Origin of the sequence: Streptomyces albiflavescens, assembly GCF_014645835.1 — a bacterium.
Lineage (GTDB): Bacteria > Actinomycetota > Actinomycetes > Streptomycetales > Streptomycetaceae > Streptomyces > Streptomyces albiflavescens.
The window spans coordinates 1-57,164 of record NZ_BMMM01000022.1; the positions used below are offsets into that span (position 1 = coordinate 1).

General features: G+C 70.2%; 49 protein-coding genes (1 of these 49 running past the window's edge). 18 read left to right on the plus strand and 31 right to left on the minus strand.

From position 1 onward, the window contains the following. Positions 1–159: 159 nt before the first annotated feature. Positions 160–657, minus strand: coding sequence for a hypothetical protein (locus IEY95_RS40775; RefSeq protein WP_189191301.1), 498 nt, complete (start codon positions 655–657; stop codon positions 160–162). A 171-nt stretch (positions 658–828) separates the two neighbouring features. On the opposite strand from IEY95_RS40775, the gene IEY95_RS40780 reads away from it, so the two are divergent. Together IEY95_RS40780 and IEY95_RS40785 are read left to right on the plus strand one after the other, a co-directional pair. Beyond that, a complete protein-coding gene (locus tag IEY95_RS40780) occupies positions 829–1,455 on the plus strand; it encodes an IS607 family transposase (protein ID WP_189191302.1) in 627 nt (208 codons plus the stop codon). Then, on the plus strand, positions 1,452–3,407 hold the full coding sequence (locus tag IEY95_RS40785) for a zinc ribbon domain-containing protein (RefSeq protein WP_189191303.1): 1,956 nt from the start codon (positions 1,452–1,454) through the stop codon (positions 3,405–3,407). The genes IEY95_RS40780 and IEY95_RS40785 overlap by 4 nt, the downstream gene beginning before the upstream one ends. 75 nt (positions 3,408–3,482) lie before the next feature. Here the strand turns inward: IEY95_RS40785 and IEY95_RS40790 are convergent, their stop codons facing one another. Next, complete coding sequence (locus tag IEY95_RS40790) at positions 3,483–4,898, minus strand: M1 family metallopeptidase (protein ID WP_189191432.1); 1,416 nt, start codon at positions 4,896–4,898, stop codon at positions 3,483–3,485. A gap of 381 nt (positions 4,899–5,279) precedes the next feature. Between IEY95_RS40790 and IEY95_RS40795 the strand changes: the two genes are divergently transcribed. After that, on the plus strand, positions 5,280–6,173 hold the full coding sequence (locus IEY95_RS40795) for a Gfo/Idh/MocA family protein (RefSeq protein ID WP_189191304.1): 894 nt from the start codon (positions 5,280–5,282) through the stop codon (positions 6,171–6,173). Between the two features lie 85 nt (positions 6,174–6,258). Next, positions 6,259–7,224 (plus strand): non-homologous end-joining DNA ligase, encoded by a 966-nt coding sequence (gene ligD, locus IEY95_RS40800; RefSeq protein ID WP_189191305.1) that lies wholly within the window; start codon positions 6,259–6,261, stop codon positions 7,222–7,224. A gap of 51 nt (positions 7,225–7,275) precedes the next feature. On the opposite strand, the gene IEY95_RS40805 is transcribed toward ligD, so the two are convergent. The 4 genes from IEY95_RS40805 to IEY95_RS40820 all read right to left on the minus strand — a co-directional run bounded on the left by IEY95_RS40805 (position 7,276) and on the right by IEY95_RS40820 (position 10,656). After that, positions 7,276–7,644 carry a DUF6479 family protein gene (locus IEY95_RS40805; RefSeq protein WP_189191306.1) on the minus strand — a complete coding sequence of 123 codons (369 nt, stop codon included), beginning with the start codon at positions 7,642–7,644 and terminating at the stop codon, positions 7,276–7,278. Positions 7,645–7,722: 78 nt separating this feature from the next. Then, positions 7,723–8,541 carry a methyltransferase domain-containing protein gene (locus tag IEY95_RS40810; RefSeq protein WP_189191307.1) on the minus strand — a complete coding sequence of 273 codons (819 nt, stop codon included), beginning with the start codon at positions 8,539–8,541 and terminating at the stop codon, positions 7,723–7,725. 37 nt (positions 8,542–8,578) lie between these two features. Then, a complete protein-coding gene (locus tag IEY95_RS40815; protein WP_373294647.1) occupies positions 8,579–9,889 on the minus strand; it encodes an MFS transporter in 1,311 nt (436 codons plus the stop codon). 155 nt (positions 9,890–10,044) lie between these two features. Beyond that, positions 10,045–10,656 carry a LysE/ArgO family amino acid transporter gene (locus IEY95_RS40820; RefSeq protein ID WP_189191308.1) on the minus strand — a complete coding sequence of 204 codons (612 nt, stop codon included), beginning with the start codon at positions 10,654–10,656 and terminating at the stop codon, positions 10,045–10,047. A 66-nt stretch (positions 10,657–10,722) separates the two neighbouring features. Here IEY95_RS40820 and IEY95_RS40825 point away from each other — a divergent pair, with 66 nt between their 5' ends. Together IEY95_RS40825 and IEY95_RS40830 are read left to right on the plus strand one after the other, a co-directional pair. Continuing rightward, on the plus strand, positions 10,723–11,643 hold the full coding sequence (locus IEY95_RS40825; protein WP_189191309.1) for a LysR family transcriptional regulator ArgP: 921 nt from the start codon (positions 10,723–10,725) through the stop codon (positions 11,641–11,643). Between the two features lie 192 nt (positions 11,644–11,835). Further along, positions 11,836–14,364, plus strand: coding sequence for a SpoIIE family protein phosphatase (locus IEY95_RS40830; RefSeq protein ID WP_189191310.1), 2,529 nt, complete (start codon positions 11,836–11,838; stop codon positions 14,362–14,364). A 30-nt stretch (positions 14,365–14,394) separates the two neighbouring features. Here the strand turns inward: IEY95_RS40830 and IEY95_RS40835 are convergent, their stop codons facing one another. Together IEY95_RS40835 and IEY95_RS40840 are read right to left on the minus strand one after the other, a co-directional pair. Next, complete coding sequence (locus tag IEY95_RS40835) at positions 14,395–15,381, minus strand: aldo/keto reductase (RefSeq protein ID WP_189191311.1); 987 nt, start codon at positions 15,379–15,381, stop codon at positions 14,395–14,397. Between the two features lie 71 nt (positions 15,382–15,452). Beyond that, the gene (locus tag IEY95_RS40840) at positions 15,453–16,118 is read right to left on the minus strand and encodes an NUDIX domain-containing protein (RefSeq protein WP_189191434.1); all 666 of its coding nucleotides are present in this window, start codon (positions 16,116–16,118) and stop codon (positions 15,453–15,455) included. 107 nt (positions 16,119–16,225) lie between these two features. Between IEY95_RS40840 and IEY95_RS40845 the strand changes: the two genes are divergently transcribed. Beyond that, positions 16,226–16,579 (plus strand): hypothetical protein, encoded by a 354-nt coding sequence (locus IEY95_RS40845; protein ID WP_189191312.1) that lies wholly within the window; start codon positions 16,226–16,228, stop codon positions 16,577–16,579. 115 nt (positions 16,580–16,694) lie between these two features. Here IEY95_RS40845 and IEY95_RS40850 read toward each other — a convergent pair whose 3' ends face one another. Together IEY95_RS40850 and IEY95_RS40855 are read right to left on the minus strand one after the other, a co-directional pair. Continuing rightward, the gene (locus tag IEY95_RS40850) at positions 16,695–17,567 is read right to left on the minus strand and encodes a universal stress protein (protein WP_189191313.1); all 873 of its coding nucleotides are present in this window, start codon (positions 17,565–17,567) and stop codon (positions 16,695–16,697) included. A gap of 108 nt (positions 17,568–17,675) precedes the next feature. Then, positions 17,676–18,716, minus strand: coding sequence for a LacI family DNA-binding transcriptional regulator (locus IEY95_RS40855; RefSeq protein ID WP_189191314.1), 1,041 nt, complete (start codon positions 18,714–18,716; stop codon positions 17,676–17,678). Between the two features lie 373 nt (positions 18,717–19,089). Here IEY95_RS40855 and IEY95_RS40860 point away from each other — a divergent pair, with 373 nt between their 5' ends. After that, positions 19,090–20,889: a pectate lyase-like domain-containing protein gene (locus IEY95_RS40860; RefSeq protein WP_189191315.1), complete on the plus strand. Its 1,800-nt coding sequence runs from the start codon at positions 19,090–19,092 to the stop codon at positions 20,887–20,889. 22 nt (positions 20,890–20,911) lie between these two features. Here IEY95_RS40860 and IEY95_RS40865 read toward each other — a convergent pair whose 3' ends face one another. From IEY95_RS40865 to IEY95_RS40895, 7 genes are all read right to left on the minus strand, one after another. Beyond that, complete coding sequence (locus tag IEY95_RS40865; RefSeq protein ID WP_189191316.1) at positions 20,912–22,171, minus strand: SGNH/GDSL hydrolase family protein; 1,260 nt, start codon at positions 22,169–22,171, stop codon at positions 20,912–20,914. Next, a complete protein-coding gene (locus IEY95_RS40870) occupies positions 22,168–24,585 on the minus strand; it encodes a glycosyl hydrolase family 95 catalytic domain-containing protein (RefSeq protein ID WP_229703701.1) in 2,418 nt (805 codons plus the stop codon). Before IEY95_RS40870 ends, IEY95_RS40865 begins: the two co-directional genes overlap by 4 nt. A 167-nt stretch (positions 24,586–24,752) precedes the next feature. Further along, positions 24,753–26,591, minus strand: coding sequence for an alpha-galactosidase D (locus IEY95_RS40875; RefSeq protein WP_189191318.1), 1,839 nt, complete (start codon positions 26,589–26,591; stop codon positions 24,753–24,755). Positions 26,592–26,668: 77 nt separating this feature from the next. Then, the gene (locus IEY95_RS40880) at positions 26,669–27,586 is read right to left on the minus strand and encodes a carbohydrate ABC transporter permease (RefSeq protein WP_373294648.1); all 918 of its coding nucleotides are present in this window, start codon (positions 27,584–27,586) and stop codon (positions 26,669–26,671) included. Further along, positions 27,583–28,503: a carbohydrate ABC transporter permease gene (locus IEY95_RS40885; RefSeq protein WP_229703702.1), complete on the minus strand. Its 921-nt coding sequence runs from the start codon at positions 28,501–28,503 to the stop codon at positions 27,583–27,585. The genes IEY95_RS40880 and IEY95_RS40885 overlap by 4 nt, the downstream gene beginning before the upstream one ends. A 26-nt stretch (positions 28,504–28,529) precedes the next feature. Continuing rightward, entirely contained in the window at positions 28,530–29,843 is a 1,314-nt protein-coding gene (locus IEY95_RS40890) for an ABC transporter substrate-binding protein (RefSeq protein WP_189191319.1), read from the minus strand. An 18-nt stretch (positions 29,844–29,861) separates the two neighbouring features. Continuing rightward, entirely contained in the window at positions 29,862–31,040 is a 1,179-nt protein-coding gene (locus tag IEY95_RS40895) for an ROK family transcriptional regulator (protein ID WP_189191320.1), read from the minus strand. A gap of 184 nt (positions 31,041–31,224) precedes the next feature. Here IEY95_RS40895 and IEY95_RS40900 point away from each other — a divergent pair, with 184 nt between their 5' ends. After that, positions 31,225–33,330 carry an alpha-galactosidase gene (locus tag IEY95_RS40900; protein ID WP_373294649.1) on the plus strand — a complete coding sequence of 702 codons (2,106 nt, stop codon included), beginning with the start codon at positions 31,225–31,227 and terminating at the stop codon, positions 33,328–33,330. Between the two features lie 267 nt (positions 33,331–33,597). Here IEY95_RS40900 and IEY95_RS40905 read toward each other — a convergent pair whose 3' ends face one another. From IEY95_RS40905 to IEY95_RS40920, 4 genes are all read right to left on the minus strand, one after another. Beyond that, positions 33,598–34,230: a hypothetical protein gene (locus IEY95_RS40905; protein ID WP_189191321.1), complete on the minus strand. Its 633-nt coding sequence runs from the start codon at positions 34,228–34,230 to the stop codon at positions 33,598–33,600. A 90-nt stretch (positions 34,231–34,320) separates the two neighbouring features. Beyond that, positions 34,321–36,171 (minus strand): GMC family oxidoreductase, encoded by a 1,851-nt coding sequence (locus IEY95_RS40910; protein WP_189191322.1) that lies wholly within the window; start codon positions 36,169–36,171, stop codon positions 34,321–34,323. Next, complete coding sequence (locus IEY95_RS40915; RefSeq protein ID WP_189191323.1) at positions 36,168–37,550, minus strand: tocopherol cyclase family protein; 1,383 nt, start codon at positions 37,548–37,550, stop codon at positions 36,168–36,170. Before IEY95_RS40915 ends, IEY95_RS40910 begins: the two co-directional genes overlap by 4 nt. Further along, the gene (locus tag IEY95_RS40920) at positions 37,547–38,233 is read right to left on the minus strand and encodes a FadR/GntR family transcriptional regulator (protein WP_189191324.1); all 687 of its coding nucleotides are present in this window, start codon (positions 38,231–38,233) and stop codon (positions 37,547–37,549) included. Before IEY95_RS40920 ends, IEY95_RS40915 begins: the two co-directional genes overlap by 4 nt. 257 nt (positions 38,234–38,490) lie before the next feature. Between IEY95_RS40920 and IEY95_RS40925 the strand changes: the two genes are divergently transcribed. Then, positions 38,491–39,687 (plus strand): glycoside hydrolase family 64 protein, encoded by a 1,197-nt coding sequence (locus IEY95_RS40925; protein WP_189191325.1) that lies wholly within the window; start codon positions 38,491–38,493, stop codon positions 39,685–39,687. Positions 39,688–39,723: 36 nt separating this feature from the next. Here IEY95_RS40925 and IEY95_RS40930 read toward each other — a convergent pair whose 3' ends face one another. Both IEY95_RS40930 and IEY95_RS40935 read right to left on the minus strand, forming a co-directional pair. Further along, positions 39,724–40,851, minus strand: a complete 1,128-nt coding sequence (locus IEY95_RS40930; protein ID WP_189191326.1) for a sulfite oxidase — start codon at positions 40,849–40,851, stop codon at positions 39,724–39,726. Between the two features lie 41 nt (positions 40,852–40,892). Then, entirely contained in the window at positions 40,893–41,540 is a 648-nt protein-coding gene (locus IEY95_RS40935) for a TetR/AcrR family transcriptional regulator (protein WP_189191327.1), read from the minus strand. Between the two features lie 116 nt (positions 41,541–41,656). On the opposite strand from IEY95_RS40935, the gene IEY95_RS40940 reads away from it, so the two are divergent. Together IEY95_RS40940 and IEY95_RS40945 are read left to right on the plus strand one after the other, a co-directional pair. After that, positions 41,657–42,220, plus strand: a complete 564-nt coding sequence (locus tag IEY95_RS40940; RefSeq protein WP_189191328.1) for an NADPH-dependent FMN reductase — start codon at positions 41,657–41,659, stop codon at positions 42,218–42,220. Between the two features lie 137 nt (positions 42,221–42,357). Then, positions 42,358–43,035, plus strand: coding sequence for an AIM24 family protein (locus IEY95_RS40945; protein WP_189191329.1), 678 nt, complete (start codon positions 42,358–42,360; stop codon positions 43,033–43,035). A gap of 123 nt (positions 43,036–43,158) precedes the next feature. Here IEY95_RS40945 and IEY95_RS40950 read toward each other — a convergent pair whose 3' ends face one another. The 3 genes from IEY95_RS40950 to IEY95_RS40960 all read right to left on the minus strand — a co-directional run bounded on the left by IEY95_RS40950 (position 43,159) and on the right by IEY95_RS40960 (position 47,372). Continuing rightward, positions 43,159–44,937, minus strand: coding sequence for a M4 family metallopeptidase (locus IEY95_RS40950; RefSeq protein ID WP_189191330.1), 1,779 nt, complete (start codon positions 44,935–44,937; stop codon positions 43,159–43,161). 327 nt (positions 44,938–45,264) lie between these two features. After that, positions 45,265–46,314, minus strand: coding sequence for a polyprenyl synthetase family protein (locus tag IEY95_RS40955; RefSeq protein ID WP_189191331.1), 1,050 nt, complete (start codon positions 46,312–46,314; stop codon positions 45,265–45,267). Next, positions 46,311–47,372: a tetratricopeptide repeat protein gene (locus IEY95_RS40960; RefSeq protein ID WP_189191332.1), complete on the minus strand. Its 1,062-nt coding sequence runs from the start codon at positions 47,370–47,372 to the stop codon at positions 46,311–46,313. The genes IEY95_RS40955 and IEY95_RS40960 overlap by 4 nt, the downstream gene beginning before the upstream one ends. Before the next feature lie 335 nt (positions 47,373–47,707). Here IEY95_RS40960 and IEY95_RS40965 point away from each other — a divergent pair, with 335 nt between their 5' ends. After that, positions 47,708–48,598, plus strand: coding sequence for an aminoglycoside phosphotransferase family protein (locus tag IEY95_RS40965; protein WP_189191333.1), 891 nt, complete (start codon positions 47,708–47,710; stop codon positions 48,596–48,598). Positions 48,599–49,086: 488 nt separating this feature from the next. On the opposite strand, the gene IEY95_RS40970 is transcribed toward IEY95_RS40965, so the two are convergent. Continuing rightward, on the minus strand, positions 49,087–49,929 hold the full coding sequence (locus IEY95_RS40970; protein ID WP_189191334.1) for a helix-turn-helix transcriptional regulator: 843 nt from the start codon (positions 49,927–49,929) through the stop codon (positions 49,087–49,089). A 101-nt stretch (positions 49,930–50,030) separates the two neighbouring features. On the opposite strand from IEY95_RS40970, the gene IEY95_RS40975 reads away from it, so the two are divergent. Further along, positions 50,031–50,738, plus strand: a complete 708-nt coding sequence (locus tag IEY95_RS40975; RefSeq protein ID WP_189191335.1) for an SDR family NAD(P)-dependent oxidoreductase — start codon at positions 50,031–50,033, stop codon at positions 50,736–50,738. Between the two features lie 58 nt (positions 50,739–50,796). Then, entirely contained in the window at positions 50,797–51,423 is a 627-nt protein-coding gene (locus tag IEY95_RS40980) for an alpha-ketoglutarate-dependent dioxygenase AlkB family protein (RefSeq protein ID WP_189191336.1), read from the plus strand. A gap of 42 nt (positions 51,424–51,465) precedes the next feature. Here the strand turns inward: IEY95_RS40980 and IEY95_RS40985 are convergent, their stop codons facing one another. The 3 genes from IEY95_RS40985 to IEY95_RS40995 form a co-directional block, all read right to left on the minus strand. Next, complete coding sequence (locus IEY95_RS40985; protein WP_189191337.1) at positions 51,466–52,065, minus strand: TetR/AcrR family transcriptional regulator; 600 nt, start codon at positions 52,063–52,065, stop codon at positions 51,466–51,468. Beyond that, entirely contained in the window at positions 52,062–53,528 is a 1,467-nt protein-coding gene (locus tag IEY95_RS40990; protein WP_189191338.1) for an MFS transporter, read from the minus strand. The genes IEY95_RS40985 and IEY95_RS40990 overlap by 4 nt, the downstream gene beginning before the upstream one ends. 79 nt (positions 53,529–53,607) lie before the next feature. Next, on the minus strand, positions 53,608–54,810 hold the full coding sequence (locus tag IEY95_RS40995; RefSeq protein WP_189191339.1) for an FAD-dependent monooxygenase: 1,203 nt from the start codon (positions 54,808–54,810) through the stop codon (positions 53,608–53,610). Positions 54,811–55,148: 338 nt separating this feature from the next. Here IEY95_RS40995 and melC1 point away from each other — a divergent pair, with 338 nt between their 5' ends. From melC1 to IEY95_RS41010, 3 genes are all read left to right on the plus strand, one after another. After that, the gene (gene melC1, locus IEY95_RS41000) at positions 55,149–55,535 is read left to right on the plus strand and encodes an apotyrosinase chaperone MelC1 (RefSeq protein ID WP_189191340.1); all 387 of its coding nucleotides are present in this window, start codon (positions 55,149–55,151) and stop codon (positions 55,533–55,535) included. A 33-nt stretch (positions 55,536–55,568) separates the two neighbouring features. Next, complete coding sequence (melC2, locus tag IEY95_RS41005; RefSeq protein ID WP_189191341.1) at positions 55,569–56,393, plus strand: tyrosinase MelC2; 825 nt, start codon at positions 55,569–55,571, stop codon at positions 56,391–56,393. 92 nt (positions 56,394–56,485) lie between these two features. Next, positions 56,486–57,124, plus strand: a complete 639-nt coding sequence (locus IEY95_RS41010; RefSeq protein WP_189191342.1) for a hypothetical protein — start codon at positions 56,486–56,488, stop codon at positions 57,122–57,124. Positions 57,125–57,133: 9 nt separating this feature from the next. Here IEY95_RS41010 and IEY95_RS41015 read toward each other — a convergent pair whose 3' ends face one another. Next, positions 57,134–57,164, minus strand: the end of a protein-coding gene (locus IEY95_RS41015) for a ribonuclease H family protein (RefSeq protein ID WP_189191343.1). It continues 671 nt past the right edge of the window; only the last 31 of its 702 coding nucleotides appear in the window; its start codon lies off the right edge, out of view; the stop codon is at positions 57,134–57,136.

Consider the following 57,164-nt stretch of genomic DNA (forward strand, 5'->3'; position numbering starts at 1 on the left):
CGGCAGCGACATCCTCAACCCCGACCCCATCAAACCCGAACCCACCGCCGCCCACGGCCGCCCCGCCAGCATCCAACTCACCCTGCCGCCACTCGCCACCGTCTGGCTCCGCCCCGCCTAGGCATCTTTCGCCCCCTCCGCCCCTGCCTCCTGCTACGGTCACGCGTCGCGGCGCTGCTCCTGAACGGCCTTCATGAGGTCCTCGATGGCTGACTGGGTGTCGCGTTCACTCCCGTCATCGATCGCTTCCAGAGCGGCGGCCGCCGCCTCACGAACGGGGTGGGGAAGCCCGTCGGCGGCTGTGAGGCGGTAGGCGGCCGTACGGCGCGCCCTGCGCTCGGCGGCGTCTACTGCGTCGGGGCCGGACAGCGGAAAGACAGAGGCCCTGTATGCGGATATCCCCAGCACCATCATGTCCGCGATTCCGTCGGCGTACCCAAGCGCGGCTGCCTTCCCCTGACCTTCTCGAATGGTTGCGATCATTCGACGGCGGGACAGGATCGTGCCCACGGCGGCGCCGCCTCCCAGGGAAAGGGCGCAGGTGACGGCGAGGAACGGCCCGTCCCAGGCGAAGCCGGTGAATCCTCCGAGGACCGCGAGCGCGACGGTCCATGCGGCCGCTGTCCGGGAGCTGATGTGCTCGGGTGTGGTGTCCATGGTGGCAGTGTCCCAGCCGGTATCGACCACACCGGCACGGGGTGGACCGCCGGCCCAGGACCTGGATGCGGCACGGCGCCTCCTCCCCGCAGAACAGGCCTACCCAGTGCCCCACGGAGGCTCACCAACTTCATTAGTCATCCCTAGTGTTGTGCACGTATGGTTGCGGGCATGGAGTTGCTGCGTATGTCCAAGGCTGCGAAGCGTCTCGGGATACACCCGATGACGCTTCGTCAGTGGGCGTTGGACGGCAAGATCCCCTTCACGTGGGTCGGTCGTGAGCGCCGGTTCTCCTCGGTTGATGTGGAGAACATGAAGCGTGGCAGTGACTCTTCAACTTCGCGCCCGCGTCTGGAGTTGCTGTATGTGCGCGTGTCCGGCTCGTCGGGGCAGGAGTCCTCGTTGGAGGCGCAGGAGGCCGAGCTGCGGGCCGTCTCGACGGGCGAGATCGTCAAGGTCGTCCGGGATCGTGGCTCGGGCCTGAAGGAGAACCGGCCCGGTTTGAACCGGGTGTTGGCGATGGTGGCTGACGGCTCAGTCACTGTCGTGCGCGTCACGCATGAGGACCGGCTGGCCCGGTTCGGTGTGAGCTGGCTCAAGCGGTTGTGCGCCGTGTACGGGGTCACCGTGGAGGTGTTGCACCCCAAGAAGCTCGGCGGCCGGGATGAGCTGCTGGAGGATTTTGTCTCTCTGGTGACGACGTTCGCCGGGCGCTTGTATGGGATGCGTAGTACGGAGAACCGCAAGCGGCTGCTGGCCGAGTCCGGTCAGTGCGGCGACGAAGGCGGGGCTTGGTGAGCCGGAAGCTGCCCCTGGCTGACGGCGAGACCTGCCGCACCGCCTGCGCCCGCGCCCTGATCCGGTCGGGCGTGGATGAGAAGACCGGCGAAGTCCTCACCTGCGCCGCTCTGGCGGAACGGGTGGGCTGGTGTGCTGACCTCGTGGCCGGGATGAGCGGCGCGCTGCTGGCCGGACACTGGAATACCACCGACGTGGATGCGCTGGCCGGCGGACAGGACCCGGGCGGCCGGAAGCTGCCGTCGAACGCGTGGATGGCACTGCGCCGTCTGGGCTGGACGGTCTCCCGCGAGGTGAAGGTCAATGATCGGATCGTGCGCATGGCCCAGGAGCAGGCGGGTCGTGCACTGCGGTCGGTGAAGTGGCGCGCCGATCTGGTGGCCGGTGTGCTGGCCGTCTGGCCCGAAGACCCGAAGAAGCGTATCGGCGAGGAGTGGGACGCGGTGCGTGCCGCGATACCGGGCGGCGAGCACCTGCCGTCCAGCATCATCCGTTCCCGCACCCGGCAGATCACCTCCTTCGAGCGCAACCACGGCCGTCGCCCCATCGACGTGTTCGAGCTGGAGCCCACACCGCGTGTGGCCCGCATGTTGCTCCTCGCCGCCTGCGACGGGCAGCAGGCCACCATCGAACGGTCCGCGACCGAGCCGACGAAGGCCCTGCTGCGGCTGCAACTCCCCACTCGGCCAAGCCCGCAGACATACCGTGACTGGACCTGGGTCGAGTGCTCGATCACGCTGCCGCCCACGGTTGCGGCGAACGGGGTGATCCACCTGCCCACCCTGCGCATCGCGGGCGGGAAGGTACGCGCCGATCTCGCCTACACCCACCCCGTGCCCAAGATCCAGCGCACCGGCCACACGGTCGCGCTCGGCGTGGACTGGGGCCTGAACACCCTTCTCAGCGCGGGTGCGGCCCGGCTGCACGACGAGGGACAGATCACCGATCTCGGGGCGGGCGCGCAGTTCCGGGCCGCTGGTGTGCTGGCCAAGCAGTACCGGCTGCGTCGAATCTCGGAGCGTCTGCACGCCAAGACCGACCACTACGACCGGCTCGCCGACCCCTCCTTGGACAGCAGGGCGGCGACCCTGGCGCAGGAGATCCGGCGCGTCTCGGCGCTCCGCTCGAACCTCAATGACGCGTTGGCATGCTCTGCCGCCCGCTGGGCCGTGGACCAAGCTGTCGCGGCCAGGGCCACGGTCATCTACCTGGAAGACCTGCGGTCGATGGAAGCCGGTGGCATGGGCCGCACCCAGAACACCCGCCTCTCGCAGACGGTGCGCGGGCAGATCGCCGACCACATACGCCACCTTGCCGCCGAAGTCGGTATAGCCGTGGTTACTGTGCCGCCGCGCAACACCTCCAAGCACTGCCCCGCGTGTCTGACCTCGCTCCGCCACCGCAAGGCACCGGACCGGCCCACCGTGCCGGGCTGGAAGTGGGCCATCTGCCCCGGATGCGGCTGGCAGGGCGACCGGGACCAGGGCGCCTGGCGACGTATTGCCGCACGCGGCCTCGCTCACCAGACCAAGACCGTTGTGGACCGCACGAGCGGCGCCATGGTGATCCGCGCCGTGGTGGACGCGATGGAAGCCAAGTCCGTCATCACGGCCACCCCGAAGACCCACCGGACGGACCGGTCGAAGACCGGCCCCACCCGGCCAAGAACCAACCGCCTCACGCCCGGGCGACGTGAGGTTCCCTCCCCGACGCGGCCCCTCGGCCGTGCCGGTCAGCGTCCGGAGGGACACGCACCAACGGACCGGACCCGGCTGCCCCGCGCAGCCCACCGGCACCAGAGCGTGACCACGATCAGCACACCCACCACCAGCCGACACCGGCCACGCGGAGCAGCACTGGGCGCGGGATTCCATCTCCACGCTCACGCTTCCCCGCCCAGGTGGGCACAACCCGCACCGAATCTTACGGTCCGCATGGGATCGCTTAGCTGATCAGAGACGCTTGGACCACTTGCACCCGTGAGCTGCCACCCCTTGAGATGAGCTCTCAAGGGGCGCGAAAGACCCTCAGGGCGACGTCGGCTTGCCTGCCGTGGCGATCCATGTGTGGAACAGAGCGCCGAGTTCCTTCCCGGACTCGCGTTCGGAGAGGCGGATGAACTGGGCCGTGGTCCCGTGACCGTCACGGTGCTCTGCGGCCCAGGCACGCAGGATGCGGAAGAACACGGGATCGCCAACGGCCGTACGCAGCTTGTGCAGGGCCATGGCCCCCCGTGAGTAGACAGGCGTGTCGAAGATGTGCGCCCCGCTGCCGGGATCGGCGGGAGGGAACGCCCACAGATCGCTGCTCGCCGGACTGGCGTACAGGGCGTCGAAGGTCTTCTGCGCGCTCCTGCCGCCGTGTTGCTCGGCATAGAGCCACTCGGCATACGTCGCGAAGCCTTCGTTGAGCCAGATGTCCTTCCAAGCGGTGAGGGTGACGGAGTCCCCGAACCACTGGTGGGCATTTTCATGGACGAGGGTGCTCAGGTCCGGGGCCGAGTCGTAGACCGGCCGAGTCTGGGTCTCCAGGGCGTAGCCGACCTGGGGTGCCCGGTCGACGATGGACCCGGCGGCTCGGAACGGGTAGGGGCCGAAGACCTTGCTCTCCCAGGCGAGTACGGAAGGCAGCTTCTTCAGGACCGGCGCGGCGGCGGCCGCCTCTCGCGGGTCGACGGCGTTGTAGACCTTGAGGCCGTCCGGGGTGGTGTACTGCTCGACCTTGAACTTTCCTACGGTCGCCGTGGCCAGGTAGGCCGCCATGGGTTCGGACTGCCGCCAGCGGAAGGTGGTACGGCCGTGGGCGGTCCGCTGCCCGAGAAGGAGGCCGTTGGCGACGGCGGTGCGCCCCTCGGGGACGGTGAGCGTGAAGTCGTACGACGCCTTGTCCTTGGGGTGGCTGTTGGCGGGGAACCAGGTCATGGCGCCCTGCGGTTCGCCCGCCACGAACGCGCCGTCGTCGGTGGGAATCCACCCGTCGAGGGAGCCGTCGGGATCGGTGACCGGTTTGGGCGTGCCGGAGTAGGTGACGGTGACGCGGAACTTCTGCCCCTCGCACAGGGCGTGCCGTGGGGTGACCACGAGTTCCTGTCCGTCGCGGCGGAACGCCGCCTTCGCGTGGTCGACGGTGACGCCCCTGACCTTCAGCCCCTTGAAGTCGAGGTCGAAGCGGGTCAGTCGCTGCGTGGCCCGGGCGGTGATGACGGCCTTGCCGTCCAAGTGGCGGCTCTGCGGGTCGTATCCGAGCGTCAGGTCGTAATGGTGCACGTCGTAGCCGCCGTTGCCCGCGAGGGGGAAGTACGGGTCTCCCGCGCCGGAGGAGCCAACCGTCCGGGCCGTGGCCGGTCCGGCCGCGGCGAGCAGGGCCGCGAGTGCGACGGGGACTGCGGCGACAACGGCTTCTCGGCGAAGGACAGTTGTGCGTCTGGCGGCGACCTGCTTCATGCGTGGCGTCACGTTCGCTCCTCCGATCGATGGAGTTCACTCACGGATCATGGGCAAGCACTCGTAGGCCAGTGAAGGTCATTCACGGGTCGACGGTGATCACGCGCGCTCAGCCTATGAGCCCCCTCGCCCCACGACGCCCTCAATCAGGTCAAGTTACGCCGAGCCTGGATCACGGCCGCCCCTCAGACGGCTCTGCCGTCATGCCCGGGCGGCGGCCAGGCGTGCTCCCCCTGCCCTCCGCCGGACCCGTGCCCACACCCCCGGCCAGGTGCGTCAGGAGCTCCCGGTCTCGAAACCCACACCCCCTGGCCGTAGACCCCGACATCGTGGTGAAGTGCGTCCACGCCCCGGCCCCGTACACCGCAGAGGAGCACTCTCGTGACCAACACCTTGCAGGCCTGGCCCCATCCACCGGTCAGGGTCGGGCTCGTCGGTGCGGGTCCATGGGCGCGCGCCGTGCACGCGCGCGTGCTCGCCGCGGGGCCCGAGACGCTGCTGACCTCGGTGTGGGCCCGCCGCCCCGAGGCGGCCCGCGAAACGGCGGTGCCCTACGCTGCCGCCGTCGCCGCGACTTTCGAGGAACTGCTCGACGACTGCGAGGCGGTCGCCTTCGCGGTTCCGCCGGCCGTGCAGGCGGAGTTGGCGGCGCGTGCCGCGAAGGCGGGCAAGGCATTGCTCCTGGAGAAGCCGATCGCGCTGGACCTGCTGTCGGCACAACGCCTCGTGGACGCCGTCGATGCCGCAGGCGTCGTCTCGCAGCTGGTCCTGACGAACCGCTACCACCCGGTCACCCGGGAGTTCCTGAAGGCCGCGCAGCGCGTCGACCACGTGGGGGCGCGGTCCTGCTGTCTGAGCGGCGCTTTTCTGGGCGGCGACTTCGCGACCCCGTGGCGCCTCGAACACGGCGCTCTGCTGGACCTGGGGCCGCACATTCTGGATCTGCTGGACGCGGCCCTTGGGCCCATCGTCCGTGTGCGCGGCGCCGGAGACGTACGTCGCTGGATCGAGCTCACCTGCGAACACGAGAGCGGCGCCGTGAGCCAGGCGTCCCTGTCGGGATCGGTCGAGCTCGAGCGCGGCATCACGCGGGTCGAGTTGTTCGGCCGGCACCCCGAGCTCGTGTTCGACAGCGGTGCACTCGACCACGAGGAGTCCTGGCCGGTGCTGCGCCGGGAGTTCGCCACCGCCGTACGGACGGGACAGTCGGGCACGCTCGATGCCCGGCGGGGACTGTATCTGCAGACCCTCATGGCCGAAGCTTTGGAGAGTTAGGGCACTCTGCCGGAACACGAGGCCGTTCAGGCGAAACGGCGTGCCGGGGAGCGTGGGCATCCCTGGGAGTGTCGACAACACAGCTGTGAGACTGCCGCTGATCGCTCCCATGCTCGCCACACCCGGCACCCTGCCGCCTGCCGGGCAGGACATGCGCTGGTCGTACGAGACGAAGCACGACGGGCAGCGTGCCGTGGTCTACCTGCCCGGCGACGGAAGTGTGTTGCTGCGTGCCCGGTCGGGGGAGGACATCACCGCCGCGTATCCCGAACTCCGTTCCCTGGGCGGTGTTCTCGGCACGACCCCGGCGATCCTCGACGGCGAGATCCTGGTCCTCGACGAGCAGGGGCGGGGCGACTTCCAGCTCCTGCAGTCCCGTATGGGGCTGGCCCGGTCTCCGGGCAAGGCCGCTCGTCGTGCGGCGGAGGCGCCCGCGCATCTCGTGGTGTTCGACGTCATGTACCTGCGGGGCGATCTGACGAGTCTGCGCTACACGCGCCGGCGGCAGGAGTTGGAGGGGCTCGCGCTCAGCGGTCCCTCCTGGTCAACGCCGTCCGCGCTCGTCGGTCATGGGGAGCTGGCCCTGCGGGCGTCTCGCGAAAGCGGCCTTGAGGGGCTGGTCTGCAAGCGTCTGGACTCGGTGTACGAGCCCGGGGTGCGCTCGCGCGCCTGGATCAAGATCCGCAACGTACGCACGGTGGACGTCATCGTCGGCGGCTGGGTTCCTGGCAAGGGGCGCCTGTCCGGGCTGCCCGGCGCCGTACTCGTGGGACAGCGTGAGGCGGGGCGGTTGCGCTACGTCGGGAGCGTGGGGACCGGCTGGAGCGAGGTCGAGCGAGCGGAACTCGCCCAACTCCTGCGGGCCGCCGAGACCGACCGCTGCCCCTTCGACAAGGTCCCGCGCGTGGCCGGAGCGCAGTGGGTCCTGCCCCGACTGGTCGGCGAGGTCCGGTACAGCACGCGCACCCGGGCCGGGCTGCTGCGCCAGCCGTCGTGGCTGCGCCTGCGCCCCGACCTGGCCCCCGAGGACTCCGCGGCGGACCTGCCCTAGCGCATACGACATGACCGCCCCGGAGGGCGGTCATGTCCTGCCGCGGCCCCGTTACGTCCTTCCGGGACCGCCGCTGCCGAAGGACCCGCTGGATCCGGGGACCCAGCGCTTGCGATGCTGGTCGTCGGCGTGCCTGCTCCCCGCGGCATGGAGGTTGTACGGCATCAGCCGCTCGCTCTCGTCCGCGGCGAGCGGTACTTCGTCGGGTTCCCGCACCTCCCGTTCCTCATGGACTGCTCCGGTATCGGGCAGCCTGGGCTGCTCCTCCGGAAGGGGCGGGGGCAACTCCTTGCTCCGCACCCTGATGCCCAGCAAGACGGCCCAGACCAGCGCACCCGCGATGAAGAGGCCACCGACAAAAGCGGCGACCGCGTTGACCGTCGAGTTCGCTGCGATCAGTTCATAGGTCGCGGTGTTCATGGTGCTCGTGTACCCCCAATACCTGGGGAAACCTGAGTGGTGTCTCCGTCAGCGACGGCCCATCCATTGTATTCCGGTTCATTCCGGACGGTGTGCCACAGCTCCGAACATAGTTACGGACATGTGCAGGGCGCCTTGGGCGGAGGCCTCGGTGAGGTCCGCGTACAGGCGGTCGCGCTGGGCCTCGGTGATGAGGTCACGGCGTACCGCCGACTCGCCCAGCATGCGGATCAGCGGCCAGGCGACCGATGTGTGGTCCTGCAGCAGCGCCTGCGATCCCCGGTCGTCGATCACCAGACCGGCCGCCGTCAGCCGACCGACGAGCTTGCGTCCGGAGTACGGGTCCGCGGCCGCGGACAGCGCGCCGGAGGTGAGGCCCGCGACGGTCTCGGGGTCGCCGGGGTGCAGGATCGTGGTCGCCCAGTCGGTGTCCAGCAGGGCGACCCGCCCGCCGGGGCGCAGCACGCGCGCGATCTCGGCGACGGCCTTCTCCGGTTCGAGGAGATGCTGGAGCACCCGTTCGCACCACACCACGTCGACGGAGGAGTCGGGCACGGGCAGGGTGAGCGCGTCGCCGTCCACGAAGCCGGCCGCGCTGCCGGCCTCGGCCGCCCGCTGTCCGGCCACGGCACGCAGCCCGGGGTTCGGCTCGATCCCGAGTGCCTCGCCCCGGGGAGCCACGGCGGCCGCCAGCTGCCGGGTCTGCGATCCGGTGCCGGAGCCGATGTCGATCGCCCGTTCCCCCGGCCGTGCGGCCAGCGCCGCATGCGCCCACGCCCGCAATCGTCGTACGCCGTCATTGACGTCCTGCGCGTCGAGCGCTGCCGCCAGCCGTGCGACGCCCTCGGCGGAGATGTTCCGCGCATGGAAGGGCGAGGTAGGTCGTGTGTCCCCCATGCCGGTCACTCTAGAGCCGGCACGGCCGCCTTCGGAGTCAGATCGTGTAACGCCTCAGGGCCGGTGTCGCGACGGCCAGACCCAGTACGGCAGCGATCACCAGCAGCCCGCCGCCCGCTACCGCGGCGCGTGCCCCGAGAGCCGAGCCGACCGTGCCGTGCAGGACGTCGGCGAGGCGCGGGCCACCCACGACGACCACCGTGAAGACGCCCTGCATCCGGCCGCGCATCTCGTCGGTGGCGGCGGACAGCAGGATGGCGCCGCGGAAGACCATGGAGACCATGTCGGCGACTCCGGCCACGGCGAGAAACGCCACCGCCACCCACAGGCTGGTGCTGAGCCCGAACCCCGTGATGGCGGCGCCCCAGGCCGCGACCGCGACGATGACCATGAGGCCGTGTCTGCGGGCGCGGGAGAAGGTCCCCGACATCAGCCCTCCGACGACCGCGCCGATGGGGATCGCCGCGAACAGGAGGCCGAGCGCGAGCCCCTCGCCGTAGGGCGCATAGGTCTGTGCGGCGAGTTGCGGGAACAGGGCGCGGGGCATCCCGAAGACCATGGCGATGATGTCGGCGAGGAAGGACAGCAAGAGCACCTTGTGCACCGAGATGTAGCGGAAGCCGGCGACGACCTCGCGCCGGCCCGCGCGCTTGACCGCCGATTCCGTCAGGGGCGGCAGGGCGGGCAGCCGCACCACCGCCCACACGGTGACGCACAGGGCGAGCGCGTCGATCAGATAGAGCTCGGGCAGGCCGATGACAGGGATGAGCGCGCCGGCGAGCAGCGGTCCGGCCACCAGACCCGTCTGCATGACGGTCGAGCCGAGGGCGTTGGCCGCGGGCAGTTCGTCCGCGGGGACCAGCCGGGCGATGGAGGCGTTGCGGGCCGGAGAGTTGAGGCCGAAGAACGCCTGCTGAAGGGCGAGCAGCGCCATCAGGACGAGCACCGAGTCGAGTCCGGTGGCGGCTTGTATCCAGAAGAGGAGCGAGGTGACGGCTATGCCGCTGTTGGTGATGAGGAGCAGCTTGCGGCGGTCCATGCTGTCGGCGATGGCACCGCCCCACAGCGCGAACACCACAAGGGGCACCAGACCGGCGAGGCTCGCGTAGCCGACCCAGGCCGAGGAGCCGGTGATGTCGTAGATCTGCTTGGGCACGGCGACGGCGGTGAGCTGGCTGCCCACCGCCGTGACGATGGTGGAGGACCACAGTCGGCGGTAGGCGGGGCGGCGCAGCGGCCGGGTGTCCATCGTCCAGCGGCGCCAACCGCGCCGGTTCGCCCGCTCCGGCCCGGGTGTCCCGTCGTGCTCGGCGGGGGTGCTGTCCGTACTGCTCTCGCTGGTGTCCACACTCGTCCTGGCTGCTCGATACATCTTTCGGTCAGGGATCACTATGGCCGAGCGGAAGCGGAACGTGTCCCAGGGGGATCGGACTTGTGCGCCACGCGTACGAGGTCACCGACGTTCGCGCTGCGTGACGACGACTCGGGCACGAGCAACCAGTCTCAGGCTCCGGCGATCAGCATGGCACCCATGGCGATCATCGTCGTGGCGACCAGGCCGTCCAGCACGCGCCAAGACGACGGCCGGGCCAGGAAACGACTGAGCAGCCGGGCGCCGAAGCCGAGCGCGACGAACCAGCACAGGCTGGCCAGAGCCGCGCCGAGTCCGAAGGTCCAGCGCAGCGGGCCGCGGTCGGCCGCGATCGAGCCGAGCAGGAACACGGTGTCGAGGTAGACGTGCGGGTTGAGCCAGGTCAGCGCCAGGCAGGTGAGCACGGTGCGGCGCCGTGAGCCCGTCGACACGGTCGCCGCTCGCAGGGCCGAGGGCTTCAGCACCCTGCGTGCGGCGAGGAATCCGTAGACGAGGAGGAATGCGCCGCCGACCAGCCCTACCGCCGTGAGTGCGGCGGGCCAAGCCACCACCACCGCGCCGACACCGCCGACGCCCAGCGCGATGAGCAGCGCGTCGGACAGGGCGCAGATGCCCACGACGGCGAGTACCGCGTCCCGGCGGATGCCCTGGCGCAGCACGAACGCGTTCTGGGCTCCGATGGCGACGATGAGGGAGAGGCCGGCACCGAATCCGGCGGCCGCGGTGGTCAGGGCGTCTGTCATGACACCGACGCTAGAAAGACGAAGGGCTGGAGTACAGCTAAAGATTCTTACGTATCATTAGCACTCGTGATGGCGGAACTCCCCCTCGACCAGGTGCGCACCCTGCTGGCGGTGGTCGACGAGGGCACCTTCGACGCTGCGGCCTCCGCGCTCCACGTGACACCGTCGGCGGTCAGCCAGCGCGTGAAGGCGCTCGAGCAGCGCACGGGCCGGGTTCTGCTGGTGCGGACGAAGCCGGTGCAGCCGACCGAGTCCGGTGAGGTCGTGGTGCGTTTCGCCCGCCAACTGGCCAGGCTGGAGCACGACGCGCATGCCGAGCTCGGCATGACCGGTTCCGGGGAGCCGACCCGGCTGTCGATCGCGGTGAACGCCGACTCGCTGGCGACCTGGTTCCTGCCCGCGCTGGCCCGCGTGCCGCAGGAGCTGCGGCTCTGTTTCGAACTGTGCCGCGAGGACGAGGACCACACGGCTGCCCTGCTGCGCGAGGGAGCGGTGATGGCGGCGGTGACGTCGTCGCCGGACCCGGTGGCCGGCTGTTCCGTCCGCGCCCTCGGCCGGATGCGGTACCTGCCGGCGGCGAGCCCGGAGTTCGCGGAGCGGTGGCTCGGCCACGGGGCGGACACGCCCCTGCGCGACCTGATCGCCGGCGCCCCGGTGGTGGCCTTCGACCGGAACGACGATATCCAGGACGACTTCGTCCGCACCCTGCGGGCCGGTCCCGGTGCGAGCGCGCTGCGGCACCTCATGCCCACGTCGGAGGGGTTCGTGAACGCCGTGGTGGCCGGAATGGGCTGGGGCATGGTGCCCGAGGCGCAGGCCGAACCGCTGCTGCGCGCCGGGCGCTTGGTCCATCTCGCGCCGGACCGGGGCGTCGACGTTCCGCTGTTCTGGCAGCAGTGGAAACTCGACTTCCCGGCGCTCGCGGCGGTGGCCGACGCCGTGGCAGCCGTCGCCGCCGAGACGCTCGCCGTTTCACCAGGTTCCTGAATCACCTCGCTCCCGGGCGGCTCCCGAATGGCGTACGAGCCGGTATCTTCGCGCTGGGCACAGCCGAGCGCGGCGGCGATGAGCTGCGCGCGCACCAGTGTGCTCCGCAGGGCGTCGAGGTGCGGTCAGGGACCAGAGAGGCGCATTCTTGCTGTGTTACCCCCCTGGCGGTGGGCGGACGAGGGCAGACCGATGACTGAAAGCGCCGAGCTTGCGGACCGGGCGCTGGATAGCCTGGCCGCCCTGCTCAGCGCCGCTGTGGCGGACGCGATACGGGCTGCCCGCGGCTTCGCCGGCGGCGCGTATCTGCGCTCGAGCACACCTGGACTGCTCAGGCTCGCCGTGCTCGCGGGGCTGCCGGGCAAGCTGTTCCGCCCCTGGTGGCGCATGCACGTGGACCGTCCCTTCCCCGTCGCCGACGCCCATCGGCTCGGCGTGGAGGTGCTGCTCACCGATCCCACGGAGACGATGCGCCGCTACCCACAACTCGCCGCGGGGCTGCCCTTCCAGTTCGGCTCGTTGTACGTCCCGGTCGTGGGGGACTCGACGCCGTTCGGCGTCCTGACGGTGCTGCGGCCGCCGGCCTCGGACGCCACCGAGGTACTGCCGGATCGTGACCGGATGACCGCGGTGGCACAGGAACTGGGTGCCGCTCTGGCGGCGCTGGACAAGGACGGGTCCGGCGTCCTGTGGGACGGGGAGCCGATGTGCACGCGGCCACCGGCCGAGGGCCCTTCGTCGCGGTGTGCGGGCGGGTTCACCTGGGATCCCGCCGATGGCACGATCATGGCGGACGACGCCCTGTGGGCTCTGCTCGGCACCAGTCGCGAGGGCTTCGCCGGAACGCCGGAGGCCTTGGCCCGTGCGGTCACCCGCGAGGATCCCCGCCCGCTGATGGCCGCGCTGCGCGAGACGGCCGCCGGACGGCCGCCACCGCACCCACTACCGATGCACACCGCGGACGGCGGACTGCGGCTGCTGGAGCTGTGGACCTCGGGTGCGGGGCCCGCACCGCCGTACCGGGTCAGCGGCGTGGTCGTCGATCCGGGCCCGGCAGCGGCGGCGGAGTGTGCGGCCGACCTGCTGCCGGAGGGAGTGTTCGCGGTGGACCGGCTCGGAATGATCACATACGCCAATCCGCGCGCCGCCGAGCTGCTCGGCCGACCGCGCACGGAGCTGCTGGGCCGGCCGCTGTGGGAGGCGGTGCCCTGGCTGGACCGGCCGACGTACGAGGATCATCTGCGTGGGGCGCTGATCTCGGCGGATCCGGTGCAGTTCCAGGTCAGACGTCCGCGGGGGAACGGAGGTGAGTTGCCTTTGAGGCGCGCGGGAGGCGCCTGGCTGACGCTGTCCCTCTACCCCGGGCCCGGGGGCCTGACCTGCAAGATCGTGTCGCTGGGGCGGGTCGCGGACACCCCCGAGGCCGTCCCGTTCGACGCCGGGGAGGCGGTCGGAGAGGCCGAAGTCGACGAGCCCCTGACCGGTTTCTCGACGACGCCGCCGCAGTACCGGCCCATCGTGCTCGCCATCGCGCTGACCGAGGCGGTGACGGCCCGCCAGGTGTCCGAGGTGGTGATGCGGGAGCTGCTGCCCGCGTTCGGGGGACGCCGCCTCGCCATCTATCTGCTCCAGGACCGACGCCTGTACCTGGCCTGGGAGACCGGCTTCCCGCAGGGGTTCCTCGCCCCGTTCGACGGGGTGGGTCTGGACGCCAAGCTGCCCGGGGTCGAGGCGCTCACCGGGGGCCGCCCCCTCTTCTTCGAGTCGATGCAGCAGCTGGCGGCGGACTATCCGGGCATCCCACTGGACGCCCTCGTAGGGGCTCGGGCGTTCCTGCCGCTGATCGCCTCCGGGCGGCCGGTCGGGTCCTGCATCCTCGGCTTCGACCGCTCCCGCGGCTTCAGCACGGAGGAGCGTACGGTGCTGACCGCGCTGGCCGGACTGATCGCGCAGGCCCTTGAGCGAGCCCGGCGCTACGACAACGAGGCCGCCCTCGCCCGCGGGCTCCAGGAGGCCCTGCTGCCACACCGCCTCTCGGCGCACCCCTTGGTGAAGACGGCAGGGCGCTACCTGCCCGGCACCCTCGGCATGGACGTGGGCGGCGACTGGTACGACGTGGTCGAGGCCGGCGACGGACTCGCCCTGGTCATCGGCGACGTGCAGGGGCACGGCGTCCAGGCGGCCGCCACCATGGGCCAACTGCGCAGCGCGGTCCGGGCGTTCGCGCTCGGGGACCACTCCCCGGACGAGGTGATGAGCGGTACCAACCGGCTGCTCATCGACCTCGATCCGGGACAGTTCGCCAGTTGCTGCTACATCAGGGTCGACCCGGTCACAGGCGTCGCCCGAGCCGCCAGGGCCGGACATCCGCAGCCCCTGCTGCGCCATCCCGACGGCCGCACCGAGGTCCTCGACCTGCCCGGCGGGGTGGTGCTCGGGGTGGACCCGCAGGCCCGCTACCCGGTGACGGACCTGCACCTGGAACCCGACGCCGTCCTGGCCCTCTACACGGACGGCCTGGTCGAGTGCCCCGGCACCGATATCGACGAGGGAGTCGAAGCCCTCCGCGCGACCCTGTCCCGCGCGGGGGCCCCGGGCAGCCCCTCCCTGTCCCGTGCGGCCGACCTCCTCACCGCGGAGGCCCGGCAGGCCACCGAGCGCCCCGACGACATCGCGCTTCTCCTCACGAAGCGTCAGTCTCCGCACGGCGGCCACCGATAGGCGCCCGGGAGGGGCTCCCCCCGGGTCCCCTCAGTGAGCGGCGTCGAGCCGGGCCCGCTGGTCCGGCGTCAGTTCGAGTTCCACTGCGGCCAGGTTCTCCTCCAACTGCGCCACGGAGGACGCCCCGGCCAGCGGGATCACCGGCAGCTCCGCCCCAATCTGCCAGGCCAGCACCACCTGGTTGGGGCTCGCCCCCGTCTCCTTCGCCACGTCCCGCAGCACGGCGAGCCGGGACGGGGTCCCCGGGTGGTCGTAGTCGGACAGCAGCGGCTTGTCCTGCCGTACGTACGCGCCGGTCAGCAGCGGCGAGTAGGCGACCAGGGTCAGTGCGGGCTCGGCCTTCAGATAGCTGAACAGCTCCCCCGTCGCCGCGCCCAGGTTGCCCTCCGGGAAGAGTCCGCTGGGCACGTCGGTGCGGGCCCGCAGGAGGCTGTGGTGGTACTGGAGCACCTCGTAGCCGGGCAGACCCGCGGCCGCGGCGAGTGCGCGGGCCCGCTCCACGCGCCACATGGCGTGGTTGCTCACGCCGAGCAGCCCGACGCTGCCCTGCGCGACGAGCTCGCCGAACCCCTCCACGGTCTCCCGCGGTGCGACGGTCCGGTCCTCGATGTGCGCGTAGAGCAGATCGATCTTCTCCACACCGAGCCGTTCCCGGCTGCGCTCGGACGCCTCGCGGATCACCTTGGCGGACAGGCCCTCGGGGTTGTCGATGTAGCCGGTGCCGGGGGCCAGCGGCCGCGCGCCCAGCTTGGTCGCGATGACGATCTCGTCGCCGATGCCGCGGCTGCGCCGCCAGCGTCCGAGCAGCGCCTCGCTCTGCCCGCCCTGGCTGTCGTCGGTCCAGAAGGCGTAGTTGTCCGACGTGTCGATGAAGTTCCCACCGGCCTCGACATAGCGGTCGAGGACGGCGAAGGAGGTCTTCTCGTCCGTCCGTGAGCCGAAGAGCATCGCGCCGAGCGCGAGCACGCTCACCTCACGGCGGGTCTTCGGGTCCGCGCCGATCGTGCGGTACTTCATGGTGTCCCTCCCGTTCGGGCCCGAAATCCGCGGGCCTGAACGGGAGTCTGGAACTTGAAGTGCTCTTCAAGTCAAGCCTTGCTGAACGGTCCTTCCAGTGCGGCCCACTGCAACAGCATGATCGTCTTCGCGTCGGCGATCTCCCCGGTGCGGATCATGTCGAGGGCACTGCGGAAGGGCAGCTCGACGATCTCGATGTCCTCACCCTCCTCATCCAGCCCGCCGCCCTCGTGGGTACGCGTGGAGGGACCGTACGAGGCGGCGTAGAAACTCACCCGCTCGGTGACCGAGCCGGGGCTCATATAGACGTCGAAGACGTGTTGGACCTCACCGACGGTGTGCCCGGTCTCCTCGATGACCTCACGCCGCACGGCGACCTCGGGATGCTCGTCCTCCTCGTCGAGCAGGCCGCCCGGTGTCTCGATCAGCATGCCGTCGGGGTGCCCGTTGACGTATACGGGGTAGCGGAACTGCCTGGTCAGCAGCACGGTTTCGCGCTCGGCGTCGTACAGGAGGAGGGTGGCTCCGTTGCCGCGGTCGTGCGTCTCGCGCTCCTGGGTGCTCCAGGTGCCGTCCGCGTGCCGGAAGTCGAAGGTGGTGGTGCGTTCCACGTACCAGTGGCAGGACAGGAGTTTCACCTCGCGGACCTTGATCCGCGGATTGCCGGTCAGATCGTGGCCGACGCGGTCGAGTCCGGTCCGGCCCCGGCGGTCCGGGGTGTCGATGCCCGCGGTCATCGCGCGCCGACCGAGCGGGCGCGGCAGAAGTCGTTCATGGCCACTGTCTACCATCTCGAACGGAATACCGAGGCCACAGCGGGGCTTCGCCCGTCTAGGCTCACGGCATGGAACAGACGGAGATCATCCTGCGCGCCATCGGCGTGCTCACCGAGACCAACGCGATGGTGCGCAGGATCGCCCAGGACGAGGACGCCGAGGCCGAATCGACGCAGACCCAACTGGGAGCGCTCGTCACCGAGGTGTTCCCCAGGGTCGAGGTGCCCGGCGACGCCGGACCCGCGGAGGCGGGCCAGGCCGTCGCGGACGCCTATCTGCCCGCCACCATCTCGCTCGTGGGCGCGTTCGCGTTCCTGTTCTCCGAACTCGCCGACGTCCACGACTCCGGACGGACCGACATCAAGACGGCCGACCTGCTGCAAGATCTCGCCCTGCGGATGTCGAGGGCGGAGAACTCCTAGGAATCAGTCGAGTGCGAGGCTGCCCCGCGGCCAGGTCACCCCTTCAGAAAGCAACCGAAGCCCGGCCCCTCTGCCCTGTCATACGGAGCCCGGGGGGCCGTTCGTGCCCCGCTCCTCAGGAATGCGGAACCACCGCGACCGGGCAGGGCGCGTGGTGCATCACCGCGTGGGCCACCGAACCGATCCTTGCCCCCACCGCCGAGCGCTGGGCCCGACGGCCGACGACCATCAGCTGCGCCCGGTCGGCCAGCGACAGCAGTACTTGCCCGGCGCTACCCATCTCGACGTGCTGCGTGACCGGCACGCCGGGGAAACGCTCCTGCCACGGCTTGAGCGCATCGGCCAGTGCCTTCTTCTCATACGGTTCCAGACCCCCGGCCTCGTCCAGCAGCTTCAGCGAGCCCGGGCTGTAGGCGAACACCGGCGGCAGGTTCCACGCTCGTACGGCGCGCACCCCGGCGCCGCGCGCCGCCGCGGTCTCGAACGCGAACCGCAGGACGGCCGCGCTGTCGTCCGGGCCGCCCTGCTGACCCACGACGATCTCCCGGCCTCCCGCCTCGGACGCGGCGCGGTCATCGGCCCGCACCAGCACGACCGGACACGGCGCCTCGGCGATCACCTGCTGTGCGACGGAACCGAGCAGGAAGCCGACGAGCGTGCCGTGTCCACGGGATCCGAGAACGAGGGTCCCCGTCGTCGCGGCCTCGGTCAGCAGCGATTCCACGGCGGCGCCGTCCAGGACCTCGGCCGTCACCGACAGGTCCCCGTGCCGGTCGGCGACGGCGCGGGCCGTGTCCTGCACCATGTCCCGCGCCCAGCGCGCCTGATCGTCCCGGTCTCCTCCACGGAGCATCTCGTGGTGCGGCCACTGCCAGGCGTACACCACGCGAAGGGGCAGCCTCCGGCGGACGGCTTCCCTGCCCGCCCAGGCCAGTGCGGCCCGGCTTTCGGGGGATCCGTCCACGCCCACGGTGATCCGGTCGGTCATGCGCCTGCCTTTCCGTCGCCGGCTCGTCCACCGTGCCGGCCCTCGCCCATGCTGACCGGTCCAGTGTCGGTCACTGTCGCCCTCGACTCGTGCAGGCCCGGTCGCGGCCTACGCCGACTCGCGCACCACGAGTTCCGGATCGAAGATCACCGAGGTGGGCTCGGTACGCGCGCCGCGGAGGTGCTCATCGAGGAGTCGGGCCATCACCGAGGCCATCTCCTCGACCGGCTGTCGCACGGTGGTCAGCGGCGGCCGGCAGGCCCTCGCGGCGCTGGAGTCGTCGAAGCCGATCACCGCGACGTCGTCCGGCACCCGTCTGCCGCGCTCCCGCAGCACCTGGCACGCCCCCTGGGCCATCAGGTCGTTGGCCGCGAACACCCCGTCCACCTCAGGGTGTTCGGCCAACAACCCGGACATCGCGGCCATGCCGCTGTCGAACGTGAAGCCGCCCTCGGCGACCGGTACGTAGGGATGTCCCCTGCGCGCCATCGTGTCGCGAAACCCGGCGAGCCGGTCCTGGCTGGCCGAGACGCCCAGTGGCCCCGTGACGGTGGCGATGCGCCTGCACCCCCGGTCCAGCAGATGCTCGGCGGCCATGCGGGCGCCGTCCCGGTGAGCCAGGTCGACATAGCTGAGCGGCACCGGCCGCGACGGCCGGGCGAAGAGCACCGCGGGCAGACCGGCGTCGGCGAGCAGCGCCGGCAGCGGATCATCGGCGTGGGTGGAGACGACGAGCGCGCCGTCCGCGCTGCCCTGCCGCAGATCGTTCAGCGCCTGCTGCCGCGTCTGCGCGGAATCGGCGAACATCAGCAGCGGATGCATCGACCGGGGACGCAAGTAGTCCACCACCCCGGTGACGACCCGGCCGAAGAACGGGTCCGCGAACACCTTCGTCGTGAAGGCGTTCCGCTCCTCGCCGGACACGTCGCCCGCGCCGGAGACGATCAGCGCGACCGTCTCGGTCCGCCGTGTCACCAGGGACCTGGCGGCACGGTTGGGAGCGTATCCGGTGCGTTCGACGGCTTGGCGCACCGCTTCTCGAATGGCGGGATCGACGGTGGGAATGCCGTTGATGACCCGGGACACGGTGGCACGCGACACGCCGGCCTCCCGTGCGACGTCCTCCAGCGTAGGGGCCCGTCCGTTCATGCCCGCAGCCTATCCGCGCGGCACTCCGACGTCATAGAGCGCTCTCCCATAGTGCGGCACCACACCGCACGAGGTCGCATGGAAGACCACCGCGCCACCGCTCGGGGCGAGTTGAGGGACCCCGCCCACGAGTCGCTCGCCGTGTTGTGAGCATCTCTTGAACACAATCACCCATGGCCCGGCGGGCCCTGGCATGCCCATTTATCCTTGAACTACCGCAAAATGTATGCCAGTTGATCCTCAACCGGCACCAATATGCGGCACTCCTGCGACAACTCTTGACGCTGTGTTCACGCGGATGAAGCATGCATCGGCAAGAGAGCGCTCCCCACACCTCCCACCGTTCACTTCCTGAACCAGGAGAGTCGCCCCCATGCCTCACATCCCCACGGATTCATCGGACTCCGGCCGGTCCCCGCTGGCCAGACGGTCCGTTCTCGGAGCGATGGCCGCCACCGCGGCCGCACCCGCGCTGCTCGGCCTGTCCGCACCGGCGTCCGCCGCGCCAGGGGTGCGCCCCCGAGCGCTGCCCGGCGGCGGCGATCTCGGCCCGAACGTCATCGTCTTCGACCCCTCGACGTCCGGCATCCAGGCCAAGCTGGACGAGGTGTTCAGACTCCAGGAGTCGGCCCAGTTCGGCACCGGCCGCTACGCCCTGCTGTTCAAGCCCGGCACCTACAGCGGGCTCAATGCTCAACTCGGCTTCTACACCTCGATCGCCGGCCTCGGCCTGTCCCCGGACGACACCACGATCAACGGCGATGTGACCGTCGACGCCGGCTGGTTCAACGGCAACGCCACCCAGAACTTCTGGCGTTCGGCGGAGAACCTCGCCCTCAGCCCGGTCAGCGGCACCAACCGGTGGGCGGTCGCACAGGCCGCCCCCTTCCGCCGGATGCACGTCAAGGGCGGCCTCAATCTCTCCCCCACCGGCTATGGCTGGGCCAGCGGCGGCTACATCGCCGACAGCCGCATCGAGGGCTCGGTCGGACCGTACTCGCAGCAGCAGTGGTACACCCGCGACAGTTCGGTGGGCGGCTGGGTCAACGCCGTCTGGAACATGGTCTTCTCGGGCGTCCAGGGCGCGCCCGCGCAGTCCTTCCCGAACCCGCCCTACACCACCCTCGACACGACTCCGGTGTCCCGGGAAAAGCCGTTCCTCTACCTCAGCGGCAGCAAGTACCGCGTCTTCCTGCCGGAGAGGCGAACCAACGCGCGGGGCACCACCTGGGGCAGCGGCACCCCGCGCGGCTCGTCGCTGCTGCTCACCCAGTTCTACGTGGCCAAGCCCGGCGTCGCCGCCGCCACCCTGAACGCCGCGCTCACGCAGGGCCTCCACCTGCTGCTGACGCCGGGCATCTACCACCTCGACCAACCGATCCAGGTCAACCGCGCCAACACCGTGGTGCTCGGACTCGGTTACGCCACCCTGATCCCGGACAACGGCGTCACCGCGCTCAAGACGGCCGACGTCGACGGCGTGCGGCTCGCGGGATTCCTCATCGACGCGGGGCCGGTGAATTCATCGACGCTGCTGGAAGTGGGCCCCACCGGGGCCTCGGCGAACCACTCCGCCAACCCGACCACCGTCCAGGACGTCTTCATCCGCATCGGCGGCGCGGGCGCCGGCAAGGCCACCACCAGCATGGTCATCAACAGCCGGCACACCATCATCGACCATACCTGGGTCTGGCGCGCCGACCACGGCACCGGCGTCGGCTGGGAGACCAACCGGGCCGACTACGGCATCCGGGTCAACGGCGACGACGTCCTGGCCACCGGTCTGTTCGTCGAGCACTTCAACAAGTACGACGTCCAGTGGTACGGCCAGCGAGGGCGCACCATCTTCTTCCAGAACGAGAAGGCGTACGACGCGCCCAACCAGGCCGCCATCCAGAACGGCGGCGTCAAGGGGTACGCGGCCTACAAGGTCGCCGACTCCGTGACCACGCACGAGGGATGGGGCCTGGGCAGCTACTGCTACTACAACGTCGATCCGACGATCGTCCAGCACAACGGATTCGCCGCGCCGAACACACCGGGCGTGAAGTTCCACGACCTGCTGGTCGTCTCGCTGGGCGGCCAGGGACAGTACGAGCATGTCATCAACGAGACAGGAGCACCGACTTCGGGCACCTCGACGGTCCCGTCCACCGTGGTCTCGTACCCCTGACCACCCCGCGCGGAGCCTGGCGTCAGCAGGACGTCAGGCTCCCGAGGTCCACCGCGTCGGCCATCGCCTGCATCCCCTTGTCGTTCGGGTGCAGGTGATCGCCGCCGTCGAAGAACGGCAGGATGAGCTGCGGGTCGTAGGGACTGCGCGTGATCTTGTCGAAGTCCGTCACGGCGTCGAGCGCACCGCTGTTCCTGATCCACTCGTTGACGCCCTGACGCACGGCCTCGGCGGCGGCGTCGTACTCGGACCAGCCCTTGAACGGCATGACAGTCGCGCCGACCACGCACTTGCCCGCCGCATGGGCCCGGTCGATGATCTCCTGGTAGCCGGCGATCATGTCGGCCACCGTGACGCCGCTGTGGGCCTTGATGTCGTTGATGCCTTCGAAGAGAAAGACCGTGCGGACCCCGGGCTGGGAGAGGACATCACGCTGCAGTCTGTTCAGCGCGGCCTGCCCGGCGCCGTCCGCGAGCACCTTGTTGCCGGAGATGCCCTCGTTCGCCACTCCCTTCACGGTGATGCCGGACGTGGTCTGGAGCCGCCGGGAGAGATAGTCGGGCCAGCGGCGGTTCTCGTCCGTGGTCGAGGCCCATCCGTCGGTGATGGAGTCGCCGAGGGTCACGACCGAGCCGATCGCCGCGGACGTCTCCACATCGACGGCGTCCAGCCAGTACCAGGAGCCCATCGGATCGGTCCAGTTGGCCGCGCCCTCCTCGGCGGCGTGGTTGCCGGACGTCGCGTAGTTGGTCTGCATCGCCATGCCGTGACCGGTCGTCGGTCCCTGGGCTCCGGTCACGTACAGGCTGATGACCAGGTTGGCCTGGGCGGCCAGCTTTCCGGGCAGCGGATCGCTGAGTACGGTTTCGCCGGCCGGGACGGTGACGGACGCGGCCCCACCGAACGACAGCTGCCGGTTGGAGCCGTGGACCAGCTCCGCCCCCTGCTTCTGCAGCCCGGCGTACGCGCTCGCGAAGGTCACCGGGTGGTCACCGAAGGCGTTGGACAGCCGGATGCGCATGTTCGTGCCGCCGACGCTGGTGCGCACGATCAGCCGATAGCTGCGGTCTGCAGGTCCGGCGCCCTGTCGGTCGGCACTGGCGCCCCAAGTGACCACGGAGTGCTTGCCCTTCGCGTCGGCCGGGGCCGTCGCCGCGCCCGTCGGGGCCTGCGACTGCGACTGCGCCTGCGCCGCGGAGGAAACGGTCAGCGGTCCGCAGACCGCCATGACCAGCGCGGAAACGACACCCATCGATTGGCGCCGGAATCGTGTGGCGTTCATGCGAGGCCCCGCAGAGTGACGGACTCACCGGGCTTGAGGCTGATCTTCCGCGAGGCGCCGTTGGCAACGACGGTCGTGCTGCTGCCGCCGACGCTCGTCAGCGTCGCCCGGGTGACCTTGCCGTTCTTCCAGCTGAGGTCGGCGACGAAGCCGCCGCGGACGCCCACGCCCGACACCGAGCCGGATGCCGCCCAGGCCGCGGGCACGGCCGGCAGCAACTCGATGTGCCCGGGCCGTGAGTAGACCAGCATCTCGACGATCGCGGCCGGGGTGCCGAAGTTCGCGTCGATCTGGAAGATGCCGCGGCCCGACTCCACCTCGTAGATGTCGAAGAGGTTCATCGCGCTGCCGTTGCTGCCGTTGACCGACGGCCTCAGGTTGTTGACGACCAGCTGGTAGGCCTTTTCCGCGTTCTTCAGCCGCGCCCAGCACAGGCTGCGCCAGGCGTTGGCCCAGCCGAAACTGTTCATCCCGCGCGCGGTGAGGAGGGCGGTCGCGCCGTCGAGGATGTCCTTCGGTGTGGAGTCGTCCGGACGGATCCGGTCGCCGGGGAAGAGCCCGATGAGCGGGGAGAGATGCCGGTGGGTCGTCTCGCCGAGGTTGTCGGGCGACATCCACTCCTCCAGCCAGCCGGTCTTGGGGCTGACCACGGGCAGGTACAACCGCCGGCGCAGACCGTCGACGGTCTTGCCGTAGGCGGTGTCCTTGGCGAGCACCGCGGTCGCGGTGCGGTAGTTGCCGAAGAGGTTCCACACCAGTTCCTGGGCGTACGTGATGCCCTTGGCGTCGAGCGGTCCCTGTTCGGGCGACCAGTCGCTGTCGGCGATCAGGACTTCGCGCGAGGCCCCGGACGCGTCGGTGACGGTCGTGGTGATGAGGCGGGCCTCCCAGAACTCGACGGCGCCCTTGAGGAGGGGGTAGATCTTCTTGAGGTAGGCGCCGTCCTGTGTGTACTCGTAGTGCTCGAACAGGCTTTGGCAGAGCCAGGCGTTGCCGGCCGGGTGCCACCACCAGCCGCCCCCGCCGTAGGGGTTGGTGGAGATGGCCACCGTCCAGCCGGCGATCTTGTCGCTGGAGTTGCGGTATCGGTTGGTGGAGTCGTTGAACAGCCGCTGAGTGACGTCGGTCCAGGAGGGCAGCTGCGCGAGGCAGTAGTCCGTGAAGGCGTCGAAGCAGTCGGACAGGCCCGCCCGGTCGGCCATCCAGTAGTTCATCTGGATGTTGATGTCGGTGTGGTAGTCGGCCATCCAGTCCGGGTCGTTGCCGTCCAGCCACGGGCCCTGGAGGCCCATCGGCAGGCTCCCCCGCGATCCGGAGATCATGAGATAGCGGCCGAACTGCAGGTAGGCGGCCTCGAGTTCCGGGTCGGGAACGTCGTCCCGATGGCGCGCCTGCACCCGCTCCCAGGTGTCCAGTTCGCGCTGTGCGACGGACGACGTACCGAGGTTGATGTCCAGCTGCCCGAACACGGCGCGGAAGTCCGCGACATGCGTGTGCAGCAGGGTGCTCGCCGAGTGCCCGGCCGCGGTCAGGACCTTGGTCCTGGCGAGGCGCTCCGGGACCACGGACGGGTCGCGGAACTTCGCGGCCGCGTCGGGCGCGTAGTTGGTGCCTCCGCTGACGACGACGGTGAGGTCCTTGCAACCGCTGAACGCGATCGACGTACCGTCGACGCGCACCCTGCCGGTGCTGCTGTACGCGGTGACGGCCGCACCGTACTTCAGGCCATTGGCGAAGGTGGCGCCGAACGACGCGTAGCGGCCCGCGCTGTTGGCGGTGGTGGACTCGCCATGGGTGCCGGCGAGAGAGACGGTCCCGGTGTAGGAGCCGCCGCCCTGCTGGGAGAAGTACACGACGATGGCGTCGTCGGGCCGGCTGGCGAAGATCTGTCGCCGGTAGGTGACGCCCGCGATGTCGTACGAGGTGCTGACCAGGCCCTGGGCCAGGTCGAGGGTGCGCCGGTAGTTGTTGACGTTGCCCAGGTCGTGGTCGGGAATGGCCACGGTGAGCTTGGCGAGCAGCGTCAGGGAGCCGAAGTCGTCGCGGCCGTAGGGGAATTGGCCGTCGCTCTGCAGCTTGTCGTTGGGACCGCCGGTCCACAGGGTGGCGTCGGTGATCACCAGGAGTTCGCTGGAGGGGTCGTTGCTCGCGAGGGCCCCGAGGCGCCCGTTTCCGACCGGCAGCCCCTGCTCGATCATGGAGTGGGAGGAGCCGGGTGCCTGCCACCACAGCTGGTTCTTCGCGGCGTCGGCCGGGGACAGCATGGGCGAGTCGGTGGGGCGCAGGGGGGCCGCCGAGGCGGTGAAGGCGGGCAGACCGCCGAGTGCGGTGGCCGCGCCGGCAGCGGCGGCAAGAGCGAGGAAGCCTCTGCGGCTGGGTGTGTTGTCGCGTGGTTCGGTGTGCTGGATGTCCACGGTGGTGCACTCCATATCCGGGAACGGCTCGTGCGGGGACGGCTCGTGCGGGGACGACGGCGGCGAACCGTCGGCGCGTGGCCGGTCCCCGCGGGGCCCGGGTCATGTCACCGGGCCCCGCGGGAGCAGGTCGGACGGACTGAACGAGGTCGGACGGACCGCGGAACTCAGACGGACTGCGGAACGACGATCCTGTCGATGTCGGGTGCGTATCCGTTGCCGCTGTCGAAGGTGATGGTGTTGGTGCCCGCCTTCAGTGCCAGCTGGACGCTGACGGTCTCGGCCGTGCTCCAGTCGCCCGTGGAGGGGAACTTCTCGCTGGTGCCGTTGCCGCTGTTGGAGAAGACGGTCACCGATCGGGGGTCGCCGCTGACGTAGGCGACCTTGACGGTGTAGATCCCGTCCTTCTTCACCGTGATGTCGTTGAACCGCAGCTTGCCGCCCAGGTAGAGGTTGCCGACCTTCTTGCCGCCGGAGCAGTCGTCGCATCCGGCGATGGAGGCGTTGCCCGACAGGGTGTTGGCCGGGTCCTCGGCCTCGTAGCTCGTGGTCGTCGGCGTACTGCCGTCGGACTTGATCGTGAACAGCCGCGAGCCGTGGGCCGGCAGCGCCTCGGTGATCTTGTTCTTGTAGGTACCGAGGTTCGCCTTGTTCCACAGGTCGCGCACGGAGGCGTTGCCGGTGAAACCGAAGGACGCCCAGTGAGCGGTCACGGAGGCGGGTGAGTCGCCGAGGTTGAACAGGGCGACGGTGTAGCTGCCGTCGGCGTTCTTGGTGCCCCAGACCTGCTGGTCGCCGACCGGGGTGACCGGGCGGGCGACGGGCGAGTCGTTCTGGTCGACGGCGATGACCTCCTTGTTGGTGAGCAGGGAGACGCCGTAGCTGTCGAGCCTGGTCAGGTCGTCACCGGTGAACAGCGGTGACTTGTTGATGGCCCACAAGGTCATGTAGCTCTGCCGCTCGGCCTTGGTCAGGCCGTCCATCTCGCCGTTGCCGACGTCGATGGCGTCGAGGTCGTTCCAGCCCCCCGGGCCTGCCTTGTTGCTCCACGCAGGGGCGTCGTCCCAACGGTCGTCGACCGAGTTCTCCCAGGTGACAAGGGTGTTGCAGTAGCACTCGACATCGGTGTCGATGCGCCAGCCGTTGGAGTACTTCTTCCAGTCGGCGGCGTGGCCGATGTCGAGCGACCAGGAGAGTTCGAGGTGGATCGGGCGCCCGGCCGAGGCGATGGCCTTCTGCCAGGCGGCGACGTCGGGGACGTTGTTGTAGTTGTCGCCGGACTTGAACGAGCCAGGGCCCACACCGTCCAGCTTGAGGAAGTCGTAGCCCCAGCCGGCGAACTGCTGTGCCTGCGAGTCGATGTACTTCTGCGCACAGGGGTTGTCGAAGTTCAGCTTGTAGGCGTTGTCCCAGCCGTTGGTGGTGCGCAGGTCCGAGTAGACGACGTCGGCGGTGGTGCACCCCGCGGCGTTCCAGATGGGCACCTTGCCGTCGCCGTACGCGCCCTTCTCCAGGCCGACGGGCAGATAGATGCCGGCCTTGAGGCCCTTGGAGTGGATGTGGTCGGCGACCGACTTCATGCCGTGGGGGAAGCGGACCGGGTCCGGCGTCTGCCGGCCGTACTGGTCGAATCCGGTCTTCCAGTTCTTGTCCATCCACCAGCCGGCGTCGATGTTGACGTGGTCGTAGCCGTATTTCTTCAGCTTGGCGGCGAGGGCGTCCGTCTGCTTCAGGACGTTCGCCTCGGTGAGGTAGCTGTAGTCGCCGTCCGGGTTGAGGCCGGGATACTTCGACGACTGCATGCTCCAACTCGACCAGCCCATGTACGGCTTGGCGGCGATCGGAGTGGTATCGGGGGGAGGGGCCGGGGCGTTGGTGTCGGCCTGGGCGGCCGGCACGGCCGTCGCGACACCCGCGGTGAGGGCGAGGACGAGCACGGCTCTTATGGAACGACGGCCGGAGCGCTGGGCGGCTCCGGGCATGGCGAAGTACGAGGATGACCGCATGGGTCGGACCTCCTGGGACGGTGTCAGCGGGGGCGGTGAAGACGCGGGGGCGGCTCGTGCTCCCGCGTTCCGGCGGCTCAGCCCTTGCCCGAGCCGATGGTGAGTCCGCTGATGAACTGGCGCTGGAGCGCGAAGTACACCAGCAGCGTGGGGATCGCGGTCATCAAGGCACCGGCCGCGATGAGGTTGGGATTGGTGAAGTACGCGCCCTGGAGGTTGGCCAGGGCGGAGGTGATGGGGCGCTTGTCGCCGCTCTCGATCAGCGCGAGCGGCCAGAAGAAGTCGTTGTAGATCCAGATCGATTCGAGCGTCGCGAGGGCGGCGAAGGCCGGGCGGCACAGCGGCAGGATGATCTGGAAGAACTGCCGCCAGACGGGGGCTCCGTCGACGAGTGCCGCCTCGGAGATTTCCTTGGGGATCGTCTTCATGTAGTTGCTGAGGACGAAGGTGCAGAACCCGGACTGGTAGGCGATGTGGATCGCGATGATGCCCCAGGCCGAGTTGTAGAGGAGGAGCGAGTCGCTCATCCACTGAGGCAGCGGGAGGAGGAGGTAGAGCCGGTACAGGGGGGTGATGAGGACCTGCGCCGGGAGCAGGTTGCCCGCGGTGAAGAGCATCAGCAGGACGATGTTCCAGCGGAAGTCGAAGCGGGAGACGAAGAAGGCGACGGCGGCCGAGAACAGCAGGGTGCCGAGGACTGAAGGGACGGTGATGAGAACGGAGTTCCAGAAGAAGTGCGGCATCCCGGACTGGTTCCAGGCGTCCGTGAAGTTGCCGAGGCTCAGGCTGCGCGGCCAGGACAGATAGCCGTGCTTGGCCGTGTCCGCGTAGGGGCGCAGCGAGGTGTACACCGCCCACAGGAGCGGGACGAGCCAGAGCAGGGCGATGCCGGCGAGCATCAGATGGCGGCCGGTCTGGCGCCGGGGTGCCGATGGTGTGTTCCGCGTCTGGGACTCACGCACCCGGGAGGCGGGCCGCGTCACCGTAGTGGTCACTGGTCCTCCTTGCGGAAGGTCTGGACGAGGAAGGTCCCGATGGCGGCCAGGGAGACCAGGAGCAGGACGACCGCGAGGGCGGAGCCGTAACCGATGTGACTGGACTCGCCGATGATGTTGTCGGTGATGAGGAGGGAGAGCAGCTCCATGCCGGGCTTGCTGCCGACGCCGCCACCGAGGACGTACACGATGTCGAAGGCCCGCAGGGACTCCATGACCGTGACGACGAGGATGATGATGTTGACCGGTTTCAGGGCCGGGAAGACCACGCGGAGGAAGGTTTGGCGGCCGTTGGCGCCGTCGAGCGCGGCGGCTTCCTTCAGCGCCGGGTCGAAGCCCTTCAGCCCTGCCAGGTAGAGGATCATGATGTAGCCGGTGTGCCGCCAGCCGGAGGCGACGAGGACCGCCCACAGGTTGAGGTCGGGGTTGCCGAGCCAGTCGATGTGGTGGCCCGAGCCGGCCGCGTTCAGGATGCCGTTGAGGAGCCCGGTGTCCGGGTTGTAGATGATCTCCCAGATGAAGCCGACAACGGCCAGGGAGAGGACCATCGGCAGGAAGATCGCGGTCTGGTAGATCCGCGTGAAGCGGATCCTCCGGTCGAGCTGGTAGGCGAGGAAGATGCCGAACGGCGTGGGCAGCAGGGCCGTGAACAGCAGCCAGATCACGTTGTGCCGCACCGCGGGCCAGAACGGCGGGTAGTTGGTGAAGATCTCCTTGTAGTTGTCCAGGCCGATCCAGTGGATGTCGGCCAGGTCGATGCCGTCCCAGGTGGTGAAGGACAGCCCCAGGGAGGCCAGTGCGGGCAGCCAGACGAAGAAGAGCAGGGCGGCGAGCGGGATGCCGATGATGACGGTGAGAAAGATCCGGTCGCCCGCGCCGAGACGGCGAGGACGAGTCCGGGGCGTGGCGGAGGACACGGTGGGTGCGACCTTTCCGGTCCTGGTCAGGCCGTGAAGAAACGCGAGCGCTGGGACTCGATCTTCTTCAGCGTGCCGGAGCCGTCGTCGGGGTGGCCGAGCCATTCGGTCAGGCCGGGCAGGACGACGGTGGAGATGAAGCCCGGGTCGCTGTCGCGGTCCGCGAACTGGCTGATGTGCTTCGCGGAGGCGATGAGTTCGGCGGACTTCTTCTGGAGTGCGTTGTACGAGTCCGTCTTCGCCTGCTCGTTGACGGCGAGGTTGCTCGGGTCGACGCCCATGTACAGCTCCTCGGCGTGGGCGCCGCCGAGGAATTCGAGGAGCTTCTTGGCGCCGTCCTCGTTCTTGGGCCTGCGGCTGAGCATGAAGCCGTCGGTCGGTGCCTCGACGGCGTCCTGTCCGTGGGTGCCGTCGATCTCGGGGAAGGGGAAGAAGTCGATGTCGGCGCGTATCGTCTCGTCGGTGATCTGCTGGCCGAGGAAGAGTCCGATGACGGCCATGCCGGACTTCTTGTCCAGCAGGGACTGGGCCGCGTCCTGCCAGGAGCGGCCGCCGGCGCTCGGCTGGTAGTAGGGGGTCAGCTCACGCCACAGGTCGAGGATCGCGACGGTGCGCTTGTCGGTCCATGAGACCTCGCCGCGCATCAGGGACATGTGGAAGTCGTAGCCGTTGGCGCGCAGGTCGAGGTAGTCGAAGGCGCCGAGGATGCTCCAGCTGTCGCCGCCGCCGTAGCCGGAGGCGATCGGGGCGAGGCCGTCCTTCTTCATCCGCTTGGCGAGCGCGATGAACTCGCTCCACTTCTGCGGGACTTGGTAGCCGCGCTCCTTGAAGAGGCTCTTGCGGTAGAAGACGGCCCACGGGTAGTTGTACAGCGGCACGAAGTAGTACTTGCCGTCCTCGCCGCGCGAGAGCTGCTTGGTGGCGTCGCTGAAGCCCGCGCCGATCTTGTCCCACACGTCGTCGAGGGGGCTGCACAGATTCTTCTTGGCGAAGTACTGCATGCGATAGCCCGCGAACCAGGTGAAGACGTCGTCCGGGGTGCCCTGCAGATAGGTGGAGATGCTCTTCTGGAAGGTGTCGTGGTCGACGGTGTTGGTCTTCACCTTCAGCCCGCTGTCCTTGGCGAACGCCCCGGTCACGGCGGCGTAGGCCTTCTTGGGGGTGGCGTCGGCGCCGTTGGATCCGAAGGTCACCGTCTTCGGGTCGGCGCCTGCCCCGCTGCCGCAGGCACTCAGGACGGGTGCCCCCAGCGCGGCCGCACCGAGTCCGAACAGCCCACCGACCACTGTGCGCCGACCCGGGCCACGCGCAGCCAGGGGATGGCGGCTCTGCTGCGTCATCGTTACTCCTCGTGCGTGCTAGTACGTGTCTGATCTGATGAAGGACTGGATCGCGGTGGCCGCGGCCCCGCGTGCCCACTCCTCGAAAGGAAGCGGGCGGGTCTGTACGTCGCACCGTGCGGCCGATCCGAAGGCGGCCGCGGCGAAGGCGTCACGGATCTGCTCGGCGAACAGGTCGTAGGCGGCCAGGCCCTCGCCCGAGATGATCACTCGCTCAGGGCCCAGTAGGTTGGCCACGGTCGCGATGCCGCGCCCGATCGCCTCCCCCGCCCGCGCGTACACCTCCCGCGCTCCGGGGTCGCCTTCGTGGGCCAGGTCCAGGGCCGCGGCGGCGTCGGCGACTTGGACGCCCGTCACCTCCCGGACCTTGCCGACGATCGCCGAGTCCGCGGCGATCGCCTCGACACAGCCGCGGTTGCCGCAGTGGCAGAGGGGACCGGCCGGGTCGATGGCGACGTGCCCGATCTCGCCGGCCACGCCGTGCGCCCCCGACACGACCTGCCCGTGCACCACCAGGCCACAGCCGATGCCCGCGCCGACGGTCACCACCGCGAAGTCGGACAGGCCCACTCCGGCGCCGAACCACTGCTCGGCGACGGTCAGCGCCCTGACGTCGTTGTCGACGGTGACCGGCAACCCGGTGGTCATCGCGGCCAGTTCGGCGAGCGGAACGTCGCGCCACTCCAGGAACGGCGAGTAGCGCACCACACCGGCCGCGCGGTCCACGTCGCCGGACACCGCGATGCCCAGTCCCTGGACCCGCACTCCGAAGCCGTCGGCCTCGGTCAGCAGCTCCTGGACGAGGGCGGCGGTCGAGGCCAGCACCGCTTTGGGGTCGTGGGTGGTGAGCGGGACGTGCCGGGCCACCCTGATGCGGCAGCACAAGTCCGTGAGCACGGCGATCAGTTCGTCGCCCGTCATCTTGACGCCGATGAACAGCGCCCTGCCTCCGTCGACCAGCACCGGGTTGGCGGGCCGCCCGAGGGACGGCTGCCGGGCGTCCTCGTCGACGTCCTCCAGGAGGTAACCGGCCTCGATCAGCGGTCGCACCGCCTTGGTGACCGCCGCCGCCGACAGGCGCGTCCGTGCGGCGATCTCCGAGCGGGTGAGCGGGCCGTGCGACAGCACGGTGGTGAAGATCTGGGAGGCGGCCGGCGTGTGAGCCGGGAACGCCTCGGTACGAGAGGTCGAGCGCATGGCCGGAACCTAAGTCCCTTATTTTCTGCTGTCAATGAAAGAAGCAGGATTGCCTTGAGAACCTCATCCGATGGGTACGCTGCCTGCAAATGGCAGATACACGCGAAGTGTTGACATGTGATCGAAGGTCGCGGTTGGCTTTCGAGCATCTCGTGGCACTAGCGGAACGTGAGGATCCCTGTCGATGATCTCCTTCGCCCCGGACACCGGGGTCTGGCTGCTGGCCACACCGCACACGTCGTATGCGCTGCGCGTCGACGAGACCGGCGCGCCCTGCCACCTCGCCTGGGGCCCACGCCTGACGCTCGCGGAGGCCGAGGAACTCGCCGTGCCCCGGCCCGCCTCGACCAGCAGCTTCGAGGGAAGATCCCCCGTCGGGGAGGAACTTCCCGTGGACGGCGGGACGCGCTACGGGCCGCCGTCACTGCAGGTCCGGTTCGCGGACGGATCCCGCGCCTTCGAGTGGCAGCCGACCGGCCATCGTGTCGACGAAGGCGAGCTGGAACTGGCGTTTCGCGACCGCCTCTACCCCCTGCACGTGGCGCTCCACTACCGGGTACGGGGCGACACGGACGTCATCGAGCGCTGGACCGTCGTACGCAACGCCGGAGAAGAGCCCGTCACCCTGCTGCGCGCCGACTCGGCCGCGTGGACCCTGCCCCCGCTACGGGACTACCGGCTCAGCCATGTCACCGGACAGTGGTCCGCCGAGAGCCAACTGCGGCGCGGCCGACTCCCGTACGGAGAGACCGTGTTGACGAGCCGCCGCGGGATCACCAGCCATCACGCGAACCCCTGGGTGATGCTGGACTCGGGTGAGGCGACGGAGGAGCACGGCCGGGTGTGGAGCGCTGCCCTCGCGTGGAGCGGGAGTTGGCGGATCACCGCGCAGCGCACCCCGGACGGGCGGGCGGGACTCACCGCAGGTGTGGGTCATGACGGTACGAACGTGCCGCTCTCGCCCGGCGAGGAGTTCACCTCTCCCCCGCTCATGGGCCTGTGCAGCGACGGCGGCTTCGGCGCGGCCAGTCGTGCCTGGCACTCCTACACGCTGGGCCATGTCCTGCCGCACCCGGACGAGCTCGCGCCGGTGCTCTACAACTCCTGGGAGGCCACGGGCTTCGACGTCGACGAGGTCGGCCAGAAGGCACTCGCCGAACGCGCGGCGGAGCTGGGGGTCGAGCTGTACGTCGTCGACGACGGCTGGTTCGGGGCGCGCCGCAGCGACCGGGCGGGACTCGGCGACTGGACGCCCGCCCCCGACCGCTTCCCCGAGGGGCTCGCGCCGCTGGTCGAGACGGTGCACCGGCTCGGGATGAGCTTCGGCCTGTGGGTGGAGCCCGAGATGGTGAACCCGGACAGCGAGCTCTACCGCCGACACCCGGACTGGGTCCTGCACTTCACCGACCGCCCCCGCTCCGAGCTGCGCAACCAGCTCGTCCTCAACTTCGCCCGCCGCGACGTCGCCGACTGGGCCTACGACTGGCTGACCCGGCTGGTCGGCGACCACGGCATCGACTTCCTCAAGTGGGACATGAACCGGGCGTTCAGCGAGGCCGGGTGGCCGGACCGGCAGGACGGCGCCGACCGCCTCGGACCGCAGTACGTGCGCAATCTGTACGACGTCGTCGACCGTCTCCGCGCCGACCACCCGGCGCTGCGGATCGAGTCGTGCAGTGGCGGGGGCGGCCGGGTCGACCTGGGCATCCTGTCCCGTACGGACCAGGCGTGGGCGTCGGACAACACCGATGCCGCCGACCGTATGTGGATCCAGCACGGCTACGGCCAGGTCTATCCCGCGCGCACCATGGGCTCGTGGGTCACGGACGTACCCAACCAGCTCACCGGCCGCACGGTCCCGCTGCGCTTCCGCTTCCATGTCGCGATGGCCGGGGCGCTCGGCATCGGGGGAGATCTCACACGCTGGTCCGAGGAGGAACTGCGGGAGGGAGCCGCCCTGGTGGCCCAGTACAAGAAGGTGCGCCCTCTCGTGCAGCACGGCAGGCTGGACCGCCTGTCACCGCCCTGCGACGACGCCGTCTCCGTGGTGCAGTACACGGCCGCGGACGCCTCGGAGACCCTGCTGCTCGCCCACCGGCGCCTCACCCGCCACGGCGCCCCGGACCTCCCGATCCGCCTGCGCGGCCTGACTCCCTCGGCCCGCTACCGCGAGGCCCGTACCGGCGCCGTGCACCACGCCGGCGTGCTCGGCGAGTACGGCTTCCACCTCGACCTGCCGCCGGGCGACTGGTCGAGCACGGCGGTACACCTGGTGCGTGAATCCGAGTGAACTGCTGTCGCATGACGGCGTACGAGCGTGTTCCGGCGCGTATGAGTGAGTGTCCGGCTGCGGCCGGCGTGTCCCCGGTGAGGAACAGAGGGTGCACAGCACGGCCGGCACCCAGGCCACCACGCGGATGGCCGGCACAGGTCTGCCGGCGCCGCCTGCCTTTCCAGGGGCCGCGCCCATGGCCTCATGCTCCGCCGAACGCAGTGGGGCCCCGACCCGGGGCGCGGGCGCGCGGCTGAGTCACGGGCGCGACGGTCGACGAGGGCGTCAGTAGCGCTGAGCCTTGGTCAGCCGGGGGGTCAGTACGGGTTCGGCGGGCTGCCTGCTGATGGCGATGGGCTGGGCCCGCTCCCCCGGGCCGAGGTTCTCCGCTCCGACGAACCTGGTCTCCACGACCTTGCCGTCGGGATTCTTGAAGTCGATCTGGACGGCGTACGACGCCTTGTGATCGGTCTTGTTGGTGATGTTGACGACCACGGCGAGCAGCCCGCCGGTCTCGGCCCTGGGCAGGCCGGTCATGGCGACGTCGGACAGCGCGTTGCCGCTGCCCTTCACGTCCTTCAGCTCCTTCTCCGCGGCCGCGGAGGAGCGCGCCGCTTCGGCCGAGACCGACGCCTCGAACGACGATGCCGCGGCGGAGGCGGAAGAGGCCGCCGCCGACGCCGAGGCGCGTGCGGAGCCGATGATCGAGGAGGCGGCCGAGGCCAGGGCGGACGGCGCCGTGCCGGTGAAGTTGGACGTGTTCGGCGCGGTCGGGCGCGGGCTCACGGACGAGGCGCCGCTGTCGTTGTCCGTGCTGCACGAGACCAGCACGGACCCGCACGCGACCACGGCCAGGAGAACGACGATCCGGCGTGGTCGGCTCGATCGGTCTCGGCCGTCGGAAATGCGTGTACTCATGAGGGCTCGTCCTCTTCCTGGCGTACGGGACTCCCCTCATGCTCCGCGCCGGTCCCGGGGCGCGCGAACGGCGCGGAGCATCTGAGTGACTCAGCGTGCGGCCGGGCCGCCCTCCCTGTCGAGGCAGGCCTCCGCGATCGCCAGGGCAGCCGCCATGATGCTCAACTGCGGGTTGACCTCGGGGCAGCTCGGCAGCACCGAGCCGTCCGCGACCAGGACTCCGCGGACGCCGCGCAGCCTGCCCTCCGGGTCGGTCGGTGCCCGCTGTGCGTCGGCGCCCGCGGCCGCCGTGCCGGTCGGGTGGAAGGCCGAGAGGTGCAGGTTCCGCGCGTTCACCGAGGTGAGCAGTGCATCGAGTTCGGCGAGCGAGCGGGCCCGCGGGGCGGACGGGACTCCGGTGAGGACCTCCTCGGCGCCCGCCGCGAAGAGCAGCCTGCCCATGGCCCGTACGGCCGCCATCAGGCGATGGCCGTCACCGGGGTCCAGGTCGTAGCGGACGAGGGTGCGCTCCCGGCCCTGGACCCGGCCGGAGGGCCGGTCGGCGATCATGGCGCCGAGGGTCGCGAGGTGGTCCGTGCCCTCCAGCTCGCGCCGCAGCTCCCGGCCCAGACCGGGGAGGACGAAGCTTCCCATGCCGGGCGGGCTCGCGGTCGCCTCGATGAGGACGCCGCGGGTGTGCAGTTCCTCCACGCCGACACTCTGCAGCACGCCCTGCCAGGCGGTGACCGGTTCGGCGAAGCGTCCCGCGACGCTCGTGGCCGGGTGCACACTGAGGTTGCGGCCCAGGCGTGGATGTCCGCCGAGGCCCGAGCGGCGCAGCAGGGGCGGTGTCTGCAGCGCTCCGGCCGCCGTCACGACGAGCGGGGCGAGAATTTCCAGTTCGCTGCCGTCCGGTCGGCGAGCCTGTACTCCGGCGGCGCGCGGCGCCCCCGGTACGTCGTGGTCCAGCAGAATGCGGCGGACCCGCGCACCCGTGACGATCCGGGCTCCCACGGCGCACGCGTCCGGCAGGACGGACAGCTGCACGCTCTGCTTGGCGCCGGTGGGACAGCCGACCACGCACTGGCACGAGCCCTTGCAGCCGGGCGCGTTGCGGCGCAGTGGTCCGGCCCGCCAGCCGAGCCGGTCGGCGCCCGCAAGGGCGAGCCGCCCGTTGTTGCCCAGCACGTCGAGCGGCTGGGTGGCCACGCGCAGGGTGCGCTCGATCTCGTCGAGCCGGGGGCCGAGGGCCTCGGCGATCCCGAACCCGTAGTCCTTGCTCCATCGGGCCAGCACATGGTCCGGAGTCCGGTAGCAGGTGCCGGAGTTGACCACGGTGGTGCCGCCGACGGCGCGGCCGACCGGCAGCAGGAGCGGCGGGTTGCCGACGGCCACCGTGGCGCCGCCGTCCCGGTACAGCTCGGTGAATCTGTCGAGCGGCGCCCGGCGGCCGAAGGACGCCGTCGAGTGGTGTTCGCCCTCCTCCAGGAGGACCACGCTCAGTCCGGCGAGCGCGAAGGTCCGGGCGGCCACGGCACCGCCGGCGCCGGATCCGACGACCACCACGTCGGCGGTGGAGCGTGTCGGCCACTCCTGGGCGGGAGTGCAGTCGAGCGGCGGATCCTCGGGCGCCCTCGCGGAAACGGGCGCGGACGGCATCCTCTCGGTGCCCGCCGCGAGCATCACGGGCACCTTGAGGATGTCGAGCAGCGGGACGAGCCGGGGCCGTGCGGCCAGCGAGCCGAGAACGCTCTCGCGTTCGTCGGGGTCGAGTGCCGCCAGGCGTCTGCCGGTGCGCAGGACGGCGTACGTGTCCAGGGCCGCGACGGCGGTGTGCACCCCGGCCCGGGCGGGCCGGGGCAGCGCGGCGAGCACCGTGTCGAGCCGGTGCGGCACACGGGACGGCCAGTCCTCGTCGCCGGCGTCGGCGAGCAGCGCCGCGACGAAGCCGTCGGCGGTCACCGTTCGCCCGCCTCGGCGTGCGCGGTGCCGTCCAGGAGCCAGGTGGCCTCCGGGCGCCACCGGCCCCACCAGCGTTCCAGCACGATGCGGGCGTCGGCGGACTCGCTGTTGCGGCACACGGCGCGGGCTCCGTCCGGGTCTCGGTACTCCAGGGTGAGGGTTCGCTCGGCCGGCTGGTCGACCTCGACGCGGATGCGGCGGAATGCCGTCCGGCCGGTCACTGTCCACTTGGGCAGACCGAACACGGCCCGGAACCGTCCCATGCCCAGCCAGCCGAGGGCCGTCCGCTCCGCCCGGCGCGGCCAGGTCCTGCCGCGGCGGCGCAGGCGCAGGAAGACCAGTGGAGGAAGCCGCCGCAGGCCCGGCCGGGTGGACACGGCGGCCACGATCTCAAGGACGTCGCCACCGCCCAGCTCCGCATGCAGCCAGGTCCACCGGTGTGCATTGCCGTGCCCGTAGATGCGGGCCGAGGCGCCGGGCGCGCCGCGCAGGGTCAAGGCCTGTTCACCGTAGGAGAATTCGCCCTCGTAGGTGGCCCGCGCGGCCGGGAGCATCTGGGCTGCGGGCAGCAGCGGCCGACGCCAGGACCAGCGCGGGAAGGTGAACAGCGGTTCCCCTTGGGGGTGTTCGGTGAGCTTCCAGTGGAAGTCACCGGCGTTCCCTGTCAGTTCCCCTGGGACGACCGTGACGTTGTCTCCCGCGAAGCCGTCCGCGGGCCGGGTCCAGGGGACCGGCCCGAAGCGGGCGTGCCGCACCGCGCCCTCGCGAGGGAACGCGGCCACCCATCCGTGCGCGAACGGCTCGGATCCGTCGGCGGGTGCGGTCACTTCGTGGTGCAGCCAGACGCCGGTGCCACTCGCCGGATCGGTCAGTGTGGTGTACCAGACCTCGGTGCGGCCCGGTTCGCCGTTCCAACGCGGTGGGAAGTGCTCCGCGCTGCTCTCACGGCGCGGGAAGCGGAAGCTGAGGAGGAACGGCGCGAGGCCGGTCGCCAGCGGGAAGCGGAGCACTCCTTCGCCGACCCGTGCGTCGCCCTCGTACAGCGTGAACGGCAGGACGGTCATCGACTCGACCGGCCGGCGCGCGGTCACGGACTTCCAGCCGTCCAGGGTGAGGCGGCGGCCGTCGGCGGTGAACGCGAGTTGATAGCGGATGCGGCGTCGTGCGAGTGGTGACACCTCCAACTCGCCCTCGGCGCGGGGGTCGTCGGCGAATCCGGCGATCCGTACTCGGCCGGTCAGGCGTGCCGGTGTGGTGCGGTGCGGGCGCAGTATGCCGTCGGCTTCGGCGTGCAGGTCGAGGCGTATGCGGCGCTCCCGTGTCTTGGCGTCGAGCCGGATCGTGCCGAGCATCGTCTCCGTGAACGCCGTGCCCCTCATGCGAGACCCTCCAGCATGATGCGCTCGGTGGCCCGCAGGTAGGCATCGGCCGCCGCGTGCGCCTGCCGGGCGTCCTGGGCCGTCACCGCCGCCACCACCGGCGCCAGCCGTTCGTAGGCCGCCGACGGATCGGTGAAGGGCCCCTTGAGCAGAGAGCGGACGGGCAGGTAGGCATTGAAGAGCGTGTTCGTCAGCAGGAGGTAGACGCGGTTGCCGGTGGCCCGGGCGAGCGCGCGGTGCACCTCGACGTCGGCCAGCTGCACCGCGTCGGCGCCGTCGGCCTCCCGCACTGCCTCCAGCAGCACATGGAGTTGCGCGCACTGCTTGCGGGTGGCCCTGGACGCGGCTCGCTCGGCGATCAACGCGCCGACGCCGCGCCGCACTTCGAAGATCTCGTGGACCCATTTCGCGTCGTGCCGCACGAGCATGGGCAGCAGGTCCGCCCCGCCCAGGCGCGCGTAGTCGCGCACCCTGGTCCCGACTCCGTGCCGGGTTTCGAGCAGGCCCGCCTGGACGAGTCGGCCGAAGGCGTGCTTGAGCGTCGTGCGGGTGACTCCGTAGCCGTCGGCGAGTTGGCGCTCGGGGGGCAGATAACTCCCCGCTGGATGACGGCCGTCGAGTATGTCCGTGCGCAGCCGGTCCTCCAGGACGTCCACGATGGTCTCGCGGGGCAGTGCCTCCACGGTTCTCCCCTCCGAGCAGGTGGATGAGTGGCTGATCCACTGAATCAGTGGAGGCCTGCCGCGGTCAACCCTTCGCCGCAAGACGGCCGTTGGCGCACATTCGACAGCCGCGACTCACCGGCGGCCACCCGCCGCCGACCCGAGCGCGCGATTGGACCGGACCAACCCCGTCCGAATCGTTGACATGTACGCCACCGGGCGCAACTCTGAAAAGGCCGTGAGAGCGCTCTCAGAGCGATGCCGGACGGAGGAAGACGATGCCCAGAAAGATCAGATGGCGGGCGTTAGCGGTGGCCGTGGCCACCCTCGCCACGGCACTGGTGACGTTCGGGACCCCGTCCCGGGCCGAGGCCGCCGTCCCGGCGACCATCCCGCTGAAGTTCACGAACAACTCCGGCCGAAGCGACCCGGTGTACATCTACGACCTCGGAACACAGCTGTCGACAGGCCGGCAGGGCTGGGCCGACGCGAACGGCACGTTCCACGCCTGGCCCGCGGGCGGCAATCCACCGACGCCCGCGCCCGACGCGTCGATCGTGGGACCGGCGAACGGGCAGTCCAAGACCATCCGGATCCCCAAGTTCTCCGGACGGATCTACTTCTCGTACGGGCAGAAGCTCGACTTCCGGCTGACGACCGGCGGTCTTGTGCAGCCGGCCGTGCAGAACCCGAGCGACCCCAACCGCAACATCCTCTTCAACTGGTCCGAGTACACACTCAATGACTCCGGTCTGTGGATCAACAGCACACAGGTCGATATGTTCTCGGCGCCGTACGCCGTCGGCGTCCAGCTCGCCGACGGCACGACGAAGAACACCGGCCATCTCAAGGCGGGCGGATACAACGGCTTCTTCAACGCCCTTCGAGGTCAGCCCGGCGGCTGGGCCAACCTGATCCAGACCCGCTCCGACGGCACCGTACTGCGGGCCCTCGCCCCCGGTCACGGCATCGAGGCGGGCGCGCTGCCGAGCACGGTCATGGACAACTACGTCAACCGGGTGTGGCAGAAGTACAGTTCGTCGACGCTGACGGTGACGCCGTTCGCCGACCAACCGAACACGAAGTACTTCGGCCGGGTCTCCGGTGACGTCATGAACTTCACCAACAGCGCCGGGGCCGTCGTCACCAGCTTCCAGAAGCCCGACTCCGACAGCATCTTCGGCTGCTACAAGCGGCTCGACGCACCCAACGACCTGGTGCGCGGGCCCATTTCACGCACCCTGTGCGCGGGCTTCAACCGCTCCACGCTCCTGGTCAATCCCCACCAGCCGGACACGAGTTCGGCCAACTTCTACCAGGACACGGTGACCAACCAGTACGCCCGCAAGATCCACGCGCAGATGGCCGACGGGAAAGCCTACGCGTTCGCGTTCGACGACGTCGGGAACTACGAGTCGCTCGTCCACGACGGCAATCCGCAACAGGCGTACGTCACGCTGGACCCGTTCAACTGACGGCAGTGGAGGGCGGCCGGGGCTCCGGCCGCCCTCTCACCCGGCGCCCTCGGAGTCCAGGCAGAGTACCGGGACCCGCTGGACGAGGTTGTTCGCGAAACCGCCCCGGTTCCACGGCTGGTCCAGCGGCTGGGTGTGGCCCTCGGCGTCGACGGCCCGCGCGCTGAGCACATGAGGGCCGGGGGTGGCCGTCCAGGCGAAACGCCAGGGTCGCCAGGCCCAGCGGTGCTCATCGCCTCCGTCGAGATCGGCCGCGCACCAAGAACGCTCCGCGTCCGTGCTGACCTCGACCCCGGTCACCGGCGCGCGCCCCGACCAGGCCCGTCCCTCCAGCGTCACGGCACCCGGCCGGACCACCCGCGTCCTGGACATGAAGTCCGGGAATCCGGGCGGGATCAGCAGGGCCCGGGGGGCGATCCGGGTGACCGGTTCGCCCTCGTCCCCCGCGTCCCGCCGAAGTCGATAGGCCACGGCCTGCTGGAATCCCGTGAACGACGTGTCCGTCACCCTGATCTCGCGCAGCCACTTCACATGCGCCATGCCGTACCAGCCGGGCACCACCAACCGCACCGGATGTCCGTGCTGCGGCGGCAGCGGGCCACCGTTCATCTCGTACGCCACGAGCACCTCGGGTTCGCCGCCCATGGCCACGTCGAGCGCAAGGGCCCGCTGATAGTCCTGCTCGACACCGCGCTCGACGCCATGATCGGCGCCGGTGAACACGACGTCCACCGCCCCGGGTTCGACCCCGGCCTCGGTGAGCAGCACCCGCAACGGCACACCGGTCCACTCCGCCGTACCGACCGCCTCCACCAGCCACGGCTGGCTGACGGGCCGGGGCGTCAAGAGGGCTCGCCCATTGCCCGCACACTCCAGCGTCACCCGCCGCGTGACCGCGGGATACGCCCTCAGCTCATCCATCCCGAGCACCAGCGGCCGCCGCACTCCGCCCCCGACGACGAGCTCCCACGCCCCCTCTGGCACATAGGGAATGTCGTAGTGCGTCAGCACATAGTGCAGCCCTGGCGGCGTCACGTCGTACCGCAGCGCCTCCAACGGCATCCCGTGATTCCGAGCGGCGAGCGCCAGCTCCTCCTGACTGATGCCTTCTTCCGGCTCGGCCAGCCGAGCGGGTGCGCTTACTTCATCGAGGCGGTGGCCCATGCCCGCATTGTCCGCCTTCCCGCCAAGGCGGCGCCAGGCGGTCACCTCGTACTCCGCTCCACCAGGTCGTGCCAGCCCGCCTCCAAACGCTCGATGGACATGCCGCGCTGGCGGGTCAGGTGGTGCAACAGGGCGGGTTCCAGGTATCCCATCAGGGTCTGGGCGACGAGTTCGATGTCCGTGGTCGGGTCGGCCTGGCGCAGCAGCATGCAGACGTGCATGAAGCGGACGCGGTACGGGGCGGAGCCGAAGCGGCGGGAGGCTTCGGGCTCGGCGGCGAGGTAGAGGTCGAGCTGCTCGGAGGCCTGGCGGAGGGCCCGACAGCCGAAGGCGTGGAGACGCTCCACCGGTGACGCGCCGGGGCCGAGCGGGGGTGGACCGCTGATGAAGTCGGTCTGGAACCGCTGCTCGGTGTGGTCGAGGAGTGCCATCAGAAGGCCGGTGCGGTCGCCGAATCGCCGGAAGACGGTCCCCTTGCCCACCGAGGCCGCGGCGGCGACGGCATCCATCGTCAGCTTGGCCACCCCGTGCTCCTCCACCAGGTGGGCGGCAGCCTCCAGCAGACGCGCGCGGTTGCGTGCTGCGTCGGCGCGCAGCTGGGGCGCCTCGCTGGGGGCGGTGAGCTCCATCAGCACGGGTTCGTCGGACGGTTCCTGGCGCTTCGGGAAGCGCGGGAGTGGGGTGGACATGAGGCCAGAGTAGCCCGAGACCAGGGAAACTGGACTGTGGTCCGGTTCAGTGATACACATTTAACCGGACCTCGGTCCGCTTTATTGCGGCAATGTTTCAGCTTCGGGAGATCACCATGTCTGTACGTATCCTCGCGCTCGTCGGCAGCCTGCGCGCCGGCTCCCACAACCGTCAGCTCGCCGAGGCGGCCGTCAAGCTCGCCCCGGAGGGCGCGGAGGTCGAGCTGTACGAGGGCCTGGCCGAGGTCCCGTTCTACAACGAGGACATCGACGTCGAGGGCAGCGTCCCCGCCACCGCCGCCCGGCTGCGCGAAGCCGCCGGCCGCGCCGACGCCTTCCTGCTCTTCTCGCCCGAGTACAACGGCACGATCCCGGCCGTACTGAAGAACGCCATCGACTGGCTGTCCCGCCCCTATGGCGCCGGCGCCTTCATCGGCAAGCCTGTCGCCGTGGTCGGCACCGCGTTCGGCCAGTTCGGTGGCGTCTGGGCACAGGACGAGGCCCGCAAGGCCGTGGGCATCGCCGGTGGCACCGTCCTGGAGGACGTCAAGCTCTCCATCCCCGGCTCCGTGACCCGCTTCGCCGAGACCCACCCCGTCGACGACGCCGAGGTCGCCGGGCAGCTCACGGAGGTCGTCAGCCGCCTGCACAGCCAGGTCGGCGCGGCCGACGCCGCCTGACAACTGCCCTGAGGGCCGGTCCGGTTCACCCGGGCCGGCCCTTTCGCGTGTCACAAGATCGCTGTTGAATGTCTCAGGTCCGCACGATGGTCCGCACGATCTTGGCGGAACGAAATCCTCCGGGTCACGATGCCCGCATGAAGGGTGATCTCTTTTCCAGCGACCACATGGTGCAGCCCGCTCTCGCGCCGGGCATGACCATCCAGAACGCCAAGTCCATCAGGTACGCCGTCAACGGCGAGATGTTCGCACGACAGGGGGCGATGGTCGCCTACCGGGGGAATCTGCAGTTCGAGCGCAAGGGCCAGGGCGTCGGCGGCATGCTCAAGCGGGCGGTTACCGGTGAGGGACTGCCGCTGATGACCGTCCGCGGGCAGGGCGAGGTCTGGTTCGCGCACGAGGCGCAGAACTGTTTCATCGTCGGCATCGAGCCCGGCGACGTGTTCACCGTCAACGGCCGCAACGTCCTGTGCTTCGACGCCACGTTGTCGTACGAGATAAAGACCGTGAAGGGCGCGGGGATCACCGGCGGTGGCCTCTTCAACAGCGTCTTCACCGGCCACGGCAGCCTCGGGATGATCTGCGAGGGCAACCCGCTGGTCATCCCCGTCTCGCAGCAGCAGCCGGTGTACGTCGACACGGACGCGGTCGTCGGCTGGACCGCCCATCTGCACACCTCGCTGCACCGCTCGCAGTCGATCGGCTCGATGATCCGCGGCGGCTCCGGTGAGGCCGTGCAGCTGAAGCTGGAGGGCGAGGGCTACGTCGTCGTACGTCCCAGCGAGGTGACACCACAGAAGGCGCAGCAGCACTGACATCGGCAATGACGGAGGGTGCCCCGCCACACGGCGGGGCACCCTTTTCACCCGTCGGCGCCCGGGCCTGTCACCCTTCGACGCACCGATGCTTCACCGGTCAGTGGCCGGATGCAGCACTGGTCAGTGCCCGGCAGCGGGCGTGTTGGCGGTGGTCACGTTGACCGCGGCCCAAGCCTTGTCCACCGTCTTGTACTCGGTGCTGTTCGCCCCGTACATGTCGGCGGCGGCCTTGAGGGTGGCCTTCCGCGCGTCGTGGAAATCGGTCGTGGAGACCATGTAGCGGGTGAGCGCCCGGTAGAAGATCGCGGTGGCCTTGGCACGTCCGATGCCGGTCACGCTCGAACCGTCGTACGTCGGCGAGTCGTACTGCACGCCGCCGATCGTCTTGCGACCGCTGCCCTCGGCGAGCAGGTAGTACGCGTGCGAGGAGACGCCCGAACCCGCGTGGACCTCGGTGTCGTAGGCGGCGGGCGACCAGTAGTCGATCGTGCCTTCGAGCCGGTCGAGGGAGGGACGGTCCAGGCGACGCAGGAACTTCTGCGCAAGGCCCAGCTTCTCGCCCACGAGGTAGTTCGGCGGGTTGTTGGGGTTGTTGGTGGCGAACTCGACGTTCGAGCCGAAGATGTCGGCGAGCGACTCGTTGAGGGCGCCGGGCTCCCCGAACTGATTGCCGTCCTGGTCCACGCGGGTGGGTTCGAGGGCAGCGGTGGCGTCGACGACGCCGTGGGTCAGCTCGTGGCCGGTGACGTCCAGGACGACCAGCGGCTTCTTGAACAGATCGCCGTCACCGTCGCCGTACAGCATGCAGCCGCAGGTCGAGTCCCAGAAGGCGTTGCCGACCTTGTTGCCGAAGTGGACCATCGCACGGGCACCGGCGCTGTTGTTCTTGATGCCCTTGCGGCCGAAGGTCTTCTTGTAGAAGTCCAGCGTCTTGGTGATGCCGTACTGGGCGTCGACCGCCGCGGTGGTCCGGCTGGAAGTGGTGCCGGTGCCCCACTTGTTGTCGCCGTCGGTGAACTTCTTGCCGCGCGAGAAGGCCTCCAGTTCCTGCCCCCTGGCGTCCCGCGTCTCGGTGTTCCACCGGGTGGGGTCCTTCAGGAGGAAGCTGGTGCGCGCGGTCTGGGTGGTCTTCAGCGTGACCGTGCCGACGAAGAGGGACTTTCCGCTCCCCGTGGCGGTGACCGGGTAGTGGGTGGCTCCCGTCGTGCCGACCAGTCCGGTCGACTGGGTGGCCGTACCCGTCTCGGGGGTGGCCTGCTCGCCCCGCTTGCGCAGCGTCTCCTCCAGGGACGGCGAGATGAACTCGTCGCTGTCGGGGGTGTTGCTGCGTATGTTGCCGGTCCGGGCGTCCACGACGACCGTGCTGGAGCCGCCGGCCTCCGCGGTCTCGCTGTCCGTCACGCGCACCTGGTAGGCGAGGGCGGCCGCGCCGTCGCGGGCGTCCACCACGAGCTCGGCGCTGCCCGCGTCGCCCTTGGCGACCGCGGCGGCCTTCTGCTCGGCCTGCTGGGGCGTCAGCTTCGCCTCGGTGGTGGCCGGCTTGACCGCGTGGCCGACGGCCCGGGTCACACCGAGGTAGGCGGACTGCTTGCCGAGGTGGACGACCACGTCGCCGCCGAGGACCGGAAGGCCCTGGTGGGTGCGGACGAAGCGGACGTGCTGCTTGCCGTCCGGGTCCGTCATGACGTCCTTGGCCTGCAGGGTGTCGCCCTGGGTGACACCGGTCGCCGACGCGTGCGCGAAGGCGGCCGCACGGGCGGCGTCGACCGTCGAGGAGGCCGAAGTCGCCGGGCGGGCGGGCGAGTCGGGCGTGGCCGCGAAGACGGGGCCCGCCGGGAGCGTGGCGGCCGTCGTCACCGCGACGGCGATCGCCACGCGGCGTATGTGGGGTCTACGCACTGAATTCCTTCGAACAGGGCAGCCGGGATCACCAACTGCCATGAGAGACAGCACCGTTGGGCACTGTGGGAGCTGTCGGGCCCCCATGTGACACCCTCACCGATTCGCCATGTCCATGTAAAGACTAAAGATCCCTTTTATTGATTTACGGGCGATCTCTTTACGAATGTTCACTTCTCGGTGATCAACAGGTGACCAACTGTGCGCCGCTCGGACAGATGTGAGGGGGGATGAGGCGGTTGCCCGACAAGGCCCGCAGACACGTACATGTGACGGATGTCGCAGCGCCTCCGGCCCGGAGCGGACGGGTCCGGAGGCACGGAGGTGTCAGATCGTCCGATGGGCGAGGGAGGACAGCAGGGAGCGCAGTTCCTCGGCGGGACGCGGCGCGAGCGACGCCGTCGCCAGCAGCGCGTCCGCCGCGGCGAGATGACGACGGGCCTCGCGCAGGGCACCCGCACGACCGCCGGCCCGCTCGACGAGGGCCGCCGCCTTGCGTACGCCGCTGTCGTCGAGGTCGGCCGGGGAGGCGAGGAGTCCGGCGAGGGCGGGATGGCCGGGCGCGTTCAGGGCGACGAGGACCGGGAGGGTCTTCTTTCCCTGGCGCAGGTCGCCGTGGACCGGTTTGCCGGTGATGGCCGGATCACCCCAGATACCCAGAAGGTCGTCGGCGATCTGGAAGGCCACTCCGAGATGACGCCCGGCGCGGTCCAGCGCGATGGCGGTCTCCCGCGGCGCTCCGGCCAGTTGGGCGCCCAGAGCCAGCGCGCAGCCGAGCAGAGCGCCGGTCTTGTGCTCGGCCATCGCCTCGTACTCCCCCACACCGACCGCCTCGGGCCCGGTCCAGGGGCGATCCGCGAACAGCAGGTCGTCCGCCTGGCCGCGGACCAGGTCGCGCAGGGCCGTGGTCAGGTGTCGTACGGCCGCCGCGGCGTGCGCGGTCGCGGGCCCCGCGGCGAGGGTCTCCACGGCCAGGGCGAAGAGGGCGTCGCCGGCGAGGACGGCGGGGCCGGTACCGTACGCCTTCCAGAGCGCGGGACGACCGCGGCGCAGGGCGTCGCCGTCCATGATGTCGTCGTGGAGCAGCGAGAAGGTGTGCACGAGTTCCACCGCGACGGCACCCGGCACGCCCGCCTCACCGGAACCTCCGGCCGCCTCCGCGCCAAGTACAGCCAGCGCCTGCCGTACGCCCTTGCCCTGGCTGTGGGTCGCGGGGGCGCCGCCGATCTCGCAGCGGCCCAGCGCGTATCCGGCCATCTCCGCCACCCAGGGGTGCAGTCCGCCGATCGCCTCCGCGAGGGCCGGGGCGACCAGATCACGGCAGCGGCGCAGGACCAGTGGCGCGGCGGGCGGCGACTGCAGGGCCGTGGAGGTCATCGGGCGGCCTCCGCGTCGGCTCCCTCGGACTCCGGCGTCAAGCCGAGTTCTGTCCGCGCCCGTTCGACCATCTGCCGGGCGTGGCGCAGCCCGATGCCCTCCAGTACGCGGGCCAGTTCGGCCAGGTCGGCGGCGGTCTCGGCGCGGTCACGGCCGAGGCGGGCCAGGGACTTGACGAGTCCGAGCCGGGACAGCGCCCGGCCGCGCGGCTCGCTCATCGCCTCGAACTCCGCGAGCGCCTGGGCGTAGACCTCGCGGGCCTGTTCGTAACGCCCGGCCCGGTAGAGGACGTTTCCGCGCATCTTGTGGTTGTAGGCGAGCGCGCCGGACAGGTTCATCGCGCGGCAGGACACCTCCGCCTCGCTCAGCAGATCCAGCGCGCGGTCCACGTCCTGGTCGCGTACGGAGACGATGTCCGCGAGGCCGCGCAGGGCCCAGGCGTGGCCGCGTCGGTCTTCGGCGCGCGCGGCGATCTCGGCCGCCTCCTCGAACATGGCGTACGCGGTGTCGTAGGCACCGGTGTTGCGGTGTATCTGCGCGATGCCCTCCAGGGCCCACACGGTGTGCCGGGCCTCGCCGCGCTTGCGCGCCTCGGCCAGGAGCTGTTCGTGCAGGGATGTCACGGCCGCGTAGTCGCCCTGGATGCGGCCGGTCTCCGCCATCCCCGCCAGGGAGTAGCCGCGGACGACCACGTCGCCGGCCTGCCCGCCGAGTTCGGCGGCGAGGCGCAGCAGCCGCCACGCCAGCGGGAACGCGCCGCGCTGCCGGGCCAGCGTGCCGCCGCTCCACAGCGCCCACGCCATCGCACCGGTGTCCCCTGCCTCGCGGGCGGTGCGGTAGCTCGCCTTCCACGCCCGGTCGGCGTCCGCCACCTGCCCGAGGCGACGGTGCGCCTCGGCGACCGCGAGACCCGAGCGGGCCGCCTCGGCCCGCGCCCCCGAGCGCTCGGCGGCGCGCAGTTGCTCGGTGCCGGCCGCGAGGACGTCGGTCAGCGAGGAGTTCACGGACAGGGTGGTCAAAGCGCCCTGGTACTCCGGGGCGAAGGCCTTGCCGTACATGTATGCCTTTCCGTCTGCCACCAGCCGGCCGCGATCACGCGTCGGCCGCCGGTCCGAGCTGTTCCTGGTTCCTGTCGGTCGGCGGCGTGTGACGACCCAGCTATACGCTCGGCGTATACATGGCGTGTATACGCGGAGGGTATAGTGCTCCGCATTTCCATCTGGAAATCCCTGGCTCACCACGGTGCCCACGCCGCCCACCCGTTGCCGATCAAGACGACGGCGGCGCCCGCAAGGTTGCCTGGTGTGACGAGGAGGCCAAAATCCGGTGCGCGGAAGCCCGAACGAGGCTCAGGATGGCGAAAGTTGACCTCTCCCACAGGAAGCAGGCGCCCATGCCGTCAGGCCCGATGCACGCCCATGAGGCGCGGATCGACGACGCGCTCGTACGACGGCTGCTGGCCGCACAGTTCCCGAACTGGGCCGACCTGCCGCTGAAGCGCGTCGAGTCGTCCGGAACCGTCAACGCCATCTACCGACTCGGCGCCGACCTGGCCGTACGCCTCCCCCGCATCCCGGAGGGCGCCGGCGACGTGGACAAGGAGTGGGAATGGCTGCCGCGGCTCGCGCCTCTGCTGCCGTTTGCCATTCCCGAGATTCTCGCCGTCGGTGCGCCCGGGGAGGGGTATCCGTGGCCCTGGGCCGTGCTTCGCTGGCTCGACGGAGAGCTGCCCGTCTCCGGGCGCCTCACGGACGCCGGCGCGCTGGCCGCCGACCTCGGCGGGTTCGTCCGCGCGCTGCAGCAGGTCGACCTGCCCGGCGGGCCGCCCGCCTACCGGGGCGGGCCGCTGGCGAGCGTCGACGACGCCACGCGCTCCGCGATCGCCGAACTCCACGGCACGATCGACACGACGGCCGCGACCGCGGCCTGGGAGGCGGCGCTTCGCGCACCGCTGTGGACCGGCCCGCCCGCGTGGGTCCACTCGGACCTGATGCCGATGAACCTCCTCACCCGCCAGGGCTGTCTCACCGCCGTCCTCGACTTCGGCACCGTCGGCACCGGCGACCCCGCGTGCGACCTCATCGCCGCCTGGAATCTCCTCCCCGCCGAGGTGCGGCCCACCTTCCGGCACGCGGTGGGCACGGACGACGCGACATGGGCTCGCGGGCGCGGTTGGGCCCTGTCCATGGCACTGCTCCAACTCCCCTACTACCGCACGACGAATCCCGCGATCGCCGCCAATGCCGAGCATGTGATCCGCGAGGTCCTGGGCGATCTCGACTAGGTCGTGTCCGCGAAGTCCGTCGGCCGGTGGCCGGTTGGTTCGTGCTGCGTCATCATGAGCCGACATCGCCATGACGGGGAGCAGGAGCCGACATCTCCCCGCGGGGAGCAGAAACGGATGGAAGGCGCCTCTGTCCCGTGAGTGACCACGCCATCTTCCGTGAGCTCGTCGAGGAGGGCTTGGACGACTGGGTCCCGGTGGACCAGCTGCTCGCTCTTGCCGAGGACGTCGCGCACGACCGGGGCGCGGACTTCCGTGACGTCGGGGTCGAGCTGCTGCGGCGGCTGCTCGACAGCGGGCTGATGGCCGTCGGCGATCTCGGCGAAAGTGGATTCGAGGCCTGGCCGGAGACCGGCGACGAACTCCTGGCCAAGGCGATCAGGGTGCTCGACGGCTTCGACCGGAATCCACAGGGCGGCGCATACTGGCTGGCCAACACGCCGAGGGGCGATGCCGCGGCCTCGGGTCGGGTCGGGTCGGGTGGAGTCCTAGGACTCCACGAGTGCCTGAGTGCCGAGCACGCCGAGGAGTTCGAGGCGTTCGGCGTCCTCGGTGTCGGGCTCGGCGGTGTAGATCATGATGCGCAGGTCGCTGCCGGCGACGCTCAGCACGTCGCAGTCGAGCGTCAAGGGGCCCACCTGCGGGTGATGAACGGTCTTGCGTGACGCCTCATGCCGGCCCACCGCTCCGGAATCCCACAGCTCGGCGAACCGGTCGCTGTTCGCCCGCAGTTCCGCGATCAGGCGCCGCAACCGCTCGTCCGCCGGATACTGGCTCGCGGTCGCACGCAGGTCGCCCACAAGCGCGGCCTCGAACGCGCGCTGGGCCTCGGGAGAGCGGCGGACGCGGCTGCCCGGTCCGACGAAGTTCCGCCAGATCCCGTTGCGCTCGTTGCCGCGCCAACTGGAGGGATCGTCCATCAATGCCGCGTACAGCGGGTTGACCAGCAGCAGCGTCCAGGCCGCGTCGTAGACCGCGACGGGTGTCCCGGCCAGCCTGTCCAACAGCCGTTGGACGCTCGGCGTGATGTGGGCGGGCACCGAGTCCCGTCCCGGCGGGACGAGCCCGGCGACTTGGAAGAGGTGCGCACGCTCTCCCGCGGACAGCCGCAGAGCTCGGCCCAGCGCCTCGACGACCTGCTCCGACGGGTTGGTCGCCCGGCCCTGTTCGAGGCGGGTGATGTAGTCGACCGAGATCCCGGCCAGCAGGGCCAGCTCCTCACGGCGCAGCCCGGCCGCGCGCCGGTGGCCGCCCGCGGGCAACCCGGCCGCTTCAGGAGAGACCCGGTCGCGCCAGCGCCGTACCGTCTGCCCGAACTCCGTACTCGCCATGCCACCACTGTGCACCGCCGGGCGAGGACATGCCTGGTACTGACAGTCCCAGGAAGGTGGGACTCCTGGCTGACCGCGCCGACGGCGCGGAACCTGGAGGCATGACTACGACACTGATCACCGGAGCGAACAAGGGTCTCGGCTTCGAGACCGCACGCCGACTCGTCGCGGCGGGCCACACCGTCTACCTGGGCAGCCGGGACCCCGAGCGCGGGCACCGGGCCGCCGAACAGCTGGGGGCGCGGTTGGTCGTCCTCGACGTCACCGACGACGCGTCCGTCGCCGCCGCGGCGAAGACCGTCGAGGCCGACGGCGGCCTCGACGTACTGATCAACAATGCCGGTGTCGAACAGCGCGGTGCGGGGAACACCGTGATCGGCGCGGCGGACGTGACCGCCGCGATGATGCGGGACGTGTTCGAGACGAACGTCTTCGGCGTCGTCCGTGTCACCCACGCGTTCCTGCCACTGCTGCAGCGGTCCGCCGCCCCGGTCGTGGTGAACGTGAGCAGCGGCCTGGGCTCGATGGCCCACGTCACCGACCCCGCCGCCCCGGCGTACGCCTACCCGGGCGTCGCCTATCCGGCGTCGAAGACCACGGTCAACATGATCACCGTGCAGTATGCGAAGGCATTCCCGGCCATGCGGATCAACGCGGTCGAGCCCGGCTACACGGCGACCGACCTGAACGGCCGCACGGGGACCCAGACCGTCGAGGAGGGCGCCGAGATCATCGTCCGTATGGCGCAGATCGGCCCCGACGGACCCACTGGAGGCTACTTCGACGCCGAAGGACCGCTTCCCTGGTGAGCGAGGCGGCCATCACGCCTATGGAACACATATTCGATTCCAGGGGTACGCTGGTCGCATGGCCATGCACCTCCAGGGTTCGCTCTTCGACCAGACCGACGAGGTCTGTCTCGGTCCGCTGAACGGACTGCGCCGCACCGCGCTGGGCGACGGAGCCTGGATCGACCTGCTCCCCGGGTGGCTCGGCGGGGCGGACGCGCTCTTCGCCCGGCTCGCGGCCGAGGTGCCGTGGCGGGCGGAGCAGCGGCAGATGTACGAGCACACGGTGGACGTACCGCGGCTGCTCGCCTACTACCGCGCCGGTGATCTACTGCCGCATCCGATCCTGGACGAGGCACGCGACGCGCTGTCCGCGCGCTACGCCGCCGAGCTCGGTGAACCGTTCACCACGGCAGGGCTCTGCTACTACCGGGACGGCCGGGACAGCGTGGCCTGGCACGGTGACCGGATCGGCAGGGGCGCGCGCGAGGACACCATGGTCGCCATCCTGTCGGTCGGCGCCCCGCGCGATCTGCTGCTGCGCCCGCGCGGGGGCGGCGACACCGTGCGGCGCCCCCTCGGACACGGCGACCTGATCGTGATGGGCGGCTCCTGCCAGCGCACTTGGGAGCACTCCATCCCCAAGTCGGCGCGGGCGGCGGGTCCGCGGATCAGCATTCAGTTCCGGCCGCACGGGGTGAACTGAGTCCGGCCACGTTGGGGTGCCGTCGGTCGCGCTGTCCTCGGCTCACGGCGTGAGCTGCGCCTGCACCGTCGGGGCGTACCGGTCGACGATGTCCTCGATCGCGGTGGCGCGCAGGCGCGTGCCGCGGGCGATGCCGTACATCACGCCGAGGCCGAGCAGGGTGCTGACGGCGAGTTCGGCACGCAGGCCGGCCTGGGGGCCGCTGAGGCGCTCGGCGAGGCGGTCGCTGACCTGGGCGCGGAAGTTGGTGCGCAATATGTCGCCCTGCTCGCCCTGAATCGGGGCGAAGACGATCCGCAGGATGGGATCGGCGCCGCGCTGCGTCTGGCCCTCCAGCAGATGGCGGACCATGTGGCGGCCGAGGTCCTCCACCGGCGCGTCCAGCAGAGCCTCGGCATCGGACTCGAAGGACATGACCCGAGCGAACAGCGCATCCTTGTTGCCGAAGTACTTCAGGATCAGCGGCGCGCTCACCCCCGCCCGGTCGGCGACGGCCTTGAGGGTGATGTCCGCGTGGGCGTGCCGGGCCAGCAGATGGCGGGCCGCGAGCAGGATGGCCGCCTTCGTCGCCTCGGCGTCACGCCGCGGTGGGGCGGCAGGCGGTGTCGTGAGTCCGGGGTGCGGGGTGGTCACGGTGCTCATGCTCCTTCGAGGGCCTCGTCACGGGGCACTCCGGTGCGCCCGACGGCCCCTCGGGTGTCGGGCGAGGCGGGGTCGGCGGGTATCGAGAGGGCAGCGGCGCAAGCCACCAGTGCGACCGTACCCGCCATGGCGAAGGCCAGCAGATAGCCGTGCAGCGTGGGCAGCGGGGCGCCGCCGACGAGGCTCGTGTGGTGGACCAGGACGGCGGCCACGGCGGCGCTGCACACGGCCTGGCCGATGGTGCGCATCAGAACGTTGACGCCGTTGGCCGACGCGGTCTGTCCGGCGGGCACGGCGCGCAGGATCAGGGTGGGCAGGGCGGAGTAGGCGAGGGTCGTGCCGATCGCGCAGACCGTGGCCCCCAGGATGATCAGCCACAGCTCGCGGCTGTCCAGGATGCGTATGACATAGCCGAGAGCGATGATCGCGGTCCCGAGCGCCAGCGTCACGCGGGGGCCGCGGGCGGCCGAGATGCGCGCCGAAACGGGCGAAAGGAACAGCATGGTGACGCCGCCGGGCAGCAGACACAGGCCGGTCGCCACGATGGACAGCCCGAGCCCGTAGCCGCTCTCCTTCGGCGCCTGCACCAGCTGCGCGGTCACCAGGGAGTTCCCGTAGAAGGCGAAGCCCGTCAGGAGTGCGGCGACGTGCGGCAGGGCGACCCGCGGCCGGGCGGCCAACTTCAAGTCGACCAGCGGCCGTTCGGTACGCCGCTGCTGTATCCACCACAGGGTCATGATGACGACGCAGGCCACGAACAGGCCCAGGATCCGGGGGCTGCCCCAACCCCAGGTACCGCCCTGAGACACCCCCAGCAGCAGGCATACGAGCCCCGCCGCCAGGCCCATCGCGCCCACTGTGTCGAAGCGGCCCGGCTCGCGGACGGGCGACTCGCGCACCGCCCACCACGCCAGCGCGAGGCCGACGGCACCGAGCACCGTCGTCGCCCAGAACATGACGTGCCAGTTGGCGTACTGGACGATCAGCGCGGCGAGCGGCAGGCCGAGGGCGGCGCCAATACCCACGGTGGAGCTCATCAGCGCCACGGCGGAACCCGTGCGCTCCGGAGGCAGTTCGTCCCGCAGGATACTGATCGACAGCGGTACGACGGCGGCCGCCGCGCCCTGCAGGGCCCGCGCCGCGATGAGCACACCGATGTCCGACGTGAGGGCGCACAGCAGCGAGCCCACCGTCATCAGCCCGAGTGCCATCAGCAGCACGCGCCGCTTCCCGTACATGTCCCCCGCGCGTCCCAGCACGGGCGTGAGCACCGCTCCGGACAGCAGCGTCGCCGTCACCATCCAGGAGACCGCGCTCGCCGAGGCGCCCGTCAGCCGTGGCAGGTCCGGCAGCAACGGCACCACCACGGTCTGCATGACAGCCATGAGGATCCCTCCGAACGCCAGAACAGGGACTGCCAGCCGGTCGCGCAGGGCCGCCATGAATGCTCCAGAAGTCGACATGAAAAAGTGGGTGAATGACAATTCACCCTATCGGTGAATCATCATTCACCCAAAGCGCCGTCGACCCGTCGCCGGACGGCTACCGGCGGGAGCGGGCCTGCACCGTGCGGGCCACTCGCGGTCCCAGCCAGCGCTTGAACCGACGCAGCGGCTCCAGTTGCCCTGCCGCGCGGTCGATCCGGTAGTACAGCTGCGGCGGGATGTACGGGAGCAGCGGAGAGTGGCGCTGTCCCAGCAGCGCGAACATCTGCGCCGGTGGGAGGCGGATGTAGCGCGGGAGGTTCTCGTACCACTGCGCACTGTGGCGGGCCGCGCTCTGGACCGGCAGAAGTGCGGATCTGCGGGCCCGCTCGTATTGAGTGAGGGCGCATTCGAGTTCCGGGTGCTCGCGCAGCGCTCCGGCCAGGGAGATGGCGTCCTCCAGGGCGAGGGTGGTGCCCGCGCCGATCGAGTAGTGGGTGGTGTGCGCGGCATCGCCGAGCAGGACGAGGTTGCCGCGGTGCCAGGTCCGGTTGGTCAGGGTGCGGAAGCTGAGCCACTGCGCGCTGCCGTCGACCTGCGCCCGGCCGATCAGCCCGTGACCGTCGAGCAGATCGGCGAAGAGTTTTTCCAGCAGGGCGAGACCGTCCGCCTCGCTCGTCCGGTCGAGGCCGAGGCCGGTCCAGGTCTCCGGGGAGCACTCGACGACGCAGGTGCTGTGGTCCTCGCTGAATCCGTAGCCGTAGCACCAGATCCAGCCGTGGCCCGTCTCCACGAAGGAGAAGGTGAAGGAGTCGAAGATCTTGGTCGTGCCGAGCCAGATGTAAGTGTTCCGACCCAGCTTGATGTCGGTGCCGAAGTGGTCGGCGTGGCGCTCGCGCAGCGCGCTGTTGACCCCGTCGCCGGCAATGACGAGGTCGGCGTCGGGCAGCCGGTCGGCCGCGATCTCGTGCTCGAACTCGACGCGTACGCCGAGCGACGTGGCACGCTCGGCGAGCAGGTCGAGCATGCGGCGACGGCCGATGCCGAATCCCTCATCACCGTGGTGCACCGTCGTGCGGTCGCCCACGTGCGCGACCCCGTCGCTCCAGCGCACCGAGTTCTCGGCGACGGCGAGCGCGGACTCCGGGTCGCCCTCTCCCAGTTTCTCGAGCAGACCCGCCCAGTAGGTCACTCCCCAGCCGTAGGTCGATCCGGCCGGGTTCCGCTCGTAGACGGCGATGTCATGGGACGGGTCCTGGCGCTTCATCAGGATCGAGAAGTACAGGCTTGCGGGTCCGCCGCCGACGCACGCGATCTCCACGCGCACTCCCCTTTGTTACACAAAGCGGTCAATTGGTGACGAAGCGTAGCAGTCGGTGTGACCCCTAGAGTTCACGTCACCTTGCGGGCGTGAGCCACACCACTCGCGACGGACCACCTCGGCAAGATCATCAACAGCGGGCCGCCCAACGGGAGGAATTTCACGTTCCGGTGGGACACGAGCACTCTCGACAGCAAGATCATCTTCGTTCAACCTTGCACTGTATTTACTTAATTGTCCGGATCGCAGCCAACCGACATTCGCCGATTTCTCCCGCTCTTTGATGACCCGATAGGCATACCGGGTCATCAACAGAACTGATCGCAGGAGGACTTCGCATGCCGGAACTCACTCGTCGTCGTGCCCTCGGGGCCGCGGCCGCGCTGACCGTCGTGGTCGGCACCCAGGCCCTCACGGCCCCCGCTGTGTCCGCCGCACCGGGGATGTCGACCGGCGAACACCACCACGGCGGGCCGGAAGCCTTCGACGAGGTCTACCGCGGCCGCCGCATAGAGGGCCGCCCCGTCAGCGGGGGCGGTCACCACCACGGTGCCGGATACGCCGTGTTCGTCGACGGCGTGGAACTGCACGTGATGCAGAACGCCGACGGCAGCTGGATCAGTGTCGTCAGCCACTACGCCCCCGTGCCCACCCCGCGCGCCGCCGCCCGTGCCGCGGTCGTGGAGCTGCAGGGGGCCCCGCTCGTCCCCTTCAACGCCAACTGACCCCCCTCGCAAGCAGATCGTGGAGTCCCGCACATGACCGTACGCAAGAACCAGGCGAGCCTGACCGCCGACGAGAAGCGGCGTTTCGTCGACGCGCTCGTGCAGCTCAAGCGAAGTGGCCGGTACGACGCCTTCGTCACGACACACAACGCCTTCATCATGGGCGACACGGACAGCGGCGAGCGCACGGGCCACCGTTCGCCGTCCTTCCTGCCCTGGCACCGCAGATTCCTCATCGAGTTCGAGCAGGCACTGCAGTCCGTCGACTCAACCGTCGCGCTGCCGTACTGGGACTGGAGCGCCGACCGCTCGACGCGCTCGTCCCTGTGGGCGCCCGACTTCCTCGGCGGCACCGGGCGCAGCCTGGACGGCCGGGTGATCGACGGCCCGTTCTCGGCCTCGTCGGGCAACTGGCCGATCAACGTGCGCGTCGACAACCGTACGTATCTGCGCAGATCGCTCGGCAGCGGCGCCCGGGAGCTGCCGACCCGCGCCGAGGTGGAGTCCGTGCTCGCCATGGCCACGTACGACATGGCGCCGTGGAACAGCGCCTCGGACGGCTTCCGCAATCACCTCGAAGGCTGGCGCGGCGTCAATCTGCACAACCGGGTCCACGTCTGGGTCGGCGGGCAGATGGCCACCGGCGTCTCCCCCAACGACCCCGTCTTCTGGCTCCACCACGCCTACATTGACAAGCTGTGGGCCGACTGGCAGCGCCGCCACCCCGACTCGGGCTATCTGCCGACGGCCGGTACACCCGACGTCGTCGACCTCGGCGAGACGATGAAGCCCTGGAAGGACGTACGGCCCGCGGATCTGCTGGACCACACCGCGTACTACACGTTCGACGCCGCCTGATCAGGGCCGGTCACCGCCCCCGGGGGCCCTCGCTCGAGGGGCCCCCGGGACCCGAGGAAAAGAAGCTGCGCTCCTCCGCGCCGATCGGCAGGATGAGTGGTGTGCTGATCATGGAACCCGTGCTGGAGACCTATGAGGCCGCCGACTTCACGCTGTGGCCCACCGCCGACCAGCCCGCGGACCGGTTGCTCGTCCTGTCCGGCGACCTGTCGCCGCTCGAGGTCGGTACCGCCATGGCCGTCCTGGCCGGCTACAACAAGACGCAGCGCAGGCGTCACGACCCCGGTCCTGCGGACGGCCTCGCGATGCTGCGCCGCCTGGTGTCGGTCGAATCCGTCGTCGCTCCGGGCGGCTTGCGGCTCCAGGACTCCGCCACCGGAGTCACCGTGCCGCCGGGATGCTGCTTCGGTCTGGAGAACTGGCGGGACTGGCAGGGTCTGCTGGACGGCGAAACGCCCTGGCTCGGCCACGACCCCACGCCGGGCGTCGAGCCATCGGGATCGCTCGTCCGGCTGTGGCCGGACGCGGAACGCCCGGCCGGACTGCCGATCGAACTGGCCTTGAGCGAGCTTCCGGTGCTGCTCGAATCCGTGCGCAGCGCGCTCACCGGGTTCCTGGGCCTCGTCGAGGGGTGGACGGTCCGGGACTTCCCCGCCGCGCTCGCCGCGCGGGTCGTGGCGAAGCTCGACGAAGACCTGGCCATGAGCGGCTCTCTGCGCGAAGTCTCCTGACGGGGGCGGCTACGCGTTGCTCGTCTCGGCGGTACGGCAC

Excerpts from the sequence above, each read along its gene's own strand:
- IEY95_RS40775 (WP_189191301.1), bottom strand. The coding sequence starts at position 657 with ATGGACACCACACCCGAGCACATCAGCTCCCGGACAGCGGCCGCATGG.
- IEY95_RS40780 (WP_189191302.1), top strand. The coding sequence starts at position 829 with ATGGAGTTGCTGCGTATGTCCAAGGCTGCGAAGCGTCTCGGGATACAC.
- IEY95_RS40790 (WP_189191432.1), bottom strand. The coding sequence starts at position 4,898 with ATGAAGCAGGTCGCCGCCAGACGCACAACTGTCCTTCGCCGAGAAGCC.
- IEY95_RS40805 (WP_189191306.1), bottom strand. The coding sequence starts at position 7,644 with ATGAACACCGCGACCTATGAACTGATCGCAGCGAACTCGACGGTCAAC.
- IEY95_RS40810 (WP_189191307.1), bottom strand. The coding sequence starts at position 8,541 with ATGGGGGACACACGACCTACCTCGCCCTTCCATGCGCGGAACATCTCC.
- IEY95_RS40820 (WP_189191308.1), bottom strand. The coding sequence starts at position 10,656 with ATGACAGACGCCCTGACCACCGCGGCCGCCGGATTCGGTGCCGGCCTC.
- IEY95_RS40830 (WP_189191310.1), top strand. The coding sequence starts at position 11,836 with ATGACTGAAAGCGCCGAGCTTGCGGACCGGGCGCTGGATAGCCTGGCC.
- IEY95_RS40835 (WP_189191311.1), bottom strand. The coding sequence starts at position 15,381 with ATGAAGTACCGCACGATCGGCGCGGACCCGAAGACCCGCCGTGAGGTG.
- IEY95_RS40840 (WP_189191434.1), bottom strand. The coding sequence starts at position 16,118 with ATGACCGCGGGCATCGACACCCCGGACCGCCGGGGCCGGACCGGACTC.
- IEY95_RS40845 (WP_189191312.1), top strand. The coding sequence starts at position 16,226 with ATGGAACAGACGGAGATCATCCTGCGCGCCATCGGCGTGCTCACCGAG.
- IEY95_RS40850 (WP_189191313.1), bottom strand. The coding sequence starts at position 17,567 with ATGACCGACCGGATCACCGTGGGCGTGGACGGATCCCCCGAAAGCCGG.
- IEY95_RS40855 (WP_189191314.1), bottom strand. The coding sequence starts at position 18,716 with ATGAACGGACGGGCCCCTACGCTGGAGGACGTCGCACGGGAGGCCGGC.
- IEY95_RS40860 (WP_189191315.1), top strand. The coding sequence starts at position 19,090 with ATGCCTCACATCCCCACGGATTCATCGGACTCCGGCCGGTCCCCGCTG.
- IEY95_RS40865 (WP_189191316.1), bottom strand. The coding sequence starts at position 22,171 with ATGAACGCCACACGATTCCGGCGCCAATCGATGGGTGTCGTTTCCGCG.
- IEY95_RS40875 (WP_189191318.1), bottom strand. The coding sequence starts at position 26,591 with ATGCGGTCATCCTCGTACTTCGCCATGCCCGGAGCCGCCCAGCGCTCC.
- IEY95_RS40890 (WP_189191319.1), bottom strand. The coding sequence starts at position 29,843 with ATGACGCAGCAGAGCCGCCATCCCCTGGCTGCGCGTGGCCCGGGTCGG.
- IEY95_RS40895 (WP_189191320.1), bottom strand. The coding sequence starts at position 31,040 with ATGCGCTCGACCTCTCGTACCGAGGCGTTCCCGGCTCACACGCCGGCC.
- IEY95_RS40900 (WP_373294649.1), top strand. The coding sequence starts at position 31,225 with ATGATCTCCTTCGCCCCGGACACCGGGGTCTGGCTGCTGGCCACACCG.
- IEY95_RS40905 (WP_189191321.1), bottom strand. The coding sequence starts at position 34,230 with ATGAGTACACGCATTTCCGACGGCCGAGACCGATCGAGCCGACCACGC.
- IEY95_RS40915 (WP_189191323.1), bottom strand. The coding sequence starts at position 37,550 with ATGAGGGGCACGGCGTTCACGGAGACGATGCTCGGCACGATCCGGCTC.
- IEY95_RS40925 (WP_189191325.1), top strand. The coding sequence starts at position 38,491 with ATGCCCAGAAAGATCAGATGGCGGGCGTTAGCGGTGGCCGTGGCCACC.
- IEY95_RS40930 (WP_189191326.1), bottom strand. The coding sequence starts at position 40,851 with ATGGGCCACCGCCTCGATGAAGTAAGCGCACCCGCTCGGCTGGCCGAG.
- IEY95_RS40935 (WP_189191327.1), bottom strand. The coding sequence starts at position 41,540 with ATGTCCACCCCACTCCCGCGCTTCCCGAAGCGCCAGGAACCGTCCGAC.
- IEY95_RS40940 (WP_189191328.1), top strand. The coding sequence starts at position 41,657 with ATGTCTGTACGTATCCTCGCGCTCGTCGGCAGCCTGCGCGCCGGCTCC.
- IEY95_RS40945 (WP_189191329.1), top strand. The coding sequence starts at position 42,358 with ATGAAGGGTGATCTCTTTTCCAGCGACCACATGGTGCAGCCCGCTCTC.
- IEY95_RS40955 (WP_189191331.1), bottom strand. The coding sequence starts at position 46,314 with ATGACCTCCACGGCCCTGCAGTCGCCGCCCGCCGCGCCACTGGTCCTG.
- IEY95_RS40960 (WP_189191332.1), bottom strand. The coding sequence starts at position 47,372 with ATGTACGGCAAGGCCTTCGCCCCGGAGTACCAGGGCGCTTTGACCACC.
- IEY95_RS40965 (WP_189191333.1), top strand. The coding sequence starts at position 47,708 with ATGCCGTCAGGCCCGATGCACGCCCATGAGGCGCGGATCGACGACGCG.
- IEY95_RS40970 (WP_189191334.1), bottom strand. The coding sequence starts at position 49,929 with ATGGCGAGTACGGAGTTCGGGCAGACGGTACGGCGCTGGCGCGACCGG.
- IEY95_RS40975 (WP_189191335.1), top strand. The coding sequence starts at position 50,031 with ATGACTACGACACTGATCACCGGAGCGAACAAGGGTCTCGGCTTCGAG.
- IEY95_RS40980 (WP_189191336.1), top strand. The coding sequence starts at position 50,797 with ATGGCCATGCACCTCCAGGGTTCGCTCTTCGACCAGACCGACGAGGTC.
- IEY95_RS40985 (WP_189191337.1), bottom strand. The coding sequence starts at position 52,065 with ATGAGCACCGTGACCACCCCGCACCCCGGACTCACGACACCGCCTGCC.
- IEY95_RS40990 (WP_189191338.1), bottom strand. The coding sequence starts at position 53,528 with ATGTCGACTTCTGGAGCATTCATGGCGGCCCTGCGCGACCGGCTGGCA.
- melC1 (WP_189191340.1), top strand. The coding sequence starts at position 55,149 with ATGCCGGAACTCACTCGTCGTCGTGCCCTCGGGGCCGCGGCCGCGCTG.
- melC2 (WP_189191341.1), top strand. The coding sequence starts at position 55,569 with ATGACCGTACGCAAGAACCAGGCGAGCCTGACCGCCGACGAGAAGCGG.
- IEY95_RS41010 (WP_189191342.1), top strand. The coding sequence starts at position 56,486 with ATGAGTGGTGTGCTGATCATGGAACCCGTGCTGGAGACCTATGAGGCC.